The sequence below is a fragment of the uncultured Algoriphagus sp. genome, from assembly GCF_963974365.1.
GTDB lineage: Bacteria > Bacteroidota > Bacteroidia > Cytophagales > Cyclobacteriaceae > Algoriphagus.
Window position 1 is genome coordinate 57,672 of the sequence record NZ_CAXBBX010000009.1, and the last position, 57,671, is coordinate 115,342.

The window sequence follows — 57,671 nt, forward strand, 5'->3', positions numbered from 1 at the left end:
GCAGGCTTTGTACAGGTTCATAGGATGAAACTCTACCGTGGCATTGTATTCGTTTTTCAATCGGAACTGGATTACTTCAAACTGAAGCTGCCCGACTGTCCCGACTACTTTTCTAGAACCCATATCGAAGGTAAAAAGCTGCGCTACTCCTTCTTCCATCAGTTGCTTCAAGCCTTTCTCAAGTTGCTTGGTTTTCATGGCATCCTTGTTCACCACCTCACGGAAAATCTCCGGGGAGAAACTCGGAATCCCAACAAACTGCATGTCTTCTCCATCTGTCAGCGTATCCCCGATTTTCAGGTTTCCCGTATCGTACAATCCCACAATATCACCTGGGAATGCCTCATCTATCATTTCCTTATCCTGCGCCATAAACTGAGTCACATTGGAAAAGCGCAATGGCTTTGGTCCACGCACGTGATTGTAAGGTTTGTTCCGCTCAAAAGTCCCTGAGCATATTCTCAAGAATGCAATCCTGTTTCGGTGATTTGGATCCATGTTGGCGTGAATCTTAAATACAAAGCCAGAGAATTTCTTCTCATCAGGCTTCACCTCACGTTCCTCGGTTCTTCGGCTTTTCGGTGCTGGTGCAATTTTGATAAACGTATCCAACATCTCATTGATGCCGAAGTTATTCACTGCTGAGCCAAAGAATACCGGTGCCACTTTGCCTTCCAAATATTCTGTTGGATCAAAATCAGGATATACTCCCTCGATCAATTCCACATCTTCACGAAGCTGATTAGCGTAGTTTTTCCCGATTAATTCTTCCAATTCAGGATCATTCACGTCTTCAAAAGATTGGCGAACATCGCTGAGTTTTCGTTGAGATGGGGTGAATAGATTGAGCTTATGATCAAATAGATTGTAAACACCTTTGAATGTCTTTCCCATGCCGATAGGCCAGGAAAGCGGACGGCACTGTATATTCAGCTTTTGCTCAACTTCTTCAATCAGCTCGTATGGATCACGGCCCTCTCTATCGAGTTTGTTGATAAAGCAGATTACTGGGGTATTTCTCATCCGGCAAACTTCCATCAGTTTCTCCGTCTGAATCTCCACCCCTTTCACACAGTCTATCACCATGATAACTGAATCGACCGCCGTCAATGTGCGGTAAGTATCCTCAGCAAAATCTTGGTGACCAGGCGTATCAAGCAGGTTGATTTTGATGTCTTTATATTCAAAGCCCATGACAGAAGTAGCCACGGAAATCCCTCTTTGCTTCTCTATTGCCATCCAATCCGACTTGGTTCCTGTGTCGATTTTATTGGATTTCACCGCACCCGCTGTCTGTATCGCACCACCAAAAAGCAACAACTTTTCAGTCAAAGTAGTCTTTCCTGCATCAGGGTGAGCAATAATTGCAAAGGTTCTACGCTTCTGGATTTCTTCTTTCAAACTCATGGGGGACATCAAATTAAGGCTGCAAAGGTAGGGAAAAACCGCTAAAAATGAGGACGCAATTTTAAAGTCGCACTTAGGAGAAAAAATGAGAGCTTCAGATAAATTTTAGATTTACGAAATACGATTTACGAGATCCCCGATAGAGTTAAAATCCATCTACAATTTTGAACATATTTGAAAAGTGAAAAGAGAATCAACAGGAAAAGGATCATACCCCTCTAAACTTCATCATTGGATATTCTTCATTCGACATTCATCATTGAAAAATCGAAAGGGTTTACTGTAGGAAGTAAAGAATGAAGTCCAAATTGCCTCGTAAATCGTAATTCAACAATCGTAAATCCTAATACTCCAAGATTCCCTCGGTTATAAACTGTGAGGCCCCTTCATGATTTCCGTGCAGCAATATCCTAAAGGTGGTCCCTACTCCAACTTCTGAGTTTTTGACAAAAATCCTCCCGCCATGATATCCTTCCACGATTCTTTTTGCGAGTGTCAAACCCAGCCCCCAACCTCTTTGACGGGTAGAGAATCCTGGATTAAATACACGTTTGTACATTCGCTTTTCCATACCCTTCCCGGTGTCTGTGATATCTATAATCACATACTTATCACTATCCTGTAGAATGGTAATATCAATCTGCCCTTTACCCTTCATCGCATCTACAGCATTTTTACAGATATTTTCTATCACCCACTCAAACAGTGGCTTATTCATCATCGCATCGAGATCCTTAGTGTCTGCATGAATATTCAAATCCACTTTGGTAGATATTCTCGGACGGAGGTAATTAATTGTTTCGTCAATTGCTTCGTAGACATTCCCTGATTGGATCACGGGCTTACTGCCAATACTGCTAAATCGCTCCGTCACCATCCTCAGCTTCACCACGTCCTTATCCATTTCGGTGATGATTTCCTTATTTTCCTCCCAGACTGGAGAGTTTCGCAGGTAATCAATCCAAGCCATCAAAGAAGCGATCGGCGTTCCCAATTGATGTGCAGTTTCTTTAGTAAGACCAGCCCACACGCGGTTTTGCTCGGCAATTTTACTTTGGTTGAAAAGAGCATAAGCCAATACCCCAAAAATCAGAATGATTCCTAATTGCACGTAAGGATAATACTTTAGATTAATCAGCAACTCAGAGTTCCTGTAATAAACCAGAATATCTGCCTCTGGAAGCAAAATAGGTTCGTACTCCGCTCGCATCTCTGCCAGCTCCTTTTGCAGCGTTTCTGCAGAATCGGCAGCACTTGCATTATTCTTAAAAGGTATATTTCTAAATTCAATAGGATTGGCCGAATCATCCACCATAATGATCGGAATGGAATAATTCTGTTGGATGATCTCCTGATTGATAAACGTGAGATTCTCCATCGTAGTAGCTGCATACTCCAGCGCACTGGACAGCAATTCGATCTGCCTCCTTTCCCGCTCGCGCAATTCCTCCACCAGACTATTAGTATACCAAATCGAACCTGCTCCTATGATTAGAGAGGCCGCAACGACAAGCCATTTGACTTGCTTCTTATTTGTATAAAAATCTAAAGAGGTAAGGTCTTGAAATCTTTTTTTCATTAATCAAACTTGAATTACTACCGTTACTAACTTCCCAATCACATAGATAGTATGACTTGAAGATAGAATTTATCAGTTGGGAAGGTATCGACCTATGGAGTAAATTTATACTTTAATTCAAGCAGAGAAAATTAAACAACTTAAATATGAAATCGAGCATCCCTCCGGCATCACAAAACGGGATAGTTATATCGCATGCGAGATTCCATATGACACTAGAAAAACAAACAAAAAGCATATGAAAACGAACGACATTGGATTAGAAATCAAAGAAAGTAAGGTATTGGTAGAAAAACTTAATGACCTACTAGCTAATTATCAGATTTACTACCAGAATTTGAGGAATTTTCATTGGAATGTATCAGGCCCAAATTTCTTTGAGCTTCATGCCAAATTTGAAGAACTTTACAATGCTGCGAACTTGGCAGTAGACGAAACTGCAGAACGAATTTTGACTTTAGGGGCCAGACCACTTTCTTCATATCAGGAATACATTGACACCGCTTCTATCAAAGAGGCAAAAGAGATTACGGATCCCATGAAAATGGTGGAGATAATCAAGTCAAATATGAACACCCTTTTGCAACTCGAAAGAGAAACCCTCGAAGCAGCAGGAGCATCAGGCGATGAGGGAACTGCTTCCCTGATGAGTGACTACATTACTGCAAAAGAAAAAGTAGTATGGATGCTTTCTGCGTATTTGAGATAACAAGAATGATCTTCCCCCAATAACGCCTAAACTAAAATCCCGACCAGCAACTGATCGGGATTTTTTTCTATCAAAAATTGCTACTTCTTGACTCTTTTTTCCTGACTCTTGATTTATTGGTATTTAGCTCTACCACCTTGATATTTCTATCTTGCTACTTAATACTAAGATTTTAGCTTATCAATTATTCGTCTTGATCCACTTCCAAAGTGTCTTATAGCTTGGCTTTGTTCCATGCATCAGAATTCCTATTCGGTAGATCTTACCCGCTACCCAAGTAGTAAATAAAAAGCCAACGATTAAAAGCCCCATAGATAAAGCTAGCTCCCAAAATGGCACGCCATAACTTACCCTACCCATCATCGCAATCGGCGAAGTCAGCGGAACTACTGATAGCCAAAATGACGTAGTGCTGGTAGGATCATTCAGTACAAAAACAAACAAACCCATGTAGGCTACAATCAAAGGAATAGTCACGGGTAACATAAACTGCTGCGCGTCCGAAGGTGCATCCACCGCAGATCCAATTGCAGCAAACAAAGCTCCATATAAGAGGTACCCTCCCAAGAAGTAAAAAACAAAACTTAAAGCTATCTGCATGTAATTAATTCCTGCGATCACTTGCAGTATTTCACCCATTTCTGTGTTTTGAGCTAGTCCTTGAGCCAATTCAGGATTGGCCAATTCCATCGCCTGTTGCTGGGGCATTTGCATCCCCAGAAAGCCCGTCACAATAGTCGTCAACGTTCCCACTAGCACGATCCAAATTAGAAGCTGAGTTAAGCCTACTCCAGCAATGCCAATGATTTTCCCCAGCATCAACTGAAATGGTTTGAGTGAAGAAACCAATATCTCCACGATCCTACTGGACTTTTCTTCAATCACACCTTGCATAATCTGATTGCCATAGATGAAAATGAACATGTAAATCAAAATCCCAGCTACAAAGCCAATCGCATAATTCACAGTTGCATCACTTACAGTTTCTGTCCCTTCTTCATCTAGCGTAATGGATTTGATCGCCACTTTTGTCCGGACATCATTTATAATTTTTGGATCAATTCCACTTTCAAAAAGCCGTTGTTCCTCGATTTTCTTCCGCAGATTATTCTCCAAATAGCTGATCAGACTCATACTTGGATTTTCTTCTCCATAAAAAGAAATCCCCGTTGGATCTTTTATATCAAACTTAGGGATATGCAGAAAGCCGTAACGGTCTCCATCCTGTACTAATTTCTTGGCTTCTTCAGAGTTTATATCCGAAAAGGAAAAAGCATACTGCTCAGAACTTTCCAAGAAAAACAGCTTATTGTCATCTACCACCTCGATGATTCTCAGCGCTTGATTGTCTTCCTCTTCTAAAGCGATCCACACGAAAATCCCCATGATGGCTGGGAAAATCAAAGGAGTCAATAAGGTGACAAGCAAAAACGATTTCTTTTTAACTCGAGCGACATATTCACGCTGAATTACTAACCAGATTTTATCCATTTTCTGTTGACTTTACCTGGTGAATAAAAATTTCTTCCATACTTGGAATCAGTTCTTGAAACTGGCTCACTTGACCATATTGCATTAACTCATTGAGAAGTTCATTTGGCAATTTCCCACTAAGAGGTAGCGTAAAGCTGTAGCTTCCTTCGTCTTGTTTGGATATCCACTCTGTCGGCAAATCTCTAGTAAGGTGATCAAGAGTTATCGTATAGACTTCCGGTCTATAGATGGATTTCACCTGCTTGATTGTACCATCCAAGATTTTCTTCGAGCGATTGATCATTGCGACCTGGTCACACAGCAGCTCTACAGACTCCATTCTGTGAGTACTGAGGATCACTGTGGTGCCTTTCTCCTTGAGTTCCAAAATCTCATTTTTGATAATTTCTGCATTTACTGGATCAAAACCTGAGAAAGGTTCATCGAGGATCAAGAGCGGAGGATTATGAATTATTGTGGAGATAAACTGGACTTTCTGCGCCATGCCTTTGGATAGATCTTCAATCTTCTTGTCCTTCCAAGTCTCCATTTCCAGCTTTTCCAGCCAGTATTTGATCTTCAGTTTAGCCTCATGAGGACTAAGTCCTTTTAATCTCGCGAAATAAAGCATCTGATCCCAGACCTTCATTTTCTTATAAAGCCCACGCTCTTCTGGCAAGTAGCCAATCAGTCCAATATGCTTAGGTGCCAAAAGCTCACCCCCAATGTAAACTTCACCGCTATCGCTATCTATAATCTGATTGATAATCCGAATCAGCGTGGTTTTACCCGCTCCATTAGGCCCGAGAAGTCCAAAAACCACTCCTTCCGATACATTTAAATCCACATCTGTTAGCGCCTTATTGGCCTCATAGGATTTATTAAGCTTTTCGATTTTTAGCATATCTGAAAAAATAGGAATTATTCCACTGTTAAAGAACCCACTCCTACATCAATGATCAATTCCATCAGTCTTGGATCATTGGGTTTATAGCCTTTTGTAACGTAAGTCCCTTTTTCTAAAGTCTTTAAATACTTAGGCATGGAGGTTTTACACATAGCCGTAGTTCTCATTTTTATTTTGATGGGAAAAGAGTCAGAAGGCAAACGCACGTGAAGTGTTCCTGCACCAACTGCAGCAATAATATGGCTGGCATTATGCATGCCATCTGAGAAATCCAAATCGATTTTGCCATAGTTAACTTCGAATATCATTCTCTTGGCATTGGTGAAATTGGCATCATTTACCACTACGGTCCCCATATTTAGGGTTACCAAAAGGGTATCCATCTGAACTTGATTTGGAGAGTCGCTACTATAGCGGATAGCCACATCAGCACTGGCACTTTTCACTTTCAGCTGACTGATGGTTAGATTGGCAAGGTCAAAGTCTGACTTGCCCATTCCCAAATTAAAATCTAGATGATAAAGATAATTGGTACTTAAACCTACATTCCAGCTGTGATCAAAATCATCTGAAGATCCCGAAAAGAGTTTGGATGTGATACTTTTACCGAGATTTTCGGACTCCACGTTCTTATGAACCAATGTGGTCTGAAGTATATTATTTGATACTTTCTGAGAAAATACCGGAAGGATATTCGTTTGATCGAGATGCCCATGGATATAGACAGGATCAGAAGATTTGGTTCTCTTCAGCTGCGTGGTACTCTTGTAGGAGGTGAACTCCAAAGCAACCATATCAAAACCGTCTTTTTCTGTCGCCTTGAACTCTTTGACTAGTTGCGCCTTACCCACAGCTACCCATCCAATCATCATCAGAAAAAGCAGACACAATCTTTTAAGCATACGGTAAGGTTACGAGGCGACTTTAAAAAGGTTTTTTAAAAATATAAAAAAAGCCAGAATTGCTTCTGGCTTTATTGTATTAAAAGAACTCTTTCATTTTATCAAAGAAGGATTTCTCGCTGTTTCCTGGATCTGGTTTGAAGTTGTCTGAGTATCTCAGTCCTTCTAACGCTTCTTTTTCATCTTTGGATAGATGGGTAGGCGTCCACACATTGACCATGATCAATTGATCACCTTTGGTATATCCATTTATATCTTTAATACCCTTTCCTTTCAAACGGAGCATTTTACCACTTTGAGTTCCTTGCTCAATTTTGATTTTTACTTTTCCTTCTATGGTTGGCACCTCTATAGAAGCACCAAGTGCTGCATCTACAAAGGAAACGTATAGATCATAGATCACATTATTCCCATCACGTTGAAGTACTTTATCTTCAATTTCCTCTATAACTATAAGAAGATCTCCGGCAATTCCACCAGGAATCTCATTCCCTTTGCCAGACATACTTAGCTGCATTCCTTCAGCTACCCCGCCAGGGATATTGATAGAAATCACTTCCTCTTTCACCACTAGACCTCTTGCGTCAGCATCAGCAGGTTTTTTATCTACAATCTGACCACTTCCCCCACAAACACCGCAGGTGCTAGCTGAAACCATTTGGCCCAACATCGTATTCACTACTTTCTTAACCTGGCCAGATCCTTGGCATGCTGAACAAGATTTGAAAGTGACTCCATCAGCTATAAGATGGCGTTTCACTTTAATCTTTTTCTCCACGCCATTAGCAATCTCAGCAAGAGTTAACTTCATCTTTACGCGAAGATTCGTTCCTTTTTTGGTGCGACGGCCACCGCCGCCTCCGCCGAAAAATGAACCGAAACCGCCTCCGCCTCCTCCGCCGAAAATATCGCCGAATTGGGAAAAGATGTCATCCATGTTCATTCCACCGCCGCCAAAACCTCCAGCTCCACCAACACCTTGATGACCAAATTGATCGTAACGTTGCTTTTTCTCAGGATTACTTAAAACCTCGTAAGCTTCTGCAGCTTCCTTGAATTTATCTTCGGCTTCAGGATTATCTGGATTCTTATCTGGGTGATATTGAATCGCCAATTTCCTGTAGGCCTTCTTTATTTCATCCGCTGATGCAGACTTCGATACTCCTAATACTTCGTAATAGTCTCTTTTTGCCATAATATTATGCTCCTGTCACCACTTTCGCGTAGCGTACTACTTTATCTCCTAACACATATCCTTTCTCGATCACGTCTACAACTTTTCCTTTCAGCTCTTCGCTCGGTGCAGGGATTTGCGTAATTGCCTCTTGTGTTTCTGGATCGAATGGCTTACCAACGAGGTCAGACATTGGCTTAAGCCCTTTGCTATCAAGCACTCTCATTAAAATCTGGAAAATCAAAAGATTTCCTTCCCGTACTTTTGAAGCATCTTCTTCGTTTTCACTTGCTTTGAAAGCTCGTTCGAAATTATCAACTACAGGAATCAGATCCTTTATCACTTCCTCCGAAGCGGTGGATATTAAATCCAATCGTTCCTTAGCTGTTCTTTTTCTGTAGTTTTCAAAATCTGAGTACAGGCGAAGGTATTTATCTTTCAGGTCTGCAACTTCGTATTCTAACTTGCTAGCTTCTGACTGAGGCTCTTTACCTTCCAAATCAACTTCAGAAGAATTGTTTTCAACTGTTTCTTCGTTGATATTCTCGTCCTTAAGATTCATTTCTTGATCCACTTGTTCTTTATTATTCATAATTGAAATAGACAATAGTTGGCATTATGGGGTTAACAATATTGTTGCCATTGCGCGATGTCTGACAAACTGACACCTTACCCTTCGTGAATTGCCTGCCAGATTAGATCCTTGAGCCTGTCAAGATTGTATTGTGAGACAGAAGAGATGAAAACATAAGGAATTCCTTGTGGCACTTCTTTTTCCATTTCTTTGACAAGTTCTTCATCCAGCATATCTGCTTTAGAAATAGCAAGCAGCCTTCTCTTGTCTAAAAGCTCTGGATTATATTTTTCTAGCTCACCCAGCAAAATTCGGTATTGCTCTCCAATATCTGACGCATCAGCAGGTACCATGAAAAGTAAAATAGAGTTTCGCTCTATATGTCTAAGGAATCGAATTCCAAGTCCTTTGCCTTCTGCAGCTCCTTCGATGATCCCTGGAATGTCTGCCATTACAAAAGACTGATCTCCTCTGTAGGCTACCACACCGAGATTTGGTACAAGCGTAGTAAATGGATAATCTCCAATCTCAGGTCTAGCTGCGGAAATGGAAGAAAGCAGGGTCGATTTACCCGCATTTGGAAATCCTACCAAACCTACATCCGCCAGAAGCTTCAACTCTAAAATAATCCACTCTTCGATTCCTTCTTCTCCAGGCTGAGAATAATGAGGAGCTTGATTCGTAGATGTTTTGAAATGGTCATTTCCCAGTCCACCTCTCCCTCCTTTAGTAAGGATTACTTCCTGCCCGATTTCGGTTATCTCAAAACGTTTCTCACCTGTCTCAGCATCTTTTGCAATAGTGCCAAGTGGCACTTCCAAAATTATATCCTTACCGTCTGCACCAGTTCTTCTTCCTCCTTCACCGCTTTTACCAGCTTCGGCAATCACATGCTTTTTATATTTCAAGTGAAGCAAAGTCCATACTTGAGTCGTACCTCTTACTATAATGTGTCCCCCTCTGCCCCCATCGCCTCCATCTGGCCCTCCTTTGGGCACATGTTTTTCTCTCCGAAAATGCGTAGATCCAGGTCCACCTGCCCCAGATCTGGAACAGAACTTTACATAATCTATGAAATTTGAATCAGCCATTTTTTGATAAAGAAAAAGGCTAAGCTTAAAAGCCTAGCCAAATATGAAATGCAAAATTAAGAAAATAAAGGCAATCAGTAGCTATCGATCACTGAAGTGATGTCTGCAAAGATTTGATTGATCTCTCCTACCCCATTGATTTTCTGAAGTTTATTTTGAGAAGCGTAGTAATCTGCCACTGGAAGCGTCTCATCTAAGTACACTTTAATACGTGTATTGATTTTTTCATCGTCTTGATCATCCACTCGATTTGAAGTTTTACCACGCTCTTTGATACGAACTCGTAATACTTCCTCAGGAACGTCAAGAGCAATCATACCATTGATTTCAAGATTATGATGAGAAAGCATTTCGTCCAAAGCTTCTGCTTGTGCAGTAGTTCTTGGAAAACCATCAAAAATAAATCCACGAGCATCTTTTGTCTCATTGATTTTATCCTCAACCATCCCAATAACTACTTCATCAGGAACTAGTCTACCTTCATTCATGTATTTTTTTGCGAGCTTACCGAGTTCAGTACCTTCTCCCAGATGTTTCCTGAAAAGATCACCGGTTGATAAATGTGTGAGCCCGTATTTCTCGATTAGTTTTTCACTTTGAGTGCCTTTGCCTGCACCCGGAGGGCCAAATAATACAATATTATACATTCGTAAGTCTATTATTTTAAGGAGTACTGAGTTGATAAATATTCGGGAGATTCCTACCGAAACCATCGTAATCAAGGCCGTAACCGACGACAAATTTATTGGGAATTTCAAAACCGACATAATCCAAGGCATAATTAAACTGGAAAGCCTCAGGTTTATGAAGGAGAGTAATGATGGAAAGTCTAGCCGGTTTGAATTCAGAAAGTGCCTTTAACAAATAATCCATGCTGATTCCAGTGTCAACGATATCCTCTACGATGAGAACATTTTTCCCTTCAATTTTTTCTTACAACCCCAGCACCGTCCTCACTTTTCCTGTAGTTTCTGTCCCAGAATAACTACTCACCTTTATAAAAGAGGTAGAAATAGGTAAGTCTATGTACCTGCAAAGATCGGCCATGAAGACAAAAGATCCATTCAATATTCCAAGGACTACTAACTCCTCTCCAGAGAAATCTTGAGTGATTTCTTTTCCTAGTTGCGAACTTCGATTACTAATTTCCTCAGCAGAAAGGTAAATTTCAAATTCTTTATCTTTAATTGTTACGTTCATACTTATTCTTTTAAAGTCTGCTCATTAAATAAGGATAGACCCTCAACATCGCATCCAGGTCTGCTAATGACACTTTCTCATCAGGCGTATGTACATTCTCTTCTGCAGCTCCAATAAAACACCAATCAATGGCATAAGGAGAAAACTGAACCTCCCTACCATCACTGCCTCCATATTCTTCTACCTCCAACTGAAAGGGAATTCCGCTTTCTTTTACAAGTTTTGTTACCCTATCTATAAACTTCTTTCGTGGGATAAATTTGTCTCGGATCGAAATCACTACCCCATTGTGGAATTCAACACCTTCAGTAATCCAAGTAATATCTGCGATCAAAGCTTGCTTGATCGGTGCTGTACTCTGAATGAATTTGAGAAGAAATGGCATGCTTCCCCCACCATGTTCCTCATATGTAGAAAAAACTACCCAACCATCGGTAATTGTTTCGCATAGTTGCAAGGCGGTATAGATACCTAGTCTATTATCTAGGTAAGCAGCTTGAATAAATTCTTCGGTAATTCGGATGTTTTGGGCGAAAGAAAGACGTGTACCAGGGTCAATTCCCCTTGGGAAATCATGAGAAAAATTATTTTCGTCGCCAACAATTGCGCAAGATATTTCTCCTAGCGAGTCTCTCCCTTCCAATTTTGTCCCTTCAATAATCTCAGGCCCACCTATGCTAATTAGCTGATTATTATACCTTGACATAAATCCAATCGTGTCTATATGAGCAAAAACAGCAGTTCTAGGCTTTCCGAACTTCAATAAAACACAATCATGGAATTCTTCACCAGAGTAGATTTCTGGTATACTATTCCATTTATTCTTTCGTTGGTTTATATATTGCAGGATAAATTCTGACGTTTTAGATTCATCACCAGAAACACTATGTTGTTTAAGGATTTCGAATAAAAATTTCATTTTGGCATAAATTATGTTAATATTTCATTGTAAAATTTGAAAAAAGTCAGGAATTATTTTTTTTCCTGAATTGGGTTTTAAATAATTCATCTAGATTTGTAGTAAATTAAAAGTTTATAAATTTGTATTCACATCAATCAACACTTAAAATTTGAACAAAAATTTTTTGTTATGAAAAAACTAATACTATCAACAATTATTGCAGGAGCTTTGTCACTCGGAGCGAATGCACAAGAATTCGACAAATTCTCCCTTGAAGTGGGCGGAGGTTTTAACAAACCTATGGCGCCTATTGGTAAGGACTTCCTTTCACCATCGTTCAATCTTGGACATGTTGAGTTTGGAGCTAGGTACATGTTTAACGAGAAATTTGGTTTGAAACTGGATTACGGTTTCGGTTCAATGAGAGAAGCAAGAGCTGACGATGCTACTACTGGTACTTTTGACACCAAGTATTATCGCTTAGATCTTCAGGCTGTTACAAACCTCGGAAGAATCATGAATTTCGAATCTTTTACTAGATCACTTGGTCTTTTGGGCCACTTCGGAGCTGGTATTGGTAATGTAAATCCTCAGGAAAATCTTTACAATGATTATACTGATGATGTATATAATTTCATTGTAGGTGTAACTCCTCAGTTGAAACTAGGTAAGAGCATCGCTTTAGTAGGTGATATCAGTACCATTATCAACGGTAGACAAACTGTTACCTGGGATGGTTCAACTGCAATACGACCTGGTGATCCTGGATTCCATGGAGCTAACGGAGTTTGGTGGACTGGTTCCATTGGCCTACAGTTTTACCTAGGTAAAAATGAAGAGCACGCTGACTGGTATATTGCTGCTGACAAATATGCAACTAAAGAAGAGCTTGCTACTCAGATCAATGGTATCAAAGATATGTTGAAAGACTCTGATGGTGATGGTGTACCAGATTACTTGGATAAAGAGCCTAACACACCAGCTGGAGCTAGAGTTAATTCTGCAGGTATGACGTTGGATTCTGACGGCGATGGTACTCCAGATCACATGGATAAATGTCCATTCCTTCCTGGCCCAGCATCTACAAATGGATGTCCAGTTGAAGAAGTAAAAGAACAACTTGACTTCTTCAAGAAAGCAATCAATGATGGTTACGTGAACGTTTACTATGCATTCGATAGCTCTAAGCCACTTGGATACTCAACGAGTTCTGCAAACTATGTAGCTAACTTCATGAAAAAGAATCCAGGAGTAAATGTTGAAATCAAAGGTTATGCTGACGAATTAGGCCCAGAAGATTACAACATGAAACTTTCTGAAAGAAGAGCAAAATCAGTATACGACCTTCTTGTAGCTTCAGGAGTAGATGCTTCTAGACTTTCGTACAAAGGTTATGGCGAAGACACAAGTGTAGACAAGTCCTCTGCTGACGCAAGACAAATGGCTAGAAGAGCAAGCTTCGAAGTGAAGTAAGTATAACTCTCAAGCTTTATACTATTGAAAGGGCTCGATTAATTTCGAGCCCTTTTATTTTTTAATCGGTTCTCTAAAGAAAACAACTTTGATTTAATCAACTTTACGAGACCTCATCAGTCTTGAAGCTGCCCATAATAAATCCCTCCGTAGCTCAGCCAAAGAAGGACAGTAAGGCTAAACCCAAAAAAATCACCTCCAATTATAGGCTTAACTTAAAGCCAAATCTCCATTGAATTGTAATTCTGAACTTAGTTACCTGATTTTCTTGGTCTTCACTTTTTGACAAGTGCTGGATTACGGCATGTCCACTTATTCATCTTTGCTACCATTTCACCGTATAAAAGCTCAAATCATGCAAAATCGAGATCCCCCCCACTTTGCAAATTTTAGAACAGTAAAAACTAATCTGCACTTACATCTAGATACGTGAACCCCTTCTGATCTAAGGTAACAAAAGCCGTTTTGGCTGAGACTGCCAGCTTTACCAATGGGGTAATATGCTCTTGCAAAAGATTATAGAACCCCATGCTTTGGCCACAAACATAAAACTTAACACCTACCCCATCCAAAGCCTTTAAAGCAACCAGATTAGGATTGCCTGTCTGATATTTTTTCTGATATTCCTCTTCAGAAAGAATAGCCTGGACTAATCCGCCATGAATTACTGCTGCGATTTGAATCTTCTCTGCAGGTACTCCATTTTCCACATGGAGATTGTATGTCCGGGCAACTTCTAAAATAACTGGGTGAATGGCCGTAGAATCTTTAACTCTACCATAAAGATCTAAAGCAACTTTGTAGTCTATTGAGCTATCATAAGATAAAACGGGATTTGATATCGGAATGACTCCAACCCAAGGGTGAAAATCCAATACCGGATACGTGATTTTGTCCTTGATATGGTTTGGCATCTCATTCTGGGCACAGACTATGGAAGTGGAACAAAAGAAAAGCAGAGTTAACTGAATAAAAAGACGTTTCATAATGTTGATTTTGAGTGGCTTCTGAAATTTAAAAAATAAAAGCTAATTGGGAATAACTTATATTTCATTGGAAAAATAATTATGCAGTGATCTAGAAATTCATCGCAAATTTCAATTTACTTTTGGTGGATTTCTGAGAGCCAATCGGCTATAACCAGAAGTCTTATATTCTATGATTCTTCAAGGTATCATCCTTATTGCAGGACTTCTTTTATTGGTTAAGGGAGCAGATTGGCTTGTTGATGGAGCTTCCGTTTTAGCAAAAAAACACAATGTCTCTGATCTAGCAATCGGACTAACAATTGTTGCTTTTGGTACATCTGCTCCAGAATTGGTTGTCAATTCAGTAGCTTCTACACAAGGCTATCCAGACATTGTTTTTGGAAATGTGATTGGATCAAATAATTTCAATCTTTTCATTATACTCGGAATTGCAGGTTTAATTACTCCGCTAACAGTTCAGTCAAGTTCTGTATGGAAAGAGATTCCATTTTCCCTGCTAGCAGCCATAATTCTATTGTTTCTTGCCAATAACTACCTTGAGAATAACGAGCGTGGGCTCTCTATCATTGATGGGATAATCTTACTTATATTTTTTGCGGCCTTCCTTTTCTATGTTTTTACACAGCTTAAAGCTGATCCTACTGGGGAAATAATCGAGCAAAAAGACTATTCCAACGCAAAAATATGGGGTTTAATTTTGATCGGCCTTGCCAGTTTGGTAATAGGTGGAAAACTTGTAGTAGACAATGCTGTGGCAATGGCTCAATCACTAGGCGTTAGTGAGAAAATAATAGGTTTGACAATAGTCGCCGCAGGAACGTCCTTACCTGAACTCGCCACTTCAGTAGTTGCATCTATGAAAAAGAACAACGATATCGCCATAGGTAATATCATCGGCTCAAACATCTTCAATATTTTCTTAATTCTTGGAGTTAGTTCGATAATTAGTCCACTAGCATTCAAAGAAGCATTCAACTTAGATATTTACATCCTCATTGGTGGGACAATTTTCCTTTTCGTTGCCATGTTCACGGGTAAAAAGAAAAAATTAGATCGATGGGAAGCTGCGATACTCCTAATTGCCTATTTAGGATATACCACATATTTAGTTAGTATGGAAGTTTGATAGTAAAAGATAGCCAGATGATCATGGAGTTTATATTTCCTTCGGAATTGCCTCTTACCAATCCGGTGATCAAATTCCTATTGATACTACTGATCATACTACTCGCACCTCTTCTACTAAATAAAGTAAAAATCCCCCCATTACTCGGTTTAATTCTCGCGGGAGCGGTTGTTGGCCCCAATGGATTAGATATAATCGAAAGAGACAATGGAATCATTTTGTCTGGCACAGCAGGGCTTCTCTACATTATGTTTTTGGCAGGCCTGGAAATCGACCTTATCGACTTCAAAAAGAACAGTAAAAAGAGCTTCATTTTTGGGATGTACACTTTTTTAATTCCTATGACTTTAGGGATTGTTGCAGGTTTATTTTTACTGGATTTTGGCTGGGCTACTTCTATTTTGTTAGCTAGTATGTTTGCCTCTCACACGCTGATTGCATATCCATTGATTTCAAAAATGGGCGTCGCAAAAAATAGAGCAGTAAATATAACTGTGGGAGGCACATTGATCACCGACACCCTTGCACTTCTAGTTCTTGCGGTAATTGTGGGCATGTCCAAAGGAGAAGTAACGCTTTTCTTTTGGGTCAAATTAATCTTATCGCTGATTACTTTTGCTCTGGTTGTCATCCTGATTCTACCAAAAATAGCCAGGTGGTTTTTAAAGAAACACGAAGATAATGTCTCCCAATACATCTTCATTTTGGTCTTGGTATTTGCAGGTGCGGTCATGGCAGAAGCCGCAGGCGTGGAAGCAATTATTGGAGCTTTTCTAGTAGGATTAGCAATTAATCCACTGATTTCTCATTCTTCTCCGTTGATGAATAGGATTGAATTTGTGGGCAATGCCATTTTTATCCCATTCTTTCTGATTGGCGTCGGGATGTTAGTAGACTTTGGTAGCTTTTTTCAAAGTTGGGAAACAGTTTTCGTAGCGATAGTTATGACGATGGTCGCTACTACAGCTAAATACCTTGCTGCGCTGGCCACGCAAAAAACATTCAAGTTCACTAAGGACGAACGCAGAATCATTTTCGGTCTAAGTAATGCTCAAGCAGCCGCTACACTTGCCGCTGTGTTAGTTGGGTTTAATATCATCACCGGCACTGATGCAAATGGTGAACCTGTCCGATTGCTCTCAGAATATGTACTAAATGGGACGATCGTCATGATTTTGGTCACTTGCACGATTGCTTCGTTTGAGGCACAAAAAGGAGCCGCGGGGATTGCTCTAGCAGATTCTCCCCTAGATTTGGATTCAAATGAAGATTTCGCAGAGCGAATTTTGATCCCAGTTCGCAATCAAGAGACTTCGGATGAATTGATTCATTTGAGTATTATGATAAAATCACCTCAAAAGCAATCAAATCTCTATGCACTCAGCATAATTAATCCAGCTCTGGAGGATGCAAATGCTGAGATGAAAGCTCAAAAAACACTCAATCAAGCAAGTAAGACAGCTAGTGCTACCGACCATTTTCTCTATGAATTACTCAGGTACGACACGAATGTGGAGCATGGTATTTCATCCGTCATTCATGAAAATAAGATTACAGATCTTGTGCTTGGGTTACATGAAAAAACTGAAATTGGAGACAGTTTCTTAGGAGATCTTACTGAAGGGCTTCTCAGCAAGTGTAATACAAGCACCTTTATTTACAAGTCCAGTCAACCTTTTGATACTCACAAACGACATTTGGTTTTTATCCCTCCAAATGCAGAAAAGGAACTTGGCTTTCCTTTTTGGCTGGTAAAAATCTGGAATATCGCTAGAAATACTGGTGCCAGAATGATCTTTTATACTGAAGAAGAAACAAAAGTATGCCTGTTAGATATCCTGCAAAAGCACCCTATTCGAGTAGATTTCAGGCCTTTTCCCGAATGGGATGAAATGGCAAATCTTAACTTTCTACTCAAGCCGGATGATAATTTGATCATGGTACTTAGTAGAAAAGGAACCGCTTCTTACCACCCTAGGCTCGAGCGCGTACCCCACTTGATTAATACTTACCTAACCAAGCACAGCTTTATCCTGATATATCCAAATCAGCCTAAAGCGACTGGTCAACCAGTAATGGACATGATACATGGGTCGCTAATTGGACCAATCGAAAAATTAGATTGGATGGGAAGAACTATTTCGCAATTGCTTAAGAGAAAATGAATCAACATGTTTTACTTTAAATTTCAATTGTATCGTGTTTGATAGAACAATTCAGCTTTTTATGTTTTCTGGTTTAGCGTCATTTTTACATCTGAAGCATTTTGCCAACAGAGCTTGGAATTTGAAAAACAACTCTTAATTAAGGTTCGCCACTTGCATTATTAGAATCAGAAACTATAGTTGTTCCAGGAAGTTTTGATTATTTTTTCAACCCAAAATTCAGTGTTTAGACAGAATTAGCGATAAATGGCGGCATCATTGTAATTCATTTGAACGAAATAAAAACAAAGATTTTTCACTTCGGAAAATTTAAAACGAGCTGAAATTCCACACCAAAAGACATTATTGGGCACTTGAGCTTTTCTATACGGACAAAAACTTTTTAAGAGAGGACGATTCTTATACGTGATTCGAAAGTGATTTCTGGTATGATCAAGCAAGAATTAAATTTCAGGTCTATGGAACTGGATTGAAATTTGGCAAGGAGGTTTTTGAGTCTGAAAACATACTTCTTGATTCATTTGTAGGTCTGGGAATAGGAGGCGCTACAGAGACCTGGAGGTATTGAAAGCCTCTCTAAATCCAAGATCTAGAGTTTATTGAAACAATGGATTTTATTTCCCTGACAGGTATCGATTTGAAGGATGGGATGCTGTGCCACAACCCACTTTAGGCTTTAATATTGGAATTCTTACTGGAAAACAATAGGCTTGACGTTGCTCATGCTAACTCACAAATCTTAAAATCGCTTTATCTAGTATTTTCTTCCCATCTAGGCAATTCGACCTTTGATCAATTTTTAACTGGATATACAACATATTCAGAATATCTTTTGCAGATTTTAAATTCTAACAGGATTTACTTTGGAATAAAATCGAAAAACCCCAAAACCTAATTTGACATCTAATGTCTGTAGACTTAACTCGCTATTCAGGAAAGATTTACATCCTGCTGTGCCTAACTCTTACTATACAAACGCAACTCTTTGGACAGCAAGCTTCCAAAAAAGGAACTCTTACAGGGATTATTATTGAAGACGGCTCCAATTCACCTCTTCCCTTTGCGACTGTCGGCATCTATTCGGGTCTCGACAGTCTGGTTTCAGGCGGGCTTTCTGATGATGCTGGTTCTTTTGAAATTGAGCTAAGCAATGGGCAATTCTATGCTTTAGTGGAATTCATGGGATATGAACCTTATAAGTCGGAGCTTTTCACCATTTCCAAAGAATCTCCCTCAAAGGATTTTGGCCAAATAAAATTAAAAACAACTGCTGGCGATTTGGATGAAGTCATAGTCCAAGGTGAAAAAACCATTATGGAGCTTTCGCTTGACAAGCGGATTTTTAATGTGGGTAAAGACTTGGCAAATGCAGGAGGAACTGCAAGTGACATTCTGATGAACTTACCGTCAATTGCTGTAGACCCAGAAGGGAATGTTCGGCTGCGTGGTTCGGCAAATGTGAGAATTTTGATTGACGGAAAACCATCAGGCTTGGTGAGTTTCAAAGGCAGTGCCGGACTCAGACAGTTACCAGCCAATATGATTGAGCGGGTTGAAGTGATCACCAACCCATCCGCACGCTACGAAGCTGAAGGTATGGCTGGAGTAATAAATATCATCCTGAAAAAAGACAATAACCAAGGTTTCAACGGTTCCTTTGAGGTGGTGGGAGGAGTGCCTACGAACTTAGGATTCACTGCTAACTTAAACTACAGACACAAAAAAATAAATTGGTTTATAAACTATGGGTTGACTCATCGCCGCTCTCCAAATGTGGGTGAACTTTACCAAGAAACCTATGGTGTAGACACTACTTTTATTCTAAATCAAACCCGCGATGGGTTTGTGAAAAGCCTCAATAACAATATCCGTGGCGGATTAGATTATTATTTTAGCGAAAACAGCATCTTGACTTTATCTTATCTCTGGAGGCGCAGCGATGCACACCGAATCACCGATATCAGATACGAAGACTCCTGGAACACCATTGATAACCTACAGAGCTATACGCTCAGGAGACAGGATGAAACTGAGCAGGAGCCGAATTCAGAAATCAGCGCTAACTATAAGAAAACATTCGATGAAAAAGGCCATGAATTAACCTCCACATTCACCTACCTGAACTACTGGGAGAATTCAGATCAGATTTTCACCCAAGAAACTTTTTCCCCGGAAGGCATAGAAAATCCCGACTTAGAACAAGTCCAAACTTCGCTGAATGACGAATACGAAAATCAATACTTAGCCATGCTTGATTATGTTAGGCCATTTTCCAAAGAAGGGAAATTTGAAGCTGGTTTCCGGACTAGTTTTCGTCGAATGAAAAATGACTACCTAGTTCAAGAAGAAGGTGATGATGGGCAGTTTGCTCCAATTCCTGGCTTAGACAATGTCTTCCTTTACAATGAAAATATCATGGCCGCTTACGGGATTGTAGGAAACAAAACGAATGATTGGAGTTATCAAGCGGGTCTGCGTGTGGAGAACACAGACGTAAAAACAATATTAGAAGAGACAAATGAGGAGAACCCAAGAAAGTATACCAATTTCTTCCCCAGCGCTCACCTGACTTATAATATTTCTGAGGAAAATGCATTCCAGCTTTCTTATAGTCGTCGAATTAGGAGACCAGTGTATAATGATCTCAGTCCTTACGTAACCCTTTCAGATTCGCGGAATTTCTTCAGTGGAAATCCTGATTTGAACCCAGAATACACCAATGCATTTGAATTGGGACATATCAAGTATTTTGACAAAGGGACACTATTCACCACCGTCTATTATCGAAGCACAGACGACAAAATAGAACGGTTACGCTCTGTGGATAATCAAGGATTCTCAAGAACTTTGCCTTATAACCTCAATGGAGAAAATTCCTTTGGAGTAGAAATCAGTAGCGATTACCAGCTATACGACTGGTGGAAACTGGACTTCAATGTCAATTTCTTCCATGCCAACATCGATGGGACAAACATCCAAAATGGCTACAAAACGAAGACTACTTCTTGGCTATTTCGCCAGACCTCTCGATTCACAATTGCTAATGGATTGGATATTCAGCTGCGAGCAAATTATGATGCAAGACAAAAAACAGTCCAGGGAATTAGAAAAGGAATATTCTTCTTAGATCTATCGGCAAGTAAAAGTGTGTTCCAAGACCGAGGAAATCTGATTTTCAATGTCACAGATATTTTCAACTCGCGGAGAAATAGATTCATCAGCGAAGGGACAAACTTCTACACAGAAGGAGACTCCCAATTCCAGCGCCGACAATTGATATTGACTTTAAGCTATAGATTAAAGCAATAATGAAATCGGGAATAGCACTTCCAAATCAAGAATTACCTATTTGCCCAATGAGGACATGAGAAAACCTATACTAACTGCCCTTTTTATTTTGGGAGCATGCTCAGTCCTTTTTGCGCAGAAAATCAATGACTCTTACCGCCTTCATATACAAAAAGCAAGTTCAGAAATCTTAATTGACGGAGCTGTGGACGAGCAAGCTTGGCTAGATGCGGAGATTGCAACAGATTTCTTCATGATCACCCCGATGGACACCAGCTTTGCAAAAGTCAGAACTGATGTAAGAATGACCTACGATGAGGAGAACCTTTACTTGCTGGTAGAAAATTTCCATGCAGTCGACGGACCTTATATGGTGGAATCACTGAGAAGGGATTTCTCTTTTGGAAAGAATGACAACTTCCTGCTTTTTATGGACCCATTTGATGATCAAACAAACGGGTTTTCTTTTGGAGCTAATGCAGCAGGAGCACAATGGGATGGCATCATGTACAACGGCGGAAGCGTAGATCTCAGCTGGGATAACAAGTGGACTTCCAAAGTCACGAATTACAATGACAAATGGGTCTTTGAAGCAAAAATCCCTTTCAAATCCATTCGATATAAAAAAGGAATCACGGAATGGGGAATCAACTTTTCACGACTTGATTTAAAAACAACCGAGAAATCAGGCTGGGCTCCTGTTCCCCGCCAATTCCCTTCCGCATCTTTAGCCTATACGGGAATACTTGTTTGGGATGAAGCACCTCCACAAACTGGTGCAAATATCTCTGTGATCCCTTATGCTTTGGGCGGATTCAGTAAAGAAGTTTCGGAGGGAGGCCCTACAGAATATAGAAAAGAAATAGGAATGGATGCTAAAATTGGATTGACATCTTCTCTTAATCTGGACTTAACCGTCAATCCTGATTTCTCCCAAGTGGAAGTGGATAGGCAGGTCACAAATCTTGACCGATTTGAATTGTTTTTCCCCGAAAGACGACAGTTTTTTCTGGAAAATGGAGACTTATTTGCAAGCTTCGGATACAGCACAATCCGACCATTTTTCTCCAGAAGGATTGGCCTCAATGCTCCTATACAATTTGGAGCAAGACTCAGTGGAAAAATCAACAAAAACTGGCGGGTCGGAGCAATGAATATGCAGACCGGCAAAGTGGATGAAGACGAGTTGCCTTCACAGAACTTCACCGTATTAGCCCTGCAGCGACAAGTAGGGGCTCGCTCAAATATTACTGGACTTTTTATCAACAAGCAATCACTGAATTACAATCCTGATCCAGATGCTGAAGCGCCAATTTATTCCCAATTCAACCGAAACGTGGGTTTGGAATATAATCTCGCTTCCTCAAATAATCTCTGGACAGGTAAGGCAATGGTACTCCAAAGTTTTGGTCCAGACAATGTCGGGAATGGTTTTGTCCATGCTGCCAATCTAAAATACACAGCAGGAAATCTAACTTGGAATTGGCAACATGAATATGTCTCGGAGAATTACACCGCAGAAGTAGGATACGTTCCGAGAAGAGGGTTTTATAAAATCAACCCCCAGGTCGGCTACCGCTGGTTTCCAAAAAGCGAAAAAATCTTGAGCCATGGACCTGATGTAAGTACAACTTTCTTTTTCAATAAAGACGGAGAGAAAACTGATAATACAACTTTTCTCGCCTACAATCTAAAGTGGAGAAGTCAAAGCACTTTTATGCTGTGGACGAGTACAGATTATGTGAAACTTCAGCGCCCTTTTGACCCGACTAACTATAGCGGAGACACCCTTGCAACTGGCACCGAGCATCAGTGGTACGCAATCGGTGCGGAATACACCTCCAAACCTCAAAGTGTGTTCACCTACGCTTTTACCACTAGACTTGGAGGTTATTATGCGGATGGACATCGCTACAACGCGACAGCCGAACTAGGCTACAGGTTTCAGCCCTATGTAAGTCTAGCGATGACGGCAGCGTACAATGAAATCCTTCTTCCAGAACCTTGGAACACCACTAGCTTTTGGTTGGTCGGACCACGTGTAGATGTAACGATGACGAATACCCTTTTCTTCACGGCCTTTGTCCAATATAACGAGCAGATAGAAAACATCAATTTAAATACTCGCTTTCAATGGCGATTCAAGCCAGCTTCAGATTTGTTTTTGGTTTACACAGACAATTACTTACCTGCTCCCTTTTATACTAAAAACCGCTCTCTGGTACTGAAATTCACCTATTGGTGGAATCTCTAGCATTCAAATCCCTTTCATTTTGATGGATTCTTCTGGAATATTAACACTATGGCTTCGATTTGAAGATATGGGTTAACTTTATCTTTCAGAATATCCCCCAGAAACATGAATAGCAGAATCAAACACTTGTCCCTCCTACTTGTGGCATTTTTCGCCATTGGTGAAACTTTAGCTCAAGACTCTTCTCTCTTAACCCTAGAAAGAGTTTATAATTCAAGGGAGTTTGCTCAGGAGAGGCTTCAGCCAATTCAATGGATCGAAGATGGAGCCGCTTATGTGACTGTGGAGAACGGGAATGAACTGGTGAGATGGGACAGCAAGAGTTTGGATAGAAGTGTCTTTGTTCCTGGCTCAGCAGTGCAAAGCAGTGGTAAACCAATCCAGATCGAATCGTTCAGTTTGTCTGACGATGGTACGAAAGTTCTAATTTTCACCAACTCAAGTCGTGTATGGAGGTCAAATACCAAAGGCGACTACTTTGTATATGATCTTGAGTCAAAGCAACTGAAACAGCTCGGCCGCAAGTTCGAACCCTCTTCCTTGATGTTCGCTAAATTTTCTGATGATAATGAGTATATCGCTTATGTGCAAAAATTCAATTTGTATCAGGAAAATTTCAAAACAGGCGAAATCATTCAGTTAACTTCTGACGGAACTGATAAAATCATCAACGGCACATTTGATTGGGCCTATGAGGAGGAGTTTGGTAAAAGGGATGGTTTCGCTTGGAGCCCAGATGCGAAATACATTTCTTTTTGGCAGATAGATGCTTCCCAAATTGGCACTTTTTACATGATCAATAATACGGACTCTGTCTATTCCAAGCCTATTCCGCTTCAATATCCTAAGGTAGGTCAAGAGCCTGCTGGCGCAAAAATCGGCCTGATTAATTTGGCTTCCAAAGACAAAATTTGGATCCCTATTCCTGGAGCCGAAAAAGAAAATTACTTGCCCGGAATGCAATGGATCAATGAAGATTTACTCCTCATCCAGCAGATGAATCGAAAGCAAAACTTACTGACCATTTGGACTTTCAAACCTTCCACTTCTGAGCTGAAGAAGATTTATACTGAATCTGAAGAAACTTGGGTGGATTTGGCCTATCCGGATCTTTCCAAAAATGGCTGGAGCGACAATAGTTTACCATTAGTCGATACCGGAAAAGCATTTCTACGAATGACCGAAAATGATGGATGGAGACATATCTATAAAATTGATATCGCCACGGGCAATAAAACCTTGATTACGCCAGGAGAGTTTGATGTAGCCTCTTTTGGCGGGGTTACAGACAAAGAAGTTTACTTTATCGCTTCACCTGTCAATGCAACGCAGCGCTACCTCTATGCGATTGACTTGGAAGGAAAAGGGAAACTTCGACGCGTGACTCCAGAAGCTTTTGAAGGTGTAAATACGTACGACATTGCCCCAAATGGGCAGACGGCAATTCATAATCATCAAAGCACTGAAGATCCGCTGACAGTCAGACTGGTGTCACTACCTAAGCATAATGTACTCAAGTCATTGGTGGAAAATGAGGAGTTCAAGCATAAACTAGCATCCCTTAAAATTCCGGAAATTGAATTCACCACAGTCACAACATCAGAAGGAGTCACGCTTGATGCACGGGTTATTTACCCAATTGATTTTGATGAATCAAAAAAGTATCCGGTCCTGTTTCATGTGTATGGTGAACCATGGAGCACTGTTGCCACAGACACACAAGTTGGGCTTTATAATATTATGCTAGCGCAAAAAGGATACTTTGTTATCGATATGGATAATCGGGGAACACCGGCTTTGAAAGGAAGCAAATGGAGAAAGAGCATCTACAGAAAAATCGGTGTGATCAATGCGCAAGATCAAGGTTTGGCAGCTCAGGAATTATTGAAGCTTCCTTATCTGGATAAAAGCCGAGTTGCAGTTTGGGGCTGGAGTGGTGGCGGTTCGATGACACTAAACCTGATGTTCAAATTTCCTGAGGTCTATCAGACAGGTATGTCTGTAGCTGCAGTATCTAACCAGCTAATCTATGACAACATCTATCAGGAACGCTACATGGGACTTCCTCAGGAAAATATGGAGGACTTTGTAAAAGGATCTCCTATCACCTATGCTAAAAACTTAGAAGGAAACCTATTGATCGTGCATGGGACAGGCGATGACAATGTCCACTACCAAGGTGCCGAAATGCTCATGAATGAACTGATCAAACATAACAAGCAGTTCCAGATGATGCCATATCCTAATCGCTCTCATGGTATCTACGAGGGAGAAGGAACAAGTCTGCATTTGTATACTTTGTTGACCAATTATTTAACAACACACACGCCAGTCAATTAAAAATCAAATAATTAGGAATTACGAACTATTTTATTTTTCTTACTATTAAAATTTAGTAGAACTATGAAAAATACATTGACTAATTCCCACAAGCGCTACCAGAGAAAGGTAAAGATTGGTTTTCTCACGGCACTTTTCTTATTTATTGGAGGTTTTGCATTTTCTATTTCCAAACTTACATCTACCGCTGATACGGAAGAACTACTTGACAAAAAAACTGTCAAGGGTCTCATTCTTTCTCCAGATAAGAAACCAATTCCAGGCGCCGTCATCCTCGTCAAAGAGACAACCACTGGAACAGTTACGGATATAGAAGGTAATTTTTGGTTGGATTTGGAAAAATTTAATCAAGAGACTATAACCTTAAAAATCTCAATGATTGATTACGAATCCACAGAGATAATGGTTAACACCAAGAAATTACCCAAGGACTTGGGTAAAATCACCTTAAAAAAGGAAGCTAAATAAGTTATTGCTCGATTGATTTTGCCTCAAAAGAAACAAGCTCTCCTTCTTCCAATAGAAGTTGAATTTCTATTGGGTTGCAGCAAACTTCACAGTCTTCGATATACTTCTGTGACGAAATAGTAGGATCTATCAGCATTGAGATCTCTGCAAGACAGTATGGACATTGGAAGTAGTACTCGAGCATTCTCCAAGGTAATCAAATACACAATACGCTTCAACTGACGGAATTCACATTAATTGAGTCAGTCTAAAAGCAATTTTCCTCACTGATCGATCCTAATAATTGCTATTTCTAAAAATTAGTGCTGGATAGTTGCGCCCTCTGGGTAGTCCTCCGTGCCCACCGTGGTAAAAAAATTCTCCCACAAAAAAACCTCGAAGCACATTCGCTCCGAGGTTTTAACCATAACCACTAACCTAAATTATACTTCTATTTCTGAGCCCACATTTTTAAAGTAGACTTGCTTATCTGCATCCAGATCCACCATCACGGCCGAATCATTTTTGATATAACCAGACAAGATCTGCTTGGAAAGCTCATTGAGCACCAATCGCTGCATAGTTCTCTTCAGCGGTCTGGCCCCGAAATTCGCATCAAAACCAATCTCACCTAAATAATCCAGCACTTCCTTCGTAGCCTCTATTTCAATTCCCGACTCGGATAACCTTTTTTGAATTTCTCTCCATTGTATATCTACAATCTTACGAATCACCTGCTTGTTCAACGGTTCAAACATGATCGTCTCATCAATTCGGTTCAAGAACTCAGGTCGCACTGACTTTTTTAATAACTCATAAACTTCCGTCTTGGTCTTTTCCAAGATTTCATCCTTATTCCACTCTTCCATTTCTGCGAATCGCTCTTGAATTAAATGAGATCCGATGTTGGTAGTCAAAATGATAATGGTATTCTTGAAGTTGGCGATTCGACCTTTATTATCAGTCAATCTTCCATCATCCAATACTTGCAGTAGAATATTAAACACATCTGGATGCGCCTTTTCGATCTCGTCCAAAAGGATCACAGAATATGGTTTTCTACGCACCGCTTCAGTCAATTGACCTCCTTCGTCATAACCTACGTAGCCCGGAGGTGCTCCCACCAAACGGCTTACCGCATGTCTCTCTTGGTACTCAGACATATCGATTCTGACCATTGCATTCTCATCATTGAAGAGGTATTCCGCTAAGGCTTTAGCAAGCTCAGTCTTACCAACTCCTGTAGTCCCCATAAAGATGAAACTACCAATCGGGCGTTTGGGATCCTGCAATCCGGCACGACTTCTTCTCACAGCATCCGATAAAGCTGTGATTGCTTCCTTCTGACCTGCTACTCTGTGTCCAAGTTCTAATTCCAAGTGCAGTAGTTTCTCACGCTCAGATTGGATCATTTTATTCATTGGAATTCCAGTCCATTTAGATACAACGGCGGCAATATCCTCCTGATCAACTTCCTCTTTGAGCAAAGGCGAACCCGCCTGCATTTCTTTCAACTGGCTTTTGAATGACTCCAATTTCTGCTCTGCCTCCCCGATCTTTCCATATCTGATTTCAGCGACTTTACCAAAATCCCCTGATCGTTCAGCCTGCTCAGCTTCAATTTTATAATTGTCAATTCGTTCTTTTTCTCTTTGGATGCCAGTAATAACAGCTTTTTCACTTTCCCACTTCGCTTTGACACTGTCACGCTTTTCAGCTAGTTCAGCGAGTTCTTTGCTCAAAACTGTCTCTTTATCTTTGTTCTTTTCCCTACGGATAGCTTCTCGCTCGATCTCCAGCTGCATGATTCTACGATTTAACTCATCCAATTCCTGAGGCAATGAATCAATTTCCATTCTCAATTTAGCGCCAGCTTCATCCATCAAGTCAATTGCCTTATCCGGCAAGAAACGATCTGAAATGTATCGCTGAGAAAGTTCAACTGCGGCTATCACAGCGTCATCTTTGATACGTACTCCGTGGTGTAATTCATATTTATCCTTGATTCCTCGAAGGATGGAAATCGCATCGGCAGCATCAGGTTCGTCTACGATTACAGCCTGAAATCTTCTCTCCAGAGCCTTATCTTTTTCGATGTATTTCTGATACTCTTTTAGCGTAGTAGCACCGATTGCATGAAGTTCTCCACGAGCCAAAGCTGGTTTCAGCAAGTTGGCCGCATCCATCGCTCCTTCTCCACCTCCGCCTGCACCAATGAGCGTATGAATCTCATCGATGAATAAAATGATCTCTCCTTCGGCATCGGTCACTTCTTTTATGACAGCCTTCAATCTCTCCTCAAACTCTCCTTTGTATTTGGCGCCTGCCACCAGTAAACCCATATCCAAAGAAATCAATGTCTTTGACTTTAGGTTTTCAGGCACATCACCAGAAACTATTCTTTGCGCCAGGCCTTCTACAATTGCCGTCTTACCCACACCCGGCTCGCCGAGTAGAATTGGGTTGTTTTTAGTTCTTCTTGCCAAAATCTGAAGTACTCTTCTGATTTCTTCATCTCGGCCAATCACCGGGTCAATCTTGCCCTTCTTGGCCATTTCGTTCAGGTTCTTGGAGTATTTCTCCAGCGCCTGGTATTTGCTTTCTGCGTTTGGATCGGTCACTTTATTTCCTTTTCTAAGTTCCTTGATAGCTTCGATCAAAGGCTTTTCAGCAATCCCCTGATCTTTCAATAGTTGTGAAGTAGCATCACCGCCAGCGAGGATAGCTAGTAACAAATGCTCTATTGCCACATATTCATCTCCAAAAGTCTTTAGATAATCCTTCGCTTTTGTAAGCACTTGATTAGTATAATTGGATAAGTGGGGCTGTTGACCACCACTTACTTTCGGTAGTCGCGCCAACTGCTCATCCAGTCTTTGAGAAATAAACTGCTTATTGGTCCCAAGTTTCTTAAACAAGAACTCAGTGACATTCTCATCTTCTGAGATAATTCCTTTCAGCAAATGTGCTGGCTCAATGTTGGGCTGACCAGCCGCGGTAGCGAGCTCAAGAGCTTTCTGTATCGCCTCCTGAGATTTTATAGTGAATTGTTTAAAGTCCATTGTATAGTTGGTTAATAGTGGTGTCTTAAATTCTTCTATTGGAAGCGGAGATTTTAAACTCTTTTCCCATTCTCCACTTTACTATCAAAACTACTTCCACTTACTTTTTTCCGTCATAATGACCGAATAACCTCTGTTAATTAGACTAAATCGGAAAAGTTGACAGAATAATATTCTGATGAGGAAGGTTTAACGACATATTGCGCATATAAAATTTCTCGTTTACTTATATTAGTCTACACTTTTTAAAACATCTTCTATGAACGAGCTTTTAAATGAAGAGCAGGTACTCCAGCTTATCCACAATATCCGTAACCAGAAAGTAATGTTGGATTCTAATTTGGCAGAAATGTATGGTGTACAGACGAAAGCTTTAAATCAATCCCTCAAAAGAAACCCTGACAGATTCCCTTTAGACTTCATGTTTCAACTTTCTGAAGAAGAGTGGCAAAACTTGAAGTCACAAAATGTGACCTCAAGTTGGGGAGGTCAACGAACTCCTCCCTATGTTTTCACTGAGCAAGGAGCAGCGATGTTATCTTAAGTGTTGAATAGTCCCGCCAGCCATCCAGGTAAATATCTCTATTATTCAGACTTTCGTCAGGATCAGAGAATGGGCACTTAATTATTCAGAATTACAGAACAAAATTCAGGCATTACAAGATGCCGAGTCAAATCAAAACCAGCACATTAATCATATCTATCAAATGATAGAAGAACTATTAAAGCCAAGTCTGGGAGAGAGAGCAAAAATTGGATTTAAAAATAAACCCTGTTCCACTTTATGAAACAGGGTCCAAATAAAGAGCTATATCAAATGATTATCCCTTTTGGGAAACCGCATAATCCTCTACAGCCTGCCATACTCTGAATACATTTTTGTAACAGATTTTTTCAATCTCTTCTCTAGTGTAACCTCTCTTCAATAGCTCTGCAATTAAGTTTGGATACATAGACACATCTTTCAGTCCAGTAGGCAAAGAGTCCCCAACGCCATCGAAATCAGAACCCAAACCTACGTAGTCAATTCCCACTAAATCCTTCACATAATCTATGTGATCGGCAACCCGCTGCACTGTTGGGAATGGGTTGTTAGCAGCTGTGTATTCAGAAATATACGCTTGAGCAGCAGAATCTCCCCTTGAAAGATTATTCTCAGCCATATAGTTAATCAAATGCTCACGTACCTTGTCTGCTCCAGCAGCATATGCTGAGTCAATAAAAGTACCTCCGAAATTAATCATCATCACTCCTCCATTTTTAGCCATAGCCTGAATAAGCTCATCATTCATATTTCTTTCGAAGCCTGGAGTAAACTTTCTAACTGAAGAGTGAGAGGCAATTACGGGCACCTTTGTGATAGCCAACGCATCCTTAAAAGTATCATCCGAAACATGAGAAAGATCGACCATAATACCCACTCGATTCATTTCAGCTACTACTTTCTCGCCATATTCACTCAAGCCATTATACAGTCTCACCGTATCATAGCTACTATCCCCAATTAGATTAGCTTTTCCGTGAGTTAATGTGATGTAGCGAATACCTCTTCCGTGAAAATATTCCACATTTGAGATATCATCCTCTAATGCGGATCCATTTTCCATACCCATCGGAAGAGAGACTTTGCCAGAAGCAAAATTAGCCTCAACTTCGGCTGGGCTATATGCCATAGCAAATTGATCTGGGAAAGTCTCAGCCAAACGCTCAGTCATTAAAATAAGTGAATCTGCCAACGCTTTCGAGGAACCTGGAGTCTGTTGCAAGCCAGCAGGAATATATATAGACATAAAAGGCGCATCAAGCCCTCCTTCTTTCGATCTAGGAAAATCAAAATTCCCATCTGGCGTACGGACTGAAACGTCCAAAATCTCACGCTGCAGTGTAAATCCACCTACCTTCATCCGGTAGGGTAAATCCACATGACCGTCTACCATGATAGTCTCATGCGCAATCTGGGTAGCAACTTCCAAACGTTCCTCATCGGAGATTTGAGTGTAATCAATCTCCTCTGTCTTTTCCTGAGGTGAACAGGCCAATGCCAAGCTGGCAATAATCGCTAAGTTTAAATGTTTTCTCATAAGTTGGTGGGTTAGTACAGTAGGAAAGATAATTAGATTTTTTCTGGGAGCGCGAATTAATCCATTAAAGGCACAATTGCTAAATTTATTGGCTAACAAAAAGCATTTTAAAGCCAAAAACTCTCATTTAAGCAAAAATAAACCACAGTTATAGACGCTAGACAACCTTGATTTAAACAAATACCATATATGGGGTTTTACTATTCAATTTTAAATTTCGAACTTTATAAAAAAAGGAGATAGATTTTGGTGACTATAAATCGTCAATAAAACAGTCGAACTGACATTTCTTCAAACTATTAACCCAACCTTTTAAAAACTAGCTTATGAAAATCAACACGAAATCTCTTTTACTTGGTATTTCAACCACCTTGTTATTTGCGCAATGTAATCCTCAAAAAACTGAAGAAACAAACGAAGAGGTAGTTGTAGAGGAAGTAAAAGCACCTACACTTACTAAGATTTGGGAGACAGATTCGACATTGACCACTAATGAATCAGTTCTATATGACGCTTCGACTGGGAAAATCTATGTCTCTAACATAGAAGGGCAGCCTACAGATAAAGATGGTAAAGGATCTATTTCTATCATTGACAAAGAAGGAAACATAGTCACTCAGGCTTGGGTCACTGGTCTGAATGCACCAAAAGGAATGGGCATTGCAAATGGAAACTTGTATGTCACCGACATTGATCAATTGGTCGAAGTCAACCTGGAATCAGGTGAAATCACGAATAAATATCCTGTAGAAGGCGGTCAGTTTCTTAATGATTTGGCAACTTATGATAGTAAAGTTTACTTCACCGATATGAACACAGGTAAGGTACACATGCTTGATGGAGGCACTATTTCTACTGTGACTGAAGGTCATGAATCTATAAATGGCATAGCTATCGGAGAAGATGGGGAATTATATGGCTTGGATAAGTCTGGACTAGTTACACTCAACTCTGACGGAACCGCCATGATCATGAACAGCACTGTCACTGGCGGAGATGGACTTGTGATTTTGGGAGACGGTAAGTATGTGGCTTCTCGCTGGGCTGGAGAAATTTACTTCGTAAATTCAGAAGGAGAGACTCTGCTATTAGACACTAAAGATGCTTCTTCAAATACAGCAGATATAGGTTTTATACCAGAAGACAGCATTATTTTGGTTCCTACTTTCTTCAAAAACAAAGTAGTAGCTTATAAATTGGATTATTAAATCAGAAAATCTTCAATATAAAAAAGCCTTCATTTGAGGGCTTTTTTGGTTTTGGTGAACGGGAAAGGCTGATTTTTCCTTATATTAATGAACAGGCATCTAAAAGAATTTCACCCTTTTTGGAGCACAGAAAAGCAAAACATGCCAAATTTCATGAATAATATCATGTTTAGCATAGTTAAAACTCTGTAAGTTGGGGACTTATAGAATGACAAATCATTGATAGGTACTTTCTATAAGTAATTTGTCCAATTGTGAGTAAATTTGTCCTAATTCAAAACCGTACCGAGTTAGCCATAATTCGGACATAAATTTATCCATGATGAAATCAGGAGAAATAGATTACGAACTAGAAAAAAACATTGAGGTTATCTCTCAGCTGGATGGTCTTGTTGGCGAAGCCGTAGATAATATCCTAGTTGATCCAGACAAATGCTGGCAACCATCAGATTTCCTACCCGACTTTGGAGATCAGGATATTCATGATCAAATAAAGCTCCTTCAGGAAAGATCTGCAGGCATTCCCGATACAGTTTTTACTTCCCTTGTAGGGAATTTGATTACTGAAGAAGCGCTTCCAAGCTATCAAACGTATTTCAACCTTTTGGAAGGAATCAATCCTGAAAGAAGCTTACTTTCTCCTTCTGGCTGGGTGAGATGGTCTAAATCTTGGACCGCCGAAGAAAACCGTCATGGTGATCTTCTCAATAAATACCTCTACATGACTGGAAGGGTGGATATGAAAGCTGTGGAACAAACAATTCACAGATTACTCATGAATGGTTTTGATGCTAATACAGGAGGCGATCCTTATCAGGCAATTGTTTATACTTCATTTCAGGAAAGAGCTACTAAGGTTTCCCACGTAAATACTGGCAAACTCGCAGATATCGCTGGAGACCCAGTTTTAGGTAGAATTTGTAAGCAAATTGCAGGTGATGAAGCTAGACATGAGAAAGCATACAAATCCTTTATGTCTGCAATATTCGATATCGATCCCAATGGAGCGATTTTAGCTTTCGAAAAATTGATGAGAAAGCAGATTGTGATGCCAGCAGTATTGATGGGAGAAGGTGGGAAAAACCCTTCGCTTTTTACAGAATTCTCAGCGATCACCCAGAAAGTAGGAATTTATACCGGTTGGGATTATGCGAGAATTATAGAGCATTTGGTTAGCCTTTGGAAAATCGAAAGCCTGACCGGCTTGAATGATGTAGCTTCAAAAGCGCAAGATTACCTAGTGAAGCTCTCAGATAGATACATGAGGCTTGCAGATAGAATGAAGGCTCCAGAAGAAGTTAAACTAGCCTGGTTGAAATAATAAAGTTGAGAAAACTAGAAAATCCTTTCCTCCATGGAAAGGATTTTTTTGTTTAAAAGCAGTTTAAGCTAACTTATAAGGTTATTAATTTGAGGAACATGAACCAAAGACTATGAAACACTTCTTTTACCTACTCTTTTTAGTTCTTTTTGTTTCTTCAGTAACAGCTCAAGAAACTCAATCAATTCTAGTAAATCAAAATCGTCTTTCTGGTCTTATTAATGAATTGTCAACCTATGGAAAAAATGCGGCGGGCGGTTCTGATCGAGTTGCCTACAGCCCCCATGATATCGCAGCCCGCAAATTTTTAATAGGAAAATTAGAAATGCTTGGCCTGAAAGTATCTGTTGATTTTGCAGGCAACATTATCGCAAAAAAGACTGGAAGTAATCCTAAATTAAAGCCCATTACTTTCGGTTCTCATATAGATGAAGTCCCAAACGGTGGAGATTACGATGGGCCGGTTGGGTCAATGGGTGCCATTGAAGTCTTGGAGACATTGATCGAAAAAAATATCACCACCCGGCATCCCTTAGAGCTTATTCTTTTCACCAATGAAGAAGGCGGAGTAGTTGGCAGTCGCGCTATTGCTGGACAACTTTCTGCAGCAGCCTTGACAACAAAAAGTAGTAGTGGACAGACTCAATCTGAAGGAATCAGAGCAGTAGGAGGAAATCCAAATCGGATAATGGAAGTAAAGAGAGAAAAGGGCGATATAGCTGCTTTCCTTGAGCTTCACATCGAGCAAGGTGGAAACCTTGAAAAAAGCCAAAAGCAGATCGGAGTAGTTGAAGGAATTGTCGCCATAGAATGGTGGCAATTCACGTTTAAAGGGACGGCAAACCACGCTGGAACCACTCCAATGAACATGAGAAAAGACCCTTTGCTTCCTGCTGCTAAATTTATTTTGGCAGTGAATGAAACAGTCAATTCATACGCTGGAGCTCAGGTCGGAACCGTAGGGAAAATAGAAGCTTTCCCAGGTGCTGGAAATGTAATCCCAGGTGAAGTAACTTTGAATTTGGAGTTGCGAGACCTTTCTTCCGAAAAAATCTGGAAAATCTATTCAGAACTTGAGAGCAAAGCGATGACATTTGCTGAGGAAAATGGTACCGAGCTCCAGATTGTACATCAAGAAGTGGCTAGCGTGCCAGCAATTGCCAATCCCGTTATTCAAAAAGCAATTGAAAGTTCTGCCTCCACACTTGGTCTGAGCACGATGTATTTACCAAGCGGTGCAGGACATGACGCACAAGAAATGGCCAGATTGGGTCCAATCGGGATGATTTTTATCCCAAGTAAAAATGGAATCAGCCATTCCCCGCAGGAATATTCATCTCCAGAGGACATTGCAAATGGAGCGAATGTCTTACTTCAGACCATTCTTAGAATTGACAAAGAATTAGATTAATATCGCAGCCCTTTAGCAGCCAACAGACCACAAGCAACTTACCCATGGACAATACTCAAGTAGAAAACATATCATTATCCTATCTACAACCTTCGGACTACGCCGACCTCAAATCGGCAATGATAGAAGCATACCGAAGCATGCCCGGTTCGTACTGGAAAGAAAGTCAAATTGAGAGTTTGATCACCAAATTTCCAGAAGGTCAGGTAGTCATTCGCATCAACGATAAGCTAGCAGGCTGTGCGCTTTCGATTATTGTGAGCGATTCTGATCTGGAAGGTGAGCATACATACAAAGATATTACGACGGACTTCACCTTTGACAACCATAACAATGCAGGAGATATGTTGTATGGTATTGACGTCTTCATCAAACCCGAATTTCGCGGATTGAGACTTGGAAGAAGATTATATGACTATAGAAAAGAACTCTGCGAGAAACTGAACCTGAAAGGAATCGTATTTGGTGGAAGAATCCCCAATTACCACAAGTATGCGGATAAAATGGGGCCAAAGGAATATTTGGAAAAAGTAAAACTTAAGGAGATTTATGATCCGGTTTTGAATTTCCAATTGGCAAATGACTTCCATCCAGCGCGGATTATGAAGAACTATTTGGAAGGTGATGCTGCATCAAGTGAGTTTGCAGTCTTGCTGGAATGGAATAATATTTTCTACGAAAAGCCAAATAAAACAGCCTCCACCAATAAAACCATCGTTCGTTTGGGCTTGATTCAATGGCAGATGCGTTTGTATGAAAATCTGGACGAACTGATGCAACAGGCGGAATATTTCATCGATGCCGTGTCTGGTTATCGCTCTGACTTTGCCCTTTTCCCAGAACTATTCAATGCTCCGTTGATGGCTGAATTCAACCATCTCAGCGAAGCTCAGGCTGTTCGTGGATTAGCGAAATATACAGATGAGATCGTGAAGCGTTTTGCGCAGCTATCGGTCTCCTACAATATCAATATCATCACTGGCTCCATGCCAAAGATCAAGAATGATAAGCTGTACAATGTAGGCTACCTCTGCAAACGGGATGGATCTGTTGAAATGTATGAAAAACTGCACATTTCCCCGCTTGAAGCAAAAGTCTGGGGAATGCAAGGTGGTAGTCAAATCAAAGCTTTTGACACCGACTGTGGTAAAATCGGGATCTTGATCTGCTACGATGCAGAATTCCCGGAACTAAGCAGAATTCTAGCTGATGAAGGAATGGATATTCTTTTCATCCCATTTTTGACAGATACCCAGAATGGCTATTCCAGAGTCCGCAATTGTGCAATGGCAAGAGCGATAGAAAATGAATGCTATGTAGCTATGGCCGGAAGTGTAGGCAACTTGCCAAAGGTTCACAATATGGATATGCAATACGCACAGTCTATGGTCATTACTCCTTGTGATTTTGCATTCCCGAGCAATGGTATTAAAGCTGAAGCAACTCCTAATAATGAAATGACTCTGATTGCGGATGTTGATCTTTCCCTATTACGAGAGTTAGAGCAATTTGGAAGCGTGAGAAATCGTAAGGATCGCCGAACAGACTTGTTCGAGCTTAGACTCAAGGATATTCCAAAATAAGTTGAATTTAGGCAAACCAAATTCACTTGAAAACCATTACATGTATATACATAAATTAGCGCTATCATGAGGCCAATTAAAAGAATACATAAAGCAGAATATAGACCTATTGCAGACTTAGTGACTTATAGTCCTATGCCTACCAGGACTTTGGATCATTTAGACCCATTTATTTTTCTAAACCATCACGGTTTTCAAACTTATCCAACCAACAATCAAGGCTTGCCTTTTGGTCCGCACCCACATCGTGGAATGGAGACAGTGACCTTTATACTAGCTGGAGATATCATGCACAAAGATTCATCCGGACATGAGTCTGTGATTGGTCCAGGAGGGGTTCAATACATGTCGGCAGGAAGCGGGCTGATACATGCTGAAGTCAGTAGTTCGGATTTTAAGAAAAAAGGAGGAGACTTAGAAATCCTTCAACTTTGGCTAAATCTTCCTGCGGATAAAAAGATGATGAAACCGAGTTATGTCGGATTGCAAAAAGAAGAAATCCCAACTTTTGAATTGGATGGAGGCAAAGTAAAGGTCCAGCAGTTATTCGGAGAGTGGGAAGAAACTGAAGGTGCTTTTGAGGGAAACTTCCCAATCACGATGAGTACTATATATTTGGAAAAAGGAGGGAAATTTGAAAAATCACTCCCTAAGGATGAGAACATTTTCTTCTACATCGTGAGAGGTACATTGAAGGTCAACGGCGAAGAAGTCAATTTCAGGAATTTAGTGGAATTTGAAAATCAAGAGGGAGCAATTAGCGTAGAAGCTACCGATGACTCAGTTCTGATTTTAGGTAATGCCTTATCTTTCAATGAGCCAATGGTTGCTCAAGGCCCATTTGTAATGAACACCACCAAGCAAATCCAAGAAGCTTACGCTGATTACCAAGCCGGGAAATTCGGAACTTGGAACCATTAATTAGCTATCAATAATATCCTGGGAGACCAATCTGTAGATTTCTGCTATTGATTCATTGTAATTCAAAAAGCGATGATGGTCTTCCAGGGTTTCATAATCCTCCCGAATTGCAGGACCTGTTTGAGCAGCCTTAGCTCCCATTTGAAGACTTTTTGAAATAGTTTCGATTATCAGCGGTTTAAGCATTTCGAAATCCAACCCTTGCCGGTGCATCACTTCCTCCGCTATTCTAATCATGTGATTGGAAAAATTGCTGGCAAAAACAGCTGCGATGTGCATCGCTTTCCTATCTTTTGATCTCACAGTATAAGTCAGAGGGGATAGGCTTTTAGCTAGCTTTTTGAGTTTTTGCAAAGTCTCTTCATCATCTGACTCCAGCAAAAATGGCACTTCATCAAATTCTATTTTTCTGCCTTTGGTGAAGGACTGCAAAGGGTAAAATATGCCTGTGTAAGTAGCGGAGCTATAATTCAAAATATCTAAGCCTACAGATCCAGAAGTATGAACCAGAATAGAATCTTCCGGTAAAATTATCTCATCTGCAACTTCAAGAATTGCGGAATCTTTAACTGCCAAAATAAAGATCTCTGCCTCGCTGGCTGAAAAATCGAGATCATCTTTAGATTCACCAGCATAAACACGATCGGTGATATTATCTGCACTCTTTAATGTGCGTGCATAAACCTCCGTTATGACGTGACCTGCGTCTTCCAAAGCTGGAGCCAAATGCCATGCCACGTTTCCCGCTCCAATAATTGCAATTTTGAACTTCATGATGGAAATAACTCATTTTTCCTCAAAAAGAAAAAGCCACTCGAATCTCTCCGAATGGCTTAAATCAGCAAGGGTACTAATTTTATTAAATATGCAGCGCTCTATTATCAGTAGCAGCCAAACAAGCCTCTTTGAAAGCTTCAGTATAAGTCGGGTGAGCATGAGACATTCTGGCGATATCCTCAGCAGATGCTCTATATTCCATCGCTACTACAGCTTCAGCTATCATATCCGCAGTTCTAGGACCGATCATATGAACGCCAAGAATCTCATCTGTCTCAGCATCTGCCAAGACTTTCACCAAGCCATCTGTATCCATGGAAGCTCTTGCACGGCCTGAAGCCATGAAAGGGAATTTACCAGCCTTGTAGTTGACGCCTTTTTCCTTCAATTGCTCTTCAGTATATCCAACTGCAGCTACTTCCGGCCAAGTATAAACTACACCAGGAATCAGGTTGTAGTTGATATGTGGCTTTTGACCCAAAATTGTCTCAGCAACAAAAACACCTTCCTCTTCAGCTTTGTGAGCTAGCATAGCGCCTTTCACCACATCACCGATTGCATAGATATTTGGCACATTAGTCTGAAGATGATCATTCACTTCCACTTGACCTCTGTCTGTGATTTTCACACCTGCAGCTTCAGCATTCAACCCATCAGTATATGGTCTTCTACCTATAGAAACCAAAACATAATCGCCTTTCACTTCTACCGTTTCACCTTTTGCATTCTCAGCTTTCACAGTCACTTCTTTGCCTTTGCTTTCTACAGAAGTCACTTTATGCTTCAAGAAAAATTCAAAGCCAATTTTCTTCAAAGACTTCTGAAGTTCTTTTCCCATAGTACGATCCATAGTAGGAATCAAAGAGTCCATGAATTCAATTACAGAAACCTTCGCGCCCAATCTCGCATACACAGAACCTAGCTCCAAGCCGATAACTCCGCCACCTATAACTACTAGATGCTTTGGAATCTCTTTCAAGTTCAAAGTTTCAGTAGAAGTAATTACTCTGTCTTTGTCTATCTTGATGAAAGGCAAAGTAGATGGTTTAGAACCGGTTGCTATGATGATGTTTTTACCCTGAATGTCAGAAGCAGAACCGTCATCTTTAGTCACTTTCACAGTAGTTTTATCTACGAAAGAACCAACTCCTTGATGAACATCGATTTTGTTCTTCTTCATCAAGTAATCAATCCCATCAGTATTTTGCTTTACCACGTCATTCTTACGGGTAATCATTTGCTTCAAATCTACCTTCAAATTGCTCAACTTAATGCCGTGAGTTTCGAAAGTGTGAGCTGCATTATGATAATGCTCAGAGGAATCCAGCAATGCCTTAGACGGGATACAACCCACATTCAGGCAAGTCCCTCCTAGCGTTGGGTATTTTTCAACAATGGCGGTTTTCAACCCAAGCTGCGCACAGCGAATCGCTGCAACATATCCACCTGGACCAGAACCTATAACTATTACGTCGTACATTTTTTTGTCTTTTTAGAGTCTATAACAAAGAGTCAAGACTGTTTAAAATGAGGGCTGAAGTCCTTCAGACCATCGTAAATCGTAATTCAGAAATCGTAAATCCTTAAACTCCGAACAACAATCTTGTCGGATCTTCAAGCAATTCTTTTACTCGAACCAGGAAGCTTACTGACTCACGGCCATCGATGATTCTGTGATCATAAGAAAGTGCCAGATACATCATCGGAAGGATAACCACCTCTCCATTCACAGCCATTGGGCGTTGAACGATGTTGTGCATTCCCAGGATAGCAGATTGTGGAGCATTGATGATAGGTGTTGACATCATTGAACCGAAGATTCCTCCGTTAGTCAATGTGAACGTACCGCCAGTCATTTCCTCTATTGAAAGCTTGTTGTCTCTAGCTTTCATCGCCAATCTTACAACCTCTTTTTCTACCTGATCAAAACTTAGTGTTTCAGCATTTCTAATTACCGGAACTACCAATCCTTTTGGAGCAGAAACGGCAATTGAGATATCACAGTAATCGTTGTAAACGATTTCATTTCCGTCAATTTTAGCATTTACTGCAGGCCATTCCTGTAGGGCTACACAAACAGCTTTGGTGAAGAAGGACATGAAACCAAGTCCTACACCATGCTTCTCTTTGAATTGCTCTTTGAATTTGGATCTCAAATCCATGATCGGCTTCATGTTCACCTCATTAAATGTGGTTAACATCGCTGTCTCATTTTTCACAGAAACCAATCTCTTGGCGACTGTTTTTCTCAAAGAAGACATTTTCTCTCTGCGCTCGTTTCTAGAACCAGCAACTGGTGCAGGAGCAGAAGCCGCCGCTGGTTTGCTTTCAGCTTTTGCTGGAGCTGGCGCAGCCTTTTGAACAGATTGAGCATCTTCTTTGGTAATTCTACCATCTTTTCCAGTTCCTTTTACAGACTCAGGAGAAACTCCTTTTTCTGCCAAAATCTTCGAAGCTGCTGGAGATGCATGTCCAGTTGCATAGTTTGTATTTCCTGAGGCAGCTGCTGGAGCTGATTCAGAAGAAGATTCAGAACTGGCCGCAGCCGCTGGCTCGCCTTCCGTCACTTCGATTTTACAGATCATTCCACCAATCTCAAGCACATCGCCTTCTTGTGCCACATGGCGAAGGATTCCTGATGCCTCAGCTGGCAATTCAAAAGTAGCCTTATCAGAATCTACCTCAGCGATGATTTCATCCAACTTCACATAATCTCCATCACCTTTTAGCCAGTTAGCCAAAGTAACTTCCGTGATAGATTCTCCTACAGTAGGCACTACCATTTCTTTCACTTCTCCGGTAGCTTTTGCTTCTGAAGATTTCGCTTCTGCTTTAGGTGCAGCTTCAGCAGCTGGTTCAGATTTACCTGGAGTTCCAGTTTCGTCAATTTCACAGATAACAGCTCCGATTTCCAGTACATCACCTTCTTGGGCTTTGATTCTAAGCACGCCTGCAGCTTCTGCCGGCAATTCAAAAGTGGCTTTATCAGATTCCAGTTCACAAAGGACTTCGTCCATCTGAACTTCCTCCCCATCTTTTTTAAACCATTGACCGATAGTTACTTCCGTGATGGATTCTCCTACCGCTGGGACTTTAATTTCTTTGCTCATAAGTTTTTCTTTTTTTCTCTTTCTAGTCAAAAAGAGAGGAACAAAATGATACGATTATTTTGGATGTCTTTATAAAAAGAGCTGTAATTATTTCAATTTAAGTGCCTGAGCAACAATGCTTTTCTGCTCTTCCACGTGGACTTTGTTGTATCCTGTGGCAGGTGAAGCACTGGCTTTTCTAGCAATAATATCCATCGGGATTTCCTTGTAAAGCAATCTCAAGATATAATTCCAATAGCCCATGTTTGATGGTTCTTCCTGTACCCAAACAACCTCAGCTTTTGGATAGCCGGCAAGCACATCTAGCATTTGTTTCTTTGGAAGTGGGTGTAGCTGTTCAATTCTTACGATTGCAACATCTTTCACTTTCTCTTTCTCGCGAGCTTCTTCCAAATCGTAGTAAATCTTGCCTGAGCAAAGCACTACACGTTTCACGTCTTTAGCATTCACCGTAGTATCTGGAAGGACTTCTCTGAAAGTACCCGAAGTAAATTCGGAAAGTGGAGAAACTACTTTTGGATGTCTAAGCAATGACTTAGGAGACATCACAATACATGGCTTTCTGAACTCCCAAGCCAACTGTCTTCTCAATAAGTGGAAGAAGTTAGACGGCTCAGTTACGTTAGCGACAACTGTGTTGTATTCAGCAGCAAGCTGCAGGAATCTTTCCGGACGGGCATTGGAGTGCTCTGGTCCCTGACCTTCGTAGCCATGTGGAAGCAACATTACCAAACCGTTCATCTTTTGCCATTTCGATTCACCAGAGGTGATAAATTGGTCAATCATGGTTTGAGCGCCATTGGCGAAATCACCAAATTGTGCTTCCCAGATAGTCAATGAATTTGGGTTTGCCATGGCATAACCATATTCAAAACCTAATACCGCGTATTCAGAAAGAAGTGAATTGTAGATATAGAATTCACCTTTTCTATCCTTCATTTCCTTAAGAGAATTGTAGGCTTTATTTGTATTGGCATCATGAAGTACCGCATGACGATGAGAGAAAGTTCCTCTTTGCACATCCTGACCAGTCAATCGAACTGTTTTTCCCTCCAGCGTCAATGAACCGTAGGCAAGCAATTCTGCAGCTGCCCAGTTTAATGATTTAGACTGGAAGAACATGTCTTTACGCTGCTTCAACTGTGCTTCAATCTGCTTAAGCGGCTTAAATCCTTTAGGAATCACAGTAAGCGCTTCGGCTACTTTTTTAATTTGTTCTTCAGTAACTCCGGTCTGTGGAGATTGATCAAAATCCTCCGGCTTAGATCTTCTCAGGTTACTCCATTCTTCTTCGAATCGAGTTGCCTGATATGGAAGAGGCTTTTCCTTTACCAAATTCAAACGGTCTTGAAGCAACTGTCTGAATTCCTCATCCATTTGCGAAGCCAATTTAGCTTCCACATCACCACGCTCAGCCAAGCGCTTCACGTAGATCTCTCTTGGATTTGGGTGTTTAGAAATGATGTTGTAAAGTTCTGGCTGAGTGAACTTCGGTTCGTCAGACTCATTATGCCCATGACGTCTATAGCAGACCATGTCCACAAAAATATCACGGCTGAATTTTTGTCTGAATTCCGCTGCAAGTTTTGCTGCAAATACTACAGCCTCAGCATTATCACCATTCACGTGAATAACAGGTGCGTCAATGATTTTGGCAATGTCAGTACAATAGATCGAAGAACGGGCATCATCAAAATCGGTAGTAAAACCAACTTGATTATTGATTACAAAGTGGATCGTACCACCCGTATTATAACCTTTCAGATCTTCCATCTGAGTCACCTCATAAACGATTCCTTGACCAGCGATAGCGGCATCTCCATGAATCAAAATTGGAAGTGCTTTAGTATAATCACCTTTATATTCTGAATCGATCTTTGCTCGTAGAAATCCTTCTACTACTGGATCCACAGCCTCCAGGTGAGAAGGGTTTGGTGCAAGTTTCAGGTGAACCTTATTTTCAGAATGCGTCACAATATCACTGGAATAACCCATGTGATATTTCACATCACCATCACCCATGGTCAAATCTGGCTTGGCTGTTCCTTCAAATTCAGAGAAAATCTGCTCATAGGTTTTGCCCATGATGTTGGCTAAAACATTCAGACGACCTCTGTGAGCCATTCCGATCATTACTTCTTTTACTCCTAATTGAGAAGAAGTATTAATTACGGCATCCAAGAATGGAATGGTGCTTTCTCCACCTTCAAGCGAAAAACGCTTTTGACCAAGGTATTTAGTGTGCAAAAAGTTTTCGAAAACTACCGCTTGATTTAGCTTAGAGAGAATTCTTTTTTTCTCCTCATGAGTTGGGTTAAATGCTAAAGCTTCTTTTTCTACTTTAGTTTTAAACCAATCCAGCATTTCTGGATCGCGTATATATAAGTATTCAAACCCTACAGATCCTTCATAAATAGACTTCAAAGAATCTAAAATCTTGGAAAGTTTTGCAGAACCGATACCAATCTCGTTTCCAGCTTGGAATTCGGTATTCATATCTTCCTGACCCAATCCAAAGTCCTGAGGGTCAATCAAAGCTTTCCTGTCTCTTCGCTCTCTTACAGGGTTGGTCTTTGATCTCAAGTGAGCTCGAGATCTGTAAGCATGAATCAATGCTCTCACCTTAATTTCTTTAGGCAATTGCTCCATGTCCATAATAGTACCTGGAGTAGCAAGTGCGCCATTTTTGGCTGGAGGAGTAGACTTTCCATTTGATAAAGCTGTGACCTCTTCCTCACCGTAGTTGGTTAGTGCAAAGTCAAAGCCGTCAAAAAACTCTTTCCAGCTTGGGTCGATTGATTCTGGGTCACTCTTGTAAGAAGAGTATAGCTCATCGATATAAGACACGTGAGCATTAGCGATATAAGAAAACTTATCCATTGTTAATTTTTGAAGAAGAAGCCAAAGCTAAGGCCTTAATCCAACAATAAAAAATCGCTTATTTGCCTTTCCGAATATATAGTTTATTCCAAAGCAAATTTCGAGTTTAAATCAGGCAATCCGAACAATTAGGAGGGAGTAATATATCTGGCCTCATTATTCTGCTTTGAGAAAAATAACTTTTGACCGAACAATTCTATTCTTTTCACATCTAATCAGCCCAGATAATTATTCTCGATCACCCTATTTTCCTACAAAAACTAGTGGGTCGCTTTTGAATTGTTTCCAGTCTTCCAAGAGAGCCTTGTGAAGACTCTTAACATGCTCATTTTGATATTCTTCAGGAAGCTTCTGAATGTACTTGATCAGATTGTAACATGTAGTAAACTGACCACAAGCGATAAGGTTATCCTGACGGTGCACTTTTAGGTCTTCGCTATCCCACCAAAGTGTAGTTGGCATCTGCGAAGCTATGAGTGCTGACTCCTTTATTCTCCGCGTAATGGTTACGTCATCAGCTTTTTCTTTTTGCTCTTCATCACTGATCGTGTTTTGTTTTCCATTTAACTGGTAAACAGTGGAAGTTATTCTTCGATTTTCAAACCTAGATGAAGTATAAAGTAAGTCAAAATTCAATCTCCTTATTTGTCTAAGAAATATCTCATTAATCATCAGTAAGGCTGAAGTCCACCTATTTATGATCATTTTTTTAACCTGATTTACTTCCAAATTGGCAAATCTCTCAACGTCATCCAGTAAGGCATTTGGCAAGACATTTTTAACCATTCCCTGCACTTCCTTCTTAGCTTTTTTCACTAGGTAATCACCTACAAGCCCAAGAACTGTCAATAAGGAAAATACACCAATCATTCCACTGGAAATGCCATAAAGGAAAATCCAGGTTTTGTCAAAAAACACATCTAAAACACTTGAAAAAATTAACCCAAAGATCCCTATCAAAAGGCCAATCCAATAAATAGGCTTTAGCTGAAAATACCCTAACCATCCAGCCACAAAAGATGAAAATGATTCTTTACCCTCACTGGAATCCGAACCTTCATAAGGCTTCCAAGTAGGCATCACGAAACCATCCACATCATTCACAATAAGTAGGTCTAAAGGAAAGCCATCCCGAGAACTTTTATCGAAATTCACCATACTGCCAATCCCTTGGTTATCTACAATCCCTCCGTCCATTATACCTACGCCTTTGGCAAATTTCGGCACAGTGATTAAGTCTATATAGTCTTGGCTTTCATGATTCTCCATGTAGTCATTTGGAAAAATCATAGGGGCAAATCCAACCGGAAAGCAGGAGGAAGAAGCTATCGCATCCGCAATACGCATTTCATTCAAAACCGCCTGAAGTTGATCACACTTCAATTCATAATTCCCAAACTTATTGACGTTTTGAAATCTAAAAGTTAAGCCATAAGAAAACTCAGTAGCATTGAAACAGACATACTTCAGGTGACCTTTTATATTCTCCGGCTTTAAAGATTCAAAACTTTCCTCGACTAATTTCTCATGGTAAGTGAGGGCAAATCCATTGATTACCGATCTACTTCTGGTGGTTGTATTCCAAAATTCATTATCCATGAATTTTGCGGTTGCCTCATCCACAAGCTTATCCTCCTTCAAAAATGAATAAAGCTTTGAGTAAAATGAGCCAAAGGTTTCTCCTTTGGCGTTACTAGCAGCAAAAAGTCCTGCAGTGATTGTCCCACCACTAACAGAGCTAATTGCAATGACGTTTTCTAGAAGTGGTTTACCTTCAAATTCTATTCGGTTTAAGTAATCCAAAACCCCCAAGCTGAAAGCTGTGGCTCTATAGCCACCACCGCTAAAACAGACTCCAATAGATTTAAAAGGTGTAAGTGTTTCAGGAACTTCCATTGACTGCGACATAAAAATCTAATTTTAAAAAGAGTAGTATATTAAAAATGATATTTTAATATACTCAATATCAGTAACATAAAATAAATTGAACAAAAAAAAAGCAGCGCCGATTTGGCGCTGCTGATTTAAGAAACAATCTTCAAAAAGGCTAATTAGTATAGGCAGAATTTTGAACTAAACTAGGATTTGCATCCATTTCACGTTGAGGAATAGGAAATATCAATCTACCATCATCGAAATTATATGTTTCTGACGATGAATTGTCAAGTATCAATCCTCCTGTTCGCTTTACGTCATGAAGATACTGCCCTTCATGTGCAAGCTCTACTTTGCGCTCTGCCAAAATGACTTCTAAAGAGATGGAGCCCAAAGCGGGTAGATCCACTCGTTGTCTAATTCTATTCAGATCAGCCAATGGAGCCGCACCAACAGAAGTTCCCAGCCTGAAATTTGCCTCTGCTCTCGTAAGATACATTTCGGCCAATCGGATCACTTTTACATTTTTATATTGGTCTCTCCACTTTGCCGTTCTTTGCTCTCCAGCTCCTTCAAAAAACTGATCTAGCCTAGCATCTCCTGCTTCGTAGTAATCAAAATGTGAAGCCTGAATAGAGACATCACCGCCCCTTGCACCATATTCTGGTAAGGAATAATAAAGAAACATATCATTCCCCCCATCCTGAGTATTTACTTGTATTGAGAATAAATCTTCAGGAGAATCTCCGTCAGTGTTGAAAGCATCTAAGTAATTCAAAGTAAGAATTTTACCATTAGCAGAAGATATACTGATTGCCCGGTCTGCAGCATCTCTTGCCTTCTCATAATCTCCCATTTGGAGAAATACACGTGAAAGCTGCGCAGCTACCACATAATTTCTAGCCAAAAAGCCATTAACTGCCGGAAGCTGTACCTCTGCTTTTTCCAGATCGCTGATAATCTGAGCATAAACTTCTGCAACCGTGTTTCTAGCCACGTAACTATCTTCATCTATCTGTCTTGTAGGCGTTAACACTAAAGGCACCCCCAAGTTTGAATCTACGCTCCCAGCAGAATAAGGAAGAGCGAAAAACTTAACGAGTTCAAAAAACATTGAACCTCGAATAAACAAAGCCTCTCCTTCCACTCTTTCCTGATCTTCAGAGTCGACCACTTCAAGTGAAGCCAATACATTATTTGCAACATTTATAGCTTTGTAAGCATCAGACCATGAGCCCTGAACAAAAGAATTATTGACAAGAATATTTTTATTAAACATCTCTCTAGGCTGATTAAAAGTCCCCTCCCATCGTACTTCTCTATTTGCTCCAAGCATTTCTGCATAAAGCAATAAGCTACCTCCATAGAGAGACGTACTTCTAATTTCAGAATATGCTCCTTGGAGCACACGCTTCACATTGGCATCAGTGCTCAAAGCCAGATCCTGATCTACACTTTGCTGAGGAGCCAAATCCAATTGGTCTGCACATCCCGAAAACAGCAAAACCAATCCTATAATTATATATTTTTTCATCGTAGTTTCAGTTAAAATCCAATATTAAGACCGAGAGAGACTGTTTTGGATTGGGGTGCAGAATAGAAGTCATTTCCAATCTGGATATTACCTCCCAAATAATCTGCACTTACTTCTGGATCCCATCCCTTGTAGTCCGTAAACGTCAATAAGTTCTGTCCTGTGAAGAAAATTCTCAAACTAGAAAGCTTCACTTTTGACAAAAGCTTAGAATTAAATGAGTAACCTACATTCAGGGTCTTAAATCTTATGTAAGACCCATCCGAAAGATATCTACTGGAAGCTGAGCAACCATTACATTCGCCCAGTCTCGCCTGGGGGATAGTAGTTATATCACCAGGGTTTTGCCATCTGGCTAGCTGATCCGCAGTAGAATTATCAAACCAATCACCATTAGCAGCAAAGAATCCTCCGCCACCATCAAATATCTCATTTCCAAAAACTCCTTGAAATAAGAACATTAGATCAAATCCTTTGAATTTAAACGAGTTGGTAATACCTGCAATAAAATCAGGATTAGGATCTCCGACCACTACACGCTCTGCTTCATTATAATTTGAAGTAGTTTCTGTTTGCTCCTCATTGGAATAATAAAGTGCATCGCCATTGGAGGGGTCTACCCCTGCATATGCTGCCCCATAAAACACCCCTAAAGGCTCTCCAATGATAACAGCATTTAGAAATCTAGAGGAAGAAGGAGGAATCGACAATTGCCCTGGAGCTAACTCTTTTACTTCGTTGACATTTTTGGCAAAATTCACTGAAGTGCTCCAAGTGAAGTCTGGCTTGGCGATATTTATTGAATTCAATACAATCTCTACCCCCTGATTTTGCATCTTACCAATATTGGTCAGCTGGGTATTAAATCCTGAAGTCGCCGGAACAGGAACATTCAGCAAAAGATCAGATGTATTCTTATTGTAGTAATCGATCTCGCCTGTAATTCGGTCATTATAAAGCCCAAATTCTATCCCAATATCTACCTGCAAGGTATTCTCCCAAGTTAAATCAGGGTTAGGAATTTGAGTAGGCACTAGTCCTGGTACTAATCCATATGAGGCCGATCCGTAAAGACCCAAATGCTCAAAGTTTCCTATTTCCGCATTTCCAGTAAGTCCATAAGAGCCTCTCAGTTTAAGTAGGCTAAGTGTATTATTCCCTTTTAAAAACCCTTCCTCAGTCAGAATCCATCCAACAGAAACTGCTGGGAAAAACCCATATCTATTGTTAGGCCCAAAACGTGATGAACCATCCACTCGAGCACTTAGGGTTGCCAGGTACTTCTCCCCATACTTATAATTTACTCTCGCAAAATAAGATAGGAATGAAAAATTCGTGACAGATGAAGACCCTCCAGTGATTTCTGCCGCTGAAGCTAGGGTTTTGAGATCATCCAGTGGAAATTCTTGACCTTCTACGAAAGTATTATTCTGATCCGAACGCTGGAAAGACATACCCAGCACTGCTTCTAAATTGTGAACACCTCCAAAAACCTTATTATAAGTGAAGAAGTTGTTCGTGTTGTAGTTCACTATGCGAGTCCATCTAGACAGCCCATATCCATTTGTGGACAACCCTGTGTTAGTTCTCGACCCAAAAAACTGCTCTTCGTTCTGGTTAAATATGTCAATACCAAACTCAGAACGGAATTTTAAGTCAGAGAAAAACTTGTACTCACCAAAAACATTTGTCAGATTTCTAAAAGATACATTTAGCCAGTCGGCATTTTCCGAATCAATAAGGTTATTATAATAAGTAGTCGTCGGACGATCATATAAAACCCCTTCTTGATCTCTAATTGGAGTAATTGGAGCCATCGCCACCAATTGAATGGGGTTATTAAAGGCATTATCATTGGACAACCTATTATTCTCTGTGCGGCTCAAACCAAAATTTGCTCCAATCAGGAATTTTTCAGAAACTGAGTGATCAAGGTTCAATCTCGCAGAAATTCTTTCAAAATCATTTCTGATCAAAATACCTGTTTGCTGATCATATGCCCCACTTAAAAAAAATCTTGTTTTTTCATCCCCACCAGAAGCAGAAAAGTTTACGCTAAAAGTACCAGCATCATCATTGAAGGCCTGATCCTGCCAATCTGTGTCTATTTCACCAGTTCTCCAATCGGCATATCCAGAGTATCGATCAAGTCTACTTTCTACAAACTGCAAGTCAGACCCATCGTAGTCATCAGGATTATTAATAGGATCGATGTCATAAATCTGAAGATCATTGTTATACGCCCCTTCTCTCATCAATTCTATATACTGAGCTGAGTTCAAGAAATCTCGAGTTCTAGTAGGGCTTGATATACCTCTCTGAATCCCCACATTGAATTTTGTTTTTCCTTTGGAACCTGTTTTAGTCGTGATAATCACCACCCCGTTTGCACCTCTTGCTCCGTAGATAGCGGAAGCAGACGCATCCTTCAACACCTCCAATGACTCTATATCATTAAAGTTGATATCTGCCATCGGATTGTAATAGCCAAGTGCACCGCCTGTAGTCACAGGTACTCCGTCTATTACATATAGAGGATCATTGCCCCCAGAGATAGAGGTAGTACCACGTACTCTAATCTTAACCCCTTCACCAAGTTTGCCGCTGGAAGACTGCACAAATACACCAGCCATCCTTCCTTGCAAGGCATCCTGAAAATTAACTACAGGAACAGTCGCCAAATCTTCACCTTTGACATTGGAAATATTCCCAGTCAAATCGCCTTTAGTAGTACTACCATAGCCTACTACCAATACTTCCCCCAAAACCTTTGCATCTGCACTTAAGGTAATATCGACTACCGACTGTTCGCCCACCACATACTCCTGCGACAGGTAGCCCACAAATGAAAAAACTAGGGTCTCACCTGCATTAACTGGTATAGAATATTTTCCATCTAAATCTGAAATTACACCACGGGAAGCCCCCTTAACAAGAACATTAACTCCAGGCAAGCCGAGCCCGTCCTCTTCAGAAATTACCGTTCCGGTAATCGTTCGTTGTTGTGCTGAAGCCTCAAAACCGAGGACTGTAGTCAGCAGTAAAACAACACACAGTAAAGCTTTTTTCATATGTATTTGATTTGGTTCATACATAAAGAAAATCTCTTTAATGTGAAATTCAAAATGAAGGGAGACAGCCTAATTAGCCAAGAATAATGCAATTTTTTCTTTATAAATTATTGTTAAAAAAAGATAGAGTAAGATTCATTCTAACAAAAAGCAATAATGACAAAATATCAGTACATTTCTTACATTATTGGCAATAATTCTGCTAAGTACGCACTACCATTTAAAAATTTCGTCCTTTCTTATTCCATATCTTAAATCGCGTGCGAAAAAGACATAAATCCAGAACAAACAGAATATTATATCAAATTAACAGAGTTAAAAATAATTTAATAAAAATTGAAATTACTTCAATAAAATCTAATACTGGTTAAATAAATCACAGATACTCTAATTTAATTTGACAAAAAATCAAATGATGGTTAAAATATGACTCTTGATTTTAAAACTGAATGTAGAATCTAAAAAATAAGGTTATAAAAACTCCAAAAACGTCGTTAAATGGTAATAGAATATTATTTTGAAACCCTCTAAATTAATTACATTTAAAGTCAAGCAAAAAACTGTATTTATCACAGCCAAAATAGTGTTTTACGTACATGCGCTAATCCGCCAAAAAACTTGAGCTTTTCTAGCCTTCTTTGATCAGAAATAAAGAAGAATAATGTTCATCGTTGGTCATGGGTACAACCAACAAACATTAACAAAAAAAAAAAAAATTACCCCACCACTATTTGCCCCTTATTACAAAGAATACCTCAGCGTAAAGGCCGCTTCATCCTCCCAAAACTTCGTGAAGTCAGTAAAATTGTAAGCGGGTTTCCAATACAAACCCACATAGAAGTTGCTTTTATTGATATTGTATTCTAAACCAGCAATCGCATCTATTCCAAATACATTGTAGTCCTGGTCAATTTTATAAACCCACGGAGGCTCTCCCTTTCCATCTTTCCACATCCCATAATGCGCACCACCACCCACATACCACTCCAATCCTCTGAACTCCCTGATGTCCTTGTGATGCTCATAAAGTGCTGCAGCTACCCAACCTTTCCACCTTCTATAAACCAAAAGGTCAACTGCTCCTTGCTGGGAAATAAATTGTTTAACAGTTCCACCTATGTTAGTACCGCCTGTAATCCCGATCATCGTATTATAATCCCTGAGCTGCGCCTTGGATTCTATGATGAAGGAAAACATTAGAATTAACACAGCAAATGCCGTAAGTGAAGTATATCGCATGTAATACATTTATTTAAACAAGATCAAAAAGTAATGATATTTTCTGGCGTAATGCAATAATCCAGTGGGATATCATGAATTTCTGCGGGAATCCTAAGCTCAGGAGGGAATATGCTCAGACCTATCTTCAGAACTGACGGCTTCAAGCCCGTAAGTAATACATCGTAATATCCCTTGCCAAATCCGATCCTATTGCCCCTTTGATCAAATGCCAATAATGGGACAAAAACCACCTCAATCGACTCGCTACCTACTACTTCAAACTCTAGCGGGATTGGAATCCCCCATTTATCCTTTTTAAATCTTGTATTTGACCTTAATAGCAAGGTTTGCAATTCCAATGAATCATCTATGACTCGTGAAGTGTAAATAAAACTTTCCCTTGTATCTAGGTAGTCTTTTATTGGATAGGTATTAATCTCGCGTTGTTTTGAGATTGGAAAAAATAAATGAAAGTTTCGGAGCTCGTTTTTATCCTTCAAAAAAGTAATGACATTAGATGACACCAGTAGAGATTTCTCCTCAAGCTCTTCATCTGAAAGAGCCGCACGAAGCTCTTTATAAAAAGTTCTTAGCTGATGCTTATCAAGATTCATTTGTCAATACCATCATTCTGAAATCCAGCGGATCGAAGCAATCCAACAGCTCAGAGATCAAATCTGGATTTGCAAGATAAAACTGCATCATATTTACCACCCGCTCCTGTGGGCTACCTCCTGGCTTCACTAGCTCCTGAATACAACAGGCACGCTCAATCTGTGTATGCAAACGACGTTCCTCTGCTTTACGCAGCTTTCTGGCCATTTGATCAATGATCTTCAATGATCTCACTTTCCCAGCTTCGAATGCATTTTCCAAGGTCTTCTCCAAATGCGCAGCTTCCTTACCTTTTGCATCAAAAAGCGCAGAGATTACTTCCTTTTGCTTTTCTAGCTCTATATCCATACTTGCTTCTGTCTTCACAAAAGTCTTTTTCCAGTGCTCCACGTCCACAAATAAATCCTCAATAGTCCAATTCAATTGTTGCATTTTGCGCTGTACTTTTTCGTTTGCGAGCAAAGCGAAATTCCGAGGTAGTAAGACAGGAAAAGGAGTTTTAAAATGATCGAAAACACGCTTTAGCTGAAGCCAATAAACCACTTCAGCTGGACCTCCCAAATAAGCCAGATTTGGCAGGATGACTTCCTGATAAAGCGGACGCAAGACTACATTCGGACTAAATCGCTCTGGATTTGACTTTACCAAAGCCTCCATTTCTTCATCAGAAAATCGCAATTCGGTATTTACCACACCAAATCCAGAATCCATCTTTTCAATCCGCTCCCGAATCCCTTTGTCCAGGAAGAAGAAATTCACTTCCCGCGGGAAGATCTGACTGCTATATCCCAATTCCTCCAATGCCTCAGTCGCTTCAGTTGCCTTTACAAAAGGCCTGTGTTTGAACAAATCAGAAAGTATCACGTCTGTAAATTCCCGCTTCAAACTCGCATCATCTCCATCCACAATCACCAAACCTTCCTCGCCAAAAAGTGAATTCACATACTTGCGGACTGCCTCCGCCAGCGTTTTAGATGAAGTATATGCATCTACAAATACCTGCGGAGCAAAGGATACAGATTTAAGAAATTCCTTAAAACTCTTATCAAGTTCAAAATCGCCAACAGCACCAGTCTGATCAGAATTCCACTGATATTTCTTGCCGTCAAGTTTGAAATAATTGATTTCGTCAAAATCATGGTCCTCAGTGGCCATCCAATAAACAGGCACAAATTTGTATTCCGGATAAGTCTCTGCTAATTTCTTAGCAAGATTAATCGTGGAAACGATCTTGTAAATAAAGTAAAGTGGACCAGTGAACAAATTCAACTGGTGTCCAGTAGTCACAGTAAATGTGCCGGCTGAAGCTAATGCTTTAATATTGGAAGAAACAGCATAACTCACCTCCTGATTCGCATATTGACTATGCAGCGCTTCTACCAGCACTTTGCGATTTTCATCTGAAAAAGTCTTTTGCGCTATTGCCTCTTTGAAACTCTCCAGCTTAGGAGCGTGAGCATAAAAAGGATGTAATTCTTTTTTCCCTCCGATATAATCCAAAAAAAATTGTGAAAACTGTCCAGTCTCGTGAAGTTCTACGCAATGTTTTTTCATAAGGGAATTGAGCTGAGGGTTATTTTGGAAAACTAACTTAGGCAATCATTCCAAAGTTCGTTTTTTTTTCGAAAAAATCAGGAATGCTTACACCAAAGGGACTGTTTCTGGTTAAACTCAGGTTTCATCGCTAAGGTTTACTTAAAATCTATCCAGCTGATTAGCCAGAATTGCCAATTATCTTAGCTTTGCAAGCTACAATTATGCTACCCTACACAAGATTTTTCCTAGAAAACGGATTAGAAGTGATCGTCCACGAGGATCACGGCAGCAAAATCGCCGTTTTCAACCTCTTATATAAAGTCGGATCCCGAAATGAAAAACTCGGCAAAACCGGACTTGCCCATTTCTTCGAACATTTAATGTTCGGCAGTTCTGCGAATGTTCCTGTATTCGATCGCGAACTCGAGCGTGTCGGTGGTGCCTGTAATGCATTTACCAGTCCTGACATTACGAACTATTACATCACGATTCCTGCCGCAAATCTGGAGACAGCATTTTGGCTGGAATCTGACCGTATGCTACAATTGACGCTGAGCGAGAAAACAATCGAAACTCAGCGGAAAGTAGTGATGGAGGAATACAAGCAGCGCTACCTCAATCAGCCTTATGGTGATGTATTTCACCATTTGCGAGACCTTGCCTATACAACACACCCCTATAGATGGCCAACCATTGGCCAAAATCTAAACGATATCATCAACTATACCCAAGAGGATGTTTGGGATTTTTATCAGGCGAATTATAGACCGGACAATGCTGTCCTCGTCGTCGCTGGAGCAGTGACTGAAGCGGAGGTAAAGCGCTTGGCCAAGAAGTGGTTTGAAACGATTCCAAATCTTTCAAAATCCAACCACCAAATACCAGTTGAACCTGCTCAGCTCGCCAAAAGAACCAAACTAGTAGAAGCTGACGTCCCAACAGACGCATTGTACAAAGCCTATAAAATGCCAGCCAAACTTGCCGATGGGTATCTGGAAGCTGATTTGATTACAGACATTATTGGATTTGGGAAGTCCTCACTCCTTGAGCAAACCCTGGTAAAAAATGGAAAACTTTTCGCCGCAGTAGGAGCTTATGTATTAGGTTCGGTAGATCCTGGTTTACTTATTTTCTCCGGAAAAATGGAAAGTGGAGTTTCCGCCGAAGAAGCAGAACAGGGGCTGGATGAAGTGGTTTCAAAATTTCTAAACTCTGAAATATCTGAACACGCATTACAAAAAGTAAAGAACCAAGGTGAAGCAATGAAAACCTACGAGTCAATTCAAGTACTTAATCGGGCAATGAATTTGGCTAATTATGCGCAGCTTGGTAATCCGGACCTGTATTACGAGGAATTCGAAAATAAATCAAACATAAAAGGGGAGGAAATCATGACTTGGGCGAACCGCTTGATCCGTGAAGAGAACTCCTCTGTCTTATATTATAAATCTGTACCTGCATGAACAAATTCAGAATAGGTTTCGGCTACGATGTCCACCAACTAAAAGAGGGCTACGACTTCTGGCTTGGAGGAATAAAATTAGAACATGAAAAGGGTGCCGTTGGTCATTCTGATGCGGATGTGTTGATCCATGTGATTTGTGATGCGCTCTTAGGAGCTGCGAATCTGCGGGATATTGGCTACCACTTTTCCGATCAGGACCCGAAATTCAAAGGAATAGACAGTAAGATTCTGCTTTCTAAAGTAATGATACTACTCCGTGAAGCTGGCTACGAAGTGGGCAACTTAGATACCACAATTTGCCTTCAACTTCCAAAAGTAAATCCACATATCCCGACAATGAAGAAGTGCCTATCAGAAGTGATGAACGTTTCTGAAAATGACATTTCTATCAAAGCTACCACAACTGAGAAATTGGGTTTTGTAGGGAGACAAGAAGGTGTGTCGGCTTATTGTACTGCTTTAATCTATTCTGTATGAGTGACAACTTGAAAATCATCACCACAGAGGACGGGTCGCACTCCCTCTACAATGAATCATTAAAAGAAACCTACCACAGCTTCCACGGAGCATTCAAGGAATCCATTCACGTATTTATGTTGTACGGATTGGACTCTTGGATCGTCAATAACCCAACTAAAAAACCTCTCCGCGTTTTTGAGGTAGGGTTTGGTACCGGCTTGAATGCCTGGCTAACGCTCGTTTGGGCGGAGCAAAATCAGATCCCTGTACTCTATCACAGCATTGAACCATTTCCACTACCTGAGGATATTTATTCTCAATTAAATTACGGTGATATGGATGATGCGATTTTTCATTACAAGCCGTATTTGCAGCGTTTACACAAAGCTGATTGGGATAAGGGAGTAGTCCTTTCGGAATATTTCAATATGAAAAAAGAGAAAACTACGCTGGAGGAGGTGGTACTTTACCCAACTGACGTGGTGTTCTACGATGCGTTTGCACCAAGTAAACAACCTGAAATGTGGTCAAAGGAAGCTCTCAGCAAGGTTTGTGAGTCTTTGAATCCGGGCGGAATATTTACGACCTATTGTGCCACTGGCCAGCTCAAAAGAGACTTGAAAGATTTAGGACTTGAGGTAGAAACTTTACCAGGACCTCCCGGAAAAAAAGAAATGACACGAGGCTGGAAAAAATAAATAGCCAACTGGAATGCAGTTTGGATAGAAATCCGGAAAAACCACCAACCCCTATTCATATGAAAACTGCAATTTTTACTTGGCTATTTTTATTACCAATTCAGATCTACGCTAGCAATGCTACGTCCACATTATTGACAGAGCGAGAGTCCATGATTCAGCAGTTAAAAGCAGAATCAAATGAAAGCTCAGTCGTATTTGGGTTAGAAATCCCCGCTAAACCAACAGTTAATTATGCACTGGTAATGCGAATCATTGAAAAGGATAATGCGATTATTCAAAAGCTGAAACTTCATAACCGAATAGATGAGGCTTCAATTCTTTCTGAAAATGAAACCTATAAAGCAATCACACTTTCACAGGAACAAGATATTCAAAAGCTAAAAAGTGCTCTAGCGCAGAAAACTGAGCAAATAAAAAGTCAAGAATTTACGTCTTGGAAGTATGAATCAGCAATTCTCATATTCTCCTTGGGCATGGCAGTGTTCGCTTTCCTTTATATTCGCACCAAAGTGAATTTTTCACTCCCTGATTCGTTAATATTAAGTCCATTAATATCTCAAGAAAAATGATTCTGATAGTACTCCTTACTTTTCTAAATGCATTCACACCTCAGTTCACTGAAGCAGGCCAAGCTAAATTGGAAAAAATGGTTCAGGACCGAGATGCCCTGACCCAGCAATGGAAAGAATCGGAAAGTAAAAAGTCAGGAATTTTTGGTAATCGCACCAAAAAAGATATGATCGAAACAAATGATTGGCTTGAGCGCATCATCGCAAAAGATAATCTGATCATGGATGAACTGCGAATGATTGGGGATATTGAAACAACTACAGCCACTCAA

43 protein-coding genes and 1 pseudogene (2 of these 44 cut by a window edge) are annotated in these 57,671 nt (G+C 40.3%); 19 read left to right on the forward strand and 25 right to left on the reverse strand.

What is annotated here, in order from left to right:
* On the reverse strand, nucleotides 1-1,407 hold the 5' portion of the coding sequence (locus tag AACZ87_RS13160) for a peptide chain release factor 3 (protein WP_283414670.1). It extends 174 nt beyond the left edge of the window; the window shows 1,407 of its 1,581 coding nt (coding positions 1-1,407); it begins with the start codon at nucleotides 1,405-1,407; its stop codon lies beyond the left edge, outside the window.
* Between the two features lie 343 nt (nucleotides 1,408-1,750).
* Nucleotides 1,751-2,986: an ATP-binding protein gene (locus AACZ87_RS13165; RefSeq protein WP_283414671.1), complete on the reverse strand. Its 1,236-nt coding sequence runs from the start codon at nucleotides 2,984-2,986 to the stop codon at nucleotides 1,751-1,753.
* Nucleotides 2,987-3,224: 238 nt separating this feature from the next.
* Here AACZ87_RS13165 and AACZ87_RS13170 point away from each other — a divergent pair, with 238 nt between their 5' ends.
* On the forward strand, nucleotides 3,225-3,695 hold the full coding sequence (locus AACZ87_RS13170; protein ID WP_283414672.1) for a DNA starvation/stationary phase protection protein: 471 nt from the start codon (nucleotides 3,225-3,227) through the stop codon (nucleotides 3,693-3,695).
* Between the two features lie 180 nt (nucleotides 3,696-3,875).
* Here AACZ87_RS13170 and AACZ87_RS13175 read toward each other — a convergent pair whose 3' ends face one another.
* The 9 genes and pseudogenes from AACZ87_RS13175 to AACZ87_RS13215 form a co-directional block, all read right to left on the reverse strand.
* Complete coding sequence (locus AACZ87_RS13175; RefSeq protein WP_339867826.1) at nucleotides 3,876-5,186, reverse strand: ABC transporter permease; 1,311 nt, start codon at nucleotides 5,184-5,186, stop codon at nucleotides 3,876-3,878.
* Nucleotides 5,179-6,072 (reverse strand): ATP-binding cassette domain-containing protein, encoded by an 894-nt coding sequence (locus tag AACZ87_RS13180; RefSeq protein WP_339867827.1) that lies wholly within the window; start codon nucleotides 6,070-6,072, stop codon nucleotides 5,179-5,181. The genes AACZ87_RS13175 and AACZ87_RS13180 overlap by 8 nt, the downstream gene beginning before the upstream one ends.
* Nucleotides 6,073-6,089: 17 nt before the next feature.
* The gene (locus AACZ87_RS13185; protein ID WP_339867829.1) at nucleotides 6,090-6,977 is read right to left on the reverse strand and encodes a hypothetical protein; all 888 of its coding nucleotides are present in this window, start codon (nucleotides 6,975-6,977) and stop codon (nucleotides 6,090-6,092) included.
* Between the two features lie 79 nt (nucleotides 6,978-7,056).
* Entirely contained in the window at nucleotides 7,057-8,172 is a 1,116-nt protein-coding gene (dnaJ, locus tag AACZ87_RS13190) for a molecular chaperone DnaJ (RefSeq protein WP_339867830.1), read from the reverse strand.
* Nucleotides 8,173-8,176: 4 nt separating this feature from the next.
* Entirely contained in the window at nucleotides 8,177-8,743 is a 567-nt protein-coding gene (locus AACZ87_RS13195) for a nucleotide exchange factor GrpE (RefSeq protein WP_339867832.1), read from the reverse strand.
* Nucleotides 8,744-8,820: 77 nt separating this feature from the next.
* Nucleotides 8,821-9,816 carry a GTPase ObgE gene (obgE, locus tag AACZ87_RS13200; protein WP_339867834.1) on the reverse strand — a complete coding sequence of 332 codons (996 nt, stop codon included), beginning with the start codon at nucleotides 9,814-9,816 and terminating at the stop codon, nucleotides 8,821-8,823.
* A gap of 74 nt (nucleotides 9,817-9,890) precedes the next feature.
* A complete protein-coding gene (locus tag AACZ87_RS13205) occupies nucleotides 9,891-10,463 on the reverse strand; it encodes an adenylate kinase (RefSeq protein WP_339867835.1) in 573 nt (190 codons plus the stop codon).
* 16 nt (nucleotides 10,464-10,479) lie between these two features.
* Nucleotides 10,480-11,016: pseudogene (gene hpt, locus AACZ87_RS13210) on the reverse strand (hypoxanthine phosphoribosyltransferase).
* 10 nt (nucleotides 11,017-11,026) lie between these two features.
* Nucleotides 11,027-11,935: an aminopeptidase gene (locus AACZ87_RS13215; protein WP_339867836.1), complete on the reverse strand. Its 909-nt coding sequence runs from the start codon at nucleotides 11,933-11,935 to the stop codon at nucleotides 11,027-11,029.
* Nucleotides 11,936-12,106: 171 nt separating this feature from the next.
* Between AACZ87_RS13215 and AACZ87_RS13220 the strand changes: the two genes are divergently transcribed.
* Nucleotides 12,107-13,390, forward strand: coding sequence for an OmpA family protein (locus tag AACZ87_RS13220; RefSeq protein ID WP_339867837.1), 1,284 nt, complete (start codon nucleotides 12,107-12,109; stop codon nucleotides 13,388-13,390).
* Nucleotides 13,391-13,794: 404 nt separating this feature from the next.
* Here AACZ87_RS13220 and AACZ87_RS13225 read toward each other — a convergent pair whose 3' ends face one another.
* Nucleotides 13,795-14,376 carry a DsrE family protein gene (locus AACZ87_RS13225; RefSeq protein WP_339867838.1) on the reverse strand — a complete coding sequence of 194 codons (582 nt, stop codon included), beginning with the start codon at nucleotides 14,374-14,376 and terminating at the stop codon, nucleotides 13,795-13,797.
* 172 nt (nucleotides 14,377-14,548) lie between these two features.
* Here AACZ87_RS13225 and AACZ87_RS13230 point away from each other — a divergent pair, with 172 nt between their 5' ends.
* The 6 genes from AACZ87_RS13230 to AACZ87_RS13255 all read left to right on the forward strand — a co-directional run bounded on the left by AACZ87_RS13230 (nucleotide 14,549) and on the right by AACZ87_RS13255 (nucleotide 26,020).
* Entirely contained in the window at nucleotides 14,549-15,505 is a 957-nt protein-coding gene (locus tag AACZ87_RS13230) for a calcium/sodium antiporter (protein ID WP_339867841.1), read from the forward strand.
* Nucleotides 15,506-15,528: 23 nt separating this feature from the next.
* A complete protein-coding gene (locus AACZ87_RS13235) occupies nucleotides 15,529-17,670 on the forward strand; it encodes a cation:proton antiporter (RefSeq protein ID WP_339867842.1) in 2,142 nt (713 codons plus the stop codon).
* A 906-nt stretch (nucleotides 17,671-18,576) separates the two neighbouring features.
* Nucleotides 18,577-20,979, forward strand: coding sequence for a TonB-dependent receptor (locus tag AACZ87_RS13240; RefSeq protein WP_339867844.1), 2,403 nt, complete (start codon nucleotides 18,577-18,579; stop codon nucleotides 20,977-20,979).
* Between the two features lie 55 nt (nucleotides 20,980-21,034).
* Nucleotides 21,035-23,212 carry a DUF5916 domain-containing protein gene (locus AACZ87_RS13245; protein WP_339867846.1) on the forward strand — a complete coding sequence of 726 codons (2,178 nt, stop codon included), beginning with the start codon at nucleotides 21,035-21,037 and terminating at the stop codon, nucleotides 23,210-23,212.
* Between the two features lie 105 nt (nucleotides 23,213-23,317).
* Nucleotides 23,318-25,552, forward strand: coding sequence for a DPP IV N-terminal domain-containing protein (locus tag AACZ87_RS13250; RefSeq protein WP_339867848.1), 2,235 nt, complete (start codon nucleotides 23,318-23,320; stop codon nucleotides 25,550-25,552).
* Nucleotides 25,553-25,615: 63 nt separating this feature from the next.
* The gene (locus AACZ87_RS13255; protein ID WP_339867849.1) at nucleotides 25,616-26,020 is read left to right on the forward strand and encodes a carboxypeptidase-like regulatory domain-containing protein; all 405 of its coding nucleotides are present in this window, start codon (nucleotides 25,616-25,618) and stop codon (nucleotides 26,018-26,020) included.
* A gap of 1 nt (nucleotide 26,021) precedes the next feature.
* Here the strand turns inward: AACZ87_RS13255 and AACZ87_RS13260 are convergent, their stop codons facing one another.
* On the reverse strand, nucleotides 26,022-26,204 hold the full coding sequence (locus tag AACZ87_RS13260; RefSeq protein ID WP_339867850.1) for a CPXCG motif-containing cysteine-rich protein: 183 nt from the start codon (nucleotides 26,202-26,204) through the stop codon (nucleotides 26,022-26,024).
* Between the two features lie 238 nt (nucleotides 26,205-26,442).
* Complete coding sequence (clpB, locus tag AACZ87_RS13265) at nucleotides 26,443-29,061, reverse strand: ATP-dependent chaperone ClpB (RefSeq protein WP_339867851.1); 2,619 nt, start codon at nucleotides 29,059-29,061, stop codon at nucleotides 26,443-26,445.
* Between the two features lie 259 nt (nucleotides 29,062-29,320).
* On the opposite strand from clpB, the gene AACZ87_RS13270 reads away from it, so the two are divergent.
* Nucleotides 29,321-29,605, forward strand: coding sequence for an ORF6N domain-containing protein (locus AACZ87_RS13270; RefSeq protein ID WP_339867852.1), 285 nt, complete (start codon nucleotides 29,321-29,323; stop codon nucleotides 29,603-29,605).
* A 277-nt stretch (nucleotides 29,606-29,882) separates the two neighbouring features.
* Here the strand turns inward: AACZ87_RS13270 and AACZ87_RS13275 are convergent, their stop codons facing one another.
* Entirely contained in the window at nucleotides 29,883-31,142 is a 1,260-nt protein-coding gene (locus tag AACZ87_RS13275; RefSeq protein WP_339867853.1) for a dipeptidase, read from the reverse strand.
* A gap of 326 nt (nucleotides 31,143-31,468) precedes the next feature.
* Between AACZ87_RS13275 and AACZ87_RS13280 the strand changes: the two genes are divergently transcribed.
* The 5 genes from AACZ87_RS13280 (at nucleotide 31,469) to AACZ87_RS13300 (ending at nucleotide 37,586) form a co-directional block, all read left to right on the forward strand.
* Nucleotides 31,469-32,350, forward strand: a complete 882-nt coding sequence (locus tag AACZ87_RS13280) for an ATP-binding protein (RefSeq protein ID WP_339867855.1) — start codon at nucleotides 31,469-31,471, stop codon at nucleotides 32,348-32,350.
* A gap of 319 nt (nucleotides 32,351-32,669) precedes the next feature.
* The gene (locus AACZ87_RS13285; protein ID WP_339867857.1) at nucleotides 32,670-33,671 is read left to right on the forward strand and encodes an acyl-ACP desaturase; all 1,002 of its coding nucleotides are present in this window, start codon (nucleotides 32,670-32,672) and stop codon (nucleotides 33,669-33,671) included.
* Between the two features lie 112 nt (nucleotides 33,672-33,783).
* Nucleotides 33,784-35,082 (forward strand): M20 family metallo-hydrolase, encoded by a 1,299-nt coding sequence (locus tag AACZ87_RS13290; protein ID WP_339867859.1) that lies wholly within the window; start codon nucleotides 33,784-33,786, stop codon nucleotides 35,080-35,082.
* Nucleotides 35,083-35,126: 44 nt separating this feature from the next.
* The gene (locus tag AACZ87_RS13295; protein ID WP_339867861.1) at nucleotides 35,127-36,665 is read left to right on the forward strand and encodes a bifunctional GNAT family N-acetyltransferase/carbon-nitrogen hydrolase family protein; all 1,539 of its coding nucleotides are present in this window, start codon (nucleotides 35,127-35,129) and stop codon (nucleotides 36,663-36,665) included.
* Between the two features lie 66 nt (nucleotides 36,666-36,731).
* Nucleotides 36,732-37,586, forward strand: a complete 855-nt coding sequence (locus AACZ87_RS13300; protein WP_339867863.1) for a pirin family protein — start codon at nucleotides 36,732-36,734, stop codon at nucleotides 37,584-37,586.
* Here AACZ87_RS13300 and AACZ87_RS13305 read toward each other — a convergent pair whose 3' ends face one another.
* The 10 genes from AACZ87_RS13305 to bshC form a co-directional block, all read right to left on the reverse strand.
* Complete coding sequence (locus tag AACZ87_RS13305) at nucleotides 37,587-38,360, reverse strand: Rossmann-like and DUF2520 domain-containing protein (RefSeq protein ID WP_339867864.1); 774 nt, start codon at nucleotides 38,358-38,360, stop codon at nucleotides 37,587-37,589.
* 85 nt (nucleotides 38,361-38,445) lie between these two features.
* Nucleotides 38,446-39,843 (reverse strand): dihydrolipoyl dehydrogenase, encoded by a 1,398-nt coding sequence (lpdA, locus tag AACZ87_RS13310; RefSeq protein WP_339867866.1) that lies wholly within the window; start codon nucleotides 39,841-39,843, stop codon nucleotides 38,446-38,448.
* 103 nt (nucleotides 39,844-39,946) lie between these two features.
* On the reverse strand, nucleotides 39,947-41,473 hold the full coding sequence (gene odhB / locus AACZ87_RS13315) for a 2-oxoglutarate dehydrogenase complex dihydrolipoyllysine-residue succinyltransferase (RefSeq protein ID WP_339867868.1): 1,527 nt from the start codon (nucleotides 41,471-41,473) through the stop codon (nucleotides 39,947-39,949).
* An 87-nt stretch (nucleotides 41,474-41,560) separates the two neighbouring features.
* Nucleotides 41,561-44,353, reverse strand: coding sequence for a 2-oxoglutarate dehydrogenase E1 component (locus AACZ87_RS13320; RefSeq protein WP_339867870.1), 2,793 nt, complete (start codon nucleotides 44,351-44,353; stop codon nucleotides 41,561-41,563).
* 243 nt (nucleotides 44,354-44,596) lie between these two features.
* A complete protein-coding gene (locus tag AACZ87_RS13325; protein ID WP_339867871.1) occupies nucleotides 44,597-46,261 on the reverse strand; it encodes a patatin-like phospholipase family protein in 1,665 nt (554 codons plus the stop codon).
* Between the two features lie 139 nt (nucleotides 46,262-46,400).
* Nucleotides 46,401-47,762 carry a RagB/SusD family nutrient uptake outer membrane protein gene (locus AACZ87_RS13330; protein WP_339867872.1) on the reverse strand — a complete coding sequence of 454 codons (1,362 nt, stop codon included), beginning with the start codon at nucleotides 47,760-47,762 and terminating at the stop codon, nucleotides 46,401-46,403.
* A gap of 11 nt (nucleotides 47,763-47,773) precedes the next feature.
* Entirely contained in the window at nucleotides 47,774-50,833 is a 3,060-nt protein-coding gene (locus tag AACZ87_RS13335; RefSeq protein WP_339867873.1) for a TonB-dependent receptor, read from the reverse strand.
* Between the two features lie 741 nt (nucleotides 50,834-51,574).
* Nucleotides 51,575-52,072 carry a hypothetical protein gene (locus tag AACZ87_RS13340; protein ID WP_339867874.1) on the reverse strand — a complete coding sequence of 166 codons (498 nt, stop codon included), beginning with the start codon at nucleotides 52,070-52,072 and terminating at the stop codon, nucleotides 51,575-51,577.
* Nucleotides 52,073-52,095: 23 nt separating this feature from the next.
* The gene (locus tag AACZ87_RS13345) at nucleotides 52,096-52,668 is read right to left on the reverse strand and encodes a 5-formyltetrahydrofolate cyclo-ligase (RefSeq protein WP_339867875.1); all 573 of its coding nucleotides are present in this window, start codon (nucleotides 52,666-52,668) and stop codon (nucleotides 52,096-52,098) included.
* Nucleotides 52,658-54,223, reverse strand: coding sequence for a bacillithiol biosynthesis cysteine-adding enzyme BshC (gene bshC, locus AACZ87_RS13350; protein ID WP_339867876.1), 1,566 nt, complete (start codon nucleotides 54,221-54,223; stop codon nucleotides 52,658-52,660). The genes AACZ87_RS13345 and bshC overlap by 11 nt, the downstream gene beginning before the upstream one ends.
* Nucleotides 54,224-54,426: 203 nt before the next feature.
* On the opposite strand from bshC, the gene AACZ87_RS13355 reads away from it, so the two are divergent.
* The 5 genes in view from AACZ87_RS13355 to AACZ87_RS13375 are tightly spaced (at most 59 nt apart) and all read left to right on the forward strand, a layout consistent with a single transcriptional unit that may run on beyond the window.
* Nucleotides 54,427-55,668 carry a pitrilysin family protein gene (locus tag AACZ87_RS13355; protein WP_339867878.1) on the forward strand — a complete coding sequence of 414 codons (1,242 nt, stop codon included), beginning with the start codon at nucleotides 54,427-54,429 and terminating at the stop codon, nucleotides 55,666-55,668.
* The gene (gene ispF, locus AACZ87_RS13360; protein ID WP_339867879.1) at nucleotides 55,665-56,147 is read left to right on the forward strand and encodes a 2-C-methyl-D-erythritol 2,4-cyclodiphosphate synthase; all 483 of its coding nucleotides are present in this window, start codon (nucleotides 55,665-55,667) and stop codon (nucleotides 56,145-56,147) included. Before AACZ87_RS13355 ends, ispF begins: the two co-directional genes overlap by 4 nt.
* Nucleotides 56,144-56,827 (forward strand): tRNA (5-methylaminomethyl-2-thiouridine)(34)-methyltransferase MnmD, encoded by a 684-nt coding sequence (gene mnmD / locus AACZ87_RS13365; RefSeq protein ID WP_339867880.1) that lies wholly within the window; start codon nucleotides 56,144-56,146, stop codon nucleotides 56,825-56,827. Before ispF ends, mnmD begins: the two co-directional genes overlap by 4 nt.
* A 59-nt stretch (nucleotides 56,828-56,886) precedes the next feature.
* On the forward strand, nucleotides 56,887-57,399 hold the full coding sequence (locus tag AACZ87_RS13370) for a hypothetical protein (protein WP_339867881.1): 513 nt from the start codon (nucleotides 56,887-56,889) through the stop codon (nucleotides 57,397-57,399).
* Nucleotides 57,396-57,671: the 5' portion of a Clp protease ClpB gene (locus tag AACZ87_RS13375; protein WP_339867882.1), read on the forward strand. The gene runs 198 nt beyond the window's last position; 276 of the gene's 474 nt are visible here — the first part of the coding sequence; it begins with the start codon at nucleotides 57,396-57,398; its stop codon lies off the right edge, out of view. Before AACZ87_RS13370 ends, AACZ87_RS13375 begins: the two co-directional genes overlap by 4 nt.

Excerpts from the sequence above, each read along its gene's own strand:
- AACZ87_RS13320 (WP_339867870.1), bottom strand. The coding sequence starts at position 44,353 with ATGGATAAGTTTTCTTATATCGCTAATGCTCACGTGTCTTATATCGAT.
- AACZ87_RS13240 (WP_339867844.1), top strand. The coding sequence starts at position 18,577 with ATGTCTGTAGACTTAACTCGCTATTCAGGAAAGATTTACATCCTGCTG.
- AACZ87_RS13220 (WP_339867837.1), top strand. The coding sequence starts at position 12,107 with ATGAAAAAACTAATACTATCAACAATTATTGCAGGAGCTTTGTCACTC.
- bshC (WP_339867876.1), bottom strand. The coding sequence starts at position 54,223 with ATGAAAAAACATTGCGTAGAACTTCACGAGACTGGACAGTTTTCACAA.
- AACZ87_RS13225 (WP_339867838.1), bottom strand. The coding sequence starts at position 14,376 with ATGAAACGTCTTTTTATTCAGTTAACTCTGCTTTTCTTTTGTTCCACT.
- AACZ87_RS13230 (WP_339867841.1), top strand. The coding sequence starts at position 14,549 with ATGATTCTTCAAGGTATCATCCTTATTGCAGGACTTCTTTTATTGGTT.
- AACZ87_RS13285 (WP_339867857.1), top strand. The coding sequence starts at position 32,670 with ATGATGAAATCAGGAGAAATAGATTACGAACTAGAAAAAAACATTGAG.
- obgE (WP_339867834.1), bottom strand. The coding sequence starts at position 9,816 with ATGGCTGATTCAAATTTCATAGATTATGTAAAGTTCTGTTCCAGATCT.
- ispF (WP_339867879.1), top strand. The coding sequence starts at position 55,665 with ATGAACAAATTCAGAATAGGTTTCGGCTACGATGTCCACCAACTAAAA.
- AACZ87_RS13330 (WP_339867872.1), bottom strand. The coding sequence starts at position 47,762 with ATGAAAAAATATATAATTATAGGATTGGTTTTGCTGTTTTCGGGATGT.
- AACZ87_RS13175 (WP_339867826.1), bottom strand. The coding sequence starts at position 5,186 with ATGGATAAAATCTGGTTAGTAATTCAGCGTGAATATGTCGCTCGAGTT.
- AACZ87_RS13195 (WP_339867832.1), bottom strand. The coding sequence starts at position 8,743 with ATGAATAATAAAGAACAAGTGGATCAAGAAATGAATCTTAAGGACGAG.
- AACZ87_RS13255 (WP_339867849.1), top strand. The coding sequence starts at position 25,616 with ATGAAAAATACATTGACTAATTCCCACAAGCGCTACCAGAGAAAGGTA.
- AACZ87_RS13275 (WP_339867853.1), bottom strand. The coding sequence starts at position 31,142 with ATGAGAAAACATTTAAACTTAGCGATTATTGCCAGCTTGGCATTGGCC.
- AACZ87_RS13280 (WP_339867855.1), top strand. The coding sequence starts at position 31,469 with ATGAAAATCAACACGAAATCTCTTTTACTTGGTATTTCAACCACCTTG.
- AACZ87_RS13340 (WP_339867874.1), bottom strand. The coding sequence starts at position 52,072 with ATGCGATATACTTCACTTACGGCATTTGCTGTGTTAATTCTAATGTTT.
- AACZ87_RS13170 (WP_283414672.1), top strand. The coding sequence starts at position 3,225 with ATGAAAACGAACGACATTGGATTAGAAATCAAAGAAAGTAAGGTATTG.
- odhB (WP_339867868.1), bottom strand. The coding sequence starts at position 41,473 with ATGAGCAAAGAAATTAAAGTCCCAGCGGTAGGAGAATCCATCACGGAA.
- AACZ87_RS13300 (WP_339867863.1), top strand. The coding sequence starts at position 36,732 with ATGAGGCCAATTAAAAGAATACATAAAGCAGAATATAGACCTATTGCA.
- AACZ87_RS13370 (WP_339867881.1), top strand. The coding sequence starts at position 56,887 with ATGAAAACTGCAATTTTTACTTGGCTATTTTTATTACCAATTCAGATC.
- AACZ87_RS13335 (WP_339867873.1), bottom strand. The coding sequence starts at position 50,833 with ATGAAAAAAGCTTTACTGTGTGTTGTTTTACTGCTGACTACAGTCCTC.
- AACZ87_RS13185 (WP_339867829.1), bottom strand. The coding sequence starts at position 6,977 with ATGCTTAAAAGATTGTGTCTGCTTTTTCTGATGATGATTGGATGGGTA.
- AACZ87_RS13345 (WP_339867875.1), bottom strand. The coding sequence starts at position 52,668 with ATGAATCTTGATAAGCATCAGCTAAGAACTTTTTATAAAGAGCTTCGT.
- AACZ87_RS13295 (WP_339867861.1), top strand. The coding sequence starts at position 35,127 with ATGGACAATACTCAAGTAGAAAACATATCATTATCCTATCTACAACCT.
- mnmD (WP_339867880.1), top strand. The coding sequence starts at position 56,144 with ATGAGTGACAACTTGAAAATCATCACCACAGAGGACGGGTCGCACTCC.
- AACZ87_RS13260 (WP_339867850.1), bottom strand. The coding sequence starts at position 26,204 with ATGCTCGAGTACTACTTCCAATGTCCATACTGTCTTGCAGAGATCTCA.
- lpdA (WP_339867866.1), bottom strand. The coding sequence starts at position 39,843 with ATGTACGACGTAATAGTTATAGGTTCTGGTCCAGGTGGATATGTTGCA.
- AACZ87_RS13205 (WP_339867835.1), bottom strand. The coding sequence starts at position 10,463 with ATGTATAATATTGTATTATTTGGCCCTCCGGGTGCAGGCAAAGGCACT.
- AACZ87_RS13325 (WP_339867871.1), bottom strand. The coding sequence starts at position 46,261 with ATGTCGCAGTCAATGGAAGTTCCTGAAACACTTACACCTTTTAAATCT.
- AACZ87_RS13245 (WP_339867846.1), top strand. The coding sequence starts at position 21,035 with ATGAGAAAACCTATACTAACTGCCCTTTTTATTTTGGGAGCATGCTCA.
- AACZ87_RS13305 (WP_339867864.1), bottom strand. The coding sequence starts at position 38,360 with ATGAAGTTCAAAATTGCAATTATTGGAGCGGGAAACGTGGCATGGCAT.
- clpB (WP_339867851.1), bottom strand. The coding sequence starts at position 29,061 with ATGGACTTTAAACAATTCACTATAAAATCTCAGGAGGCGATACAGAAA.
- AACZ87_RS13290 (WP_339867859.1), top strand. The coding sequence starts at position 33,784 with ATGAAACACTTCTTTTACCTACTCTTTTTAGTTCTTTTTGTTTCTTCA.
- AACZ87_RS13180 (WP_339867827.1), bottom strand. The coding sequence starts at position 6,072 with ATGCTAAAAATCGAAAAGCTTAATAAATCCTATGAGGCCAATAAGGCG.
- AACZ87_RS13235 (WP_339867842.1), top strand. The coding sequence starts at position 15,529 with ATGGAGTTTATATTTCCTTCGGAATTGCCTCTTACCAATCCGGTGATC.
- dnaJ (WP_339867830.1), bottom strand. The coding sequence starts at position 8,172 with ATGGCAAAAAGAGACTATTACGAAGTATTAGGAGTATCGAAGTCTGCA.
- AACZ87_RS13215 (WP_339867836.1), bottom strand. The coding sequence starts at position 11,935 with ATGAAATTTTTATTCGAAATCCTTAAACAACATAGTGTTTCTGGTGAT.
- AACZ87_RS13355 (WP_339867878.1), top strand. The coding sequence starts at position 54,427 with ATGCTACCCTACACAAGATTTTTCCTAGAAAACGGATTAGAAGTGATC.
- AACZ87_RS13165 (WP_283414671.1), bottom strand. The coding sequence starts at position 2,986 with ATGAAAAAAAGATTTCAAGACCTTACCTCTTTAGATTTTTATACAAAT.
- AACZ87_RS13250 (WP_339867848.1), top strand. The coding sequence starts at position 23,318 with ATGAATAGCAGAATCAAACACTTGTCCCTCCTACTTGTGGCATTTTTC.
- AACZ87_RS13270 (WP_339867852.1), top strand. The coding sequence starts at position 29,321 with ATGAACGAGCTTTTAAATGAAGAGCAGGTACTCCAGCTTATCCACAAT.